At 59.1% G+C, this 57,510-nt stretch carries 54 protein-coding genes and 1 tRNA gene (2 of these 55 running past the window's edge); 24 read left to right on the plus strand and 31 right to left on the minus strand.

The window, feature by feature from the left end:
* The 3 genes from VL130_RS14805 to recJ form a co-directional block, all read right to left on the minus strand.
* Window positions 1-135, minus strand: partial view of a cold shock domain-containing protein gene (locus VL130_RS14805; protein ID WP_325363862.1) — the start only. Its footprint begins 435 nt before the window's first position; the window shows 135 of its 570 coding nt (coding positions 1-135); it begins with the start codon at window positions 133-135; its stop codon lies off the left edge, out of view.
* Between the two features lie 260 nt (window positions 136-395).
* Window positions 396-470, minus strand: a tRNA-Glu gene (locus VL130_RS14810).
* A 120-nt stretch (window positions 471-590) separates the two neighbouring features.
* On the minus strand, window positions 591-2,447 hold the full coding sequence (gene recJ / locus VL130_RS14815; protein ID WP_325363864.1) for a single-stranded-DNA-specific exonuclease RecJ: 1,857 nt from the start codon (window positions 2,445-2,447) through the stop codon (window positions 591-593).
* A gap of 175 nt (window positions 2,448-2,622) precedes the next feature.
* Here recJ and VL130_RS14820 point away from each other — a divergent pair, with 175 nt between their 5' ends.
* The 3 genes from VL130_RS14820 (at window position 2,623) to VL130_RS14830 (ending at window position 5,514) form a co-directional block, all read left to right on the plus strand.
* The gene (locus VL130_RS14820; protein ID WP_325363866.1) at window positions 2,623-3,978 is read left to right on the plus strand and encodes an MFS transporter; all 1,356 of its coding nucleotides are present in this window, start codon (window positions 2,623-2,625) and stop codon (window positions 3,976-3,978) included.
* Window positions 3,975-4,772 carry a nucleoside triphosphate pyrophosphohydrolase gene (gene mazG / locus VL130_RS14825; RefSeq protein ID WP_325363868.1) on the plus strand — a complete coding sequence of 266 codons (798 nt, stop codon included), beginning with the start codon at window positions 3,975-3,977 and terminating at the stop codon, window positions 4,770-4,772. The genes VL130_RS14820 and mazG overlap by 4 nt, the downstream gene beginning before the upstream one ends.
* 223 nt (window positions 4,773-4,995) lie before the next feature.
* Window positions 4,996-5,514, plus strand: a complete 519-nt coding sequence (locus VL130_RS14830; RefSeq protein WP_325363870.1) for a helix-turn-helix domain-containing protein — start codon at window positions 4,996-4,998, stop codon at window positions 5,512-5,514.
* A 35-nt stretch (window positions 5,515-5,549) separates the two neighbouring features.
* On the opposite strand, the gene VL130_RS14835 is transcribed toward VL130_RS14830, so the two are convergent.
* The 8 genes from VL130_RS14835 to dusB all read right to left on the minus strand — a co-directional run bounded on the left by VL130_RS14835 (window position 5,550) and on the right by dusB (window position 15,004).
* Window positions 5,550-7,097, minus strand: a complete 1,548-nt coding sequence (locus VL130_RS14835; protein ID WP_325363872.1) for a DHA2 family efflux MFS transporter permease subunit — start codon at window positions 7,095-7,097, stop codon at window positions 5,550-5,552.
* Entirely contained in the window at window positions 7,097-7,525 is a 429-nt protein-coding gene (locus tag VL130_RS14840) for a MarR family transcriptional regulator (protein ID WP_325363874.1), read from the minus strand. The genes VL130_RS14835 and VL130_RS14840 overlap by 1 nt, the downstream gene beginning before the upstream one ends.
* 82 nt (window positions 7,526-7,607) lie before the next feature.
* Window positions 7,608-8,939: a GTPase HflX gene (gene hflX / locus VL130_RS14845; protein ID WP_325363876.1), complete on the minus strand. Its 1,332-nt coding sequence runs from the start codon at window positions 8,937-8,939 to the stop codon at window positions 7,608-7,610.
* Between the two features lie 33 nt (window positions 8,940-8,972).
* Window positions 8,973-9,221, minus strand: coding sequence for an RNA chaperone Hfq (gene hfq, locus VL130_RS14850; RefSeq protein ID WP_023459155.1), 249 nt, complete (start codon window positions 9,219-9,221; stop codon window positions 8,973-8,975).
* A gap of 114 nt (window positions 9,222-9,335) precedes the next feature.
* Entirely contained in the window at window positions 9,336-10,199 is an 864-nt protein-coding gene (locus VL130_RS14855) for a D-amino-acid transaminase (RefSeq protein WP_325363880.1), read from the minus strand.
* A 6-nt stretch (window positions 10,200-10,205) separates the two neighbouring features.
* Entirely contained in the window at window positions 10,206-11,606 is a 1,401-nt protein-coding gene (locus VL130_RS14860; RefSeq protein WP_325363882.1) for a sigma-54 dependent transcriptional regulator, read from the minus strand.
* Window positions 11,606-13,879, minus strand: a complete 2,274-nt coding sequence (locus VL130_RS14865) for a PAS domain-containing sensor histidine kinase (RefSeq protein WP_325363884.1) — start codon at window positions 13,877-13,879, stop codon at window positions 11,606-11,608. Before VL130_RS14865 ends, VL130_RS14860 begins: the two co-directional genes overlap by 1 nt.
* A gap of 135 nt (window positions 13,880-14,014) precedes the next feature.
* Window positions 14,015-15,004 (minus strand): tRNA dihydrouridine synthase DusB, encoded by a 990-nt coding sequence (dusB, locus tag VL130_RS14870; protein WP_325363886.1) that lies wholly within the window; start codon window positions 15,002-15,004, stop codon window positions 14,015-14,017.
* Between the two features lie 61 nt (window positions 15,005-15,065).
* Here dusB and VL130_RS14875 point away from each other — a divergent pair, with 61 nt between their 5' ends.
* The 3 genes from VL130_RS14875 to VL130_RS14885 all read left to right on the plus strand — a co-directional run bounded on the left by VL130_RS14875 (window position 15,066) and on the right by VL130_RS14885 (window position 17,550).
* Complete coding sequence (locus VL130_RS14875; protein ID WP_325363888.1) at window positions 15,066-16,205, plus strand: bifunctional 2-C-methyl-D-erythritol 4-phosphate cytidylyltransferase/2-C-methyl-D-erythritol 2,4-cyclodiphosphate synthase; 1,140 nt, start codon at window positions 15,066-15,068, stop codon at window positions 16,203-16,205.
* 190 nt (window positions 16,206-16,395) lie between these two features.
* Entirely contained in the window at window positions 16,396-17,007 is a 612-nt protein-coding gene (locus tag VL130_RS14880; RefSeq protein WP_325363890.1) for a superoxide dismutase, read from the plus strand.
* 63 nt (window positions 17,008-17,070) lie between these two features.
* Window positions 17,071-17,550, plus strand: coding sequence for a CinA family protein (locus VL130_RS14885; RefSeq protein ID WP_325363892.1), 480 nt, complete (start codon window positions 17,071-17,073; stop codon window positions 17,548-17,550).
* On the opposite strand, the gene VL130_RS14890 is transcribed toward VL130_RS14885, so the two are convergent.
* The 3 genes from VL130_RS14890 to lipA form a co-directional block, all read right to left on the minus strand.
* Window positions 17,547-18,947 (minus strand): glycoside hydrolase family 28 protein, encoded by a 1,401-nt coding sequence (locus VL130_RS14890; protein WP_325363894.1) that lies wholly within the window; start codon window positions 18,945-18,947, stop codon window positions 17,547-17,549. The two genes, VL130_RS14885 and VL130_RS14890, sit on opposite strands and share 4 nt — an antisense overlap.
* Window positions 18,948-19,031: 84 nt before the next feature.
* Window positions 19,032-19,490, minus strand: a complete 459-nt coding sequence (locus VL130_RS14895) for a type II toxin-antitoxin system RatA family toxin (protein ID WP_325363896.1) — start codon at window positions 19,488-19,490, stop codon at window positions 19,032-19,034.
* Complete coding sequence (lipA, locus tag VL130_RS14900) at window positions 19,490-20,446, minus strand: lipoyl synthase (protein WP_325363898.1); 957 nt, start codon at window positions 20,444-20,446, stop codon at window positions 19,490-19,492. Before lipA ends, VL130_RS14895 begins: the two co-directional genes overlap by 1 nt.
* 201 nt (window positions 20,447-20,647) lie before the next feature.
* Between lipA and VL130_RS14905 the strand changes: the two genes are divergently transcribed.
* From VL130_RS14905 to VL130_RS14935, 7 genes are all read left to right on the plus strand, one after another.
* On the plus strand, window positions 20,648-21,550 hold the full coding sequence (locus VL130_RS14905) for a serine aminopeptidase domain-containing protein (RefSeq protein WP_325363900.1): 903 nt from the start codon (window positions 20,648-20,650) through the stop codon (window positions 21,548-21,550).
* Window positions 21,551-21,624: 74 nt separating this feature from the next.
* The gene (locus VL130_RS14910) at window positions 21,625-22,026 is read left to right on the plus strand and encodes a BlaI/MecI/CopY family transcriptional regulator (protein WP_325363902.1); all 402 of its coding nucleotides are present in this window, start codon (window positions 21,625-21,627) and stop codon (window positions 22,024-22,026) included.
* Window positions 22,023-23,894 carry a M56 family metallopeptidase gene (locus VL130_RS14915; RefSeq protein ID WP_325363904.1) on the plus strand — a complete coding sequence of 624 codons (1,872 nt, stop codon included), beginning with the start codon at window positions 22,023-22,025 and terminating at the stop codon, window positions 23,892-23,894. Before VL130_RS14910 ends, VL130_RS14915 begins: the two co-directional genes overlap by 4 nt.
* 162 nt (window positions 23,895-24,056) lie before the next feature.
* Window positions 24,057-25,616 carry an AMP-binding protein gene (locus VL130_RS14920; protein ID WP_325363905.1) on the plus strand — a complete coding sequence of 520 codons (1,560 nt, stop codon included), beginning with the start codon at window positions 24,057-24,059 and terminating at the stop codon, window positions 25,614-25,616.
* 49 nt (window positions 25,617-25,665) lie between these two features.
* Window positions 25,666-26,079: a hypothetical protein gene (locus VL130_RS14925; RefSeq protein WP_325363907.1), complete on the plus strand. Its 414-nt coding sequence runs from the start codon at window positions 25,666-25,668 to the stop codon at window positions 26,077-26,079.
* A gap of 65 nt (window positions 26,080-26,144) precedes the next feature.
* Entirely contained in the window at window positions 26,145-28,403 is a 2,259-nt protein-coding gene (locus VL130_RS14930) for a TonB-dependent receptor (protein WP_325363909.1), read from the plus strand.
* 3 nt (window positions 28,404-28,406) lie between these two features.
* A complete protein-coding gene (locus tag VL130_RS14935) occupies window positions 28,407-29,714 on the plus strand; it encodes a PepSY domain-containing protein (protein WP_325363911.1) in 1,308 nt (435 codons plus the stop codon).
* Here the strand turns inward: VL130_RS14935 and VL130_RS14940 are convergent.
* Window positions 29,711-29,947: a DUF6496 domain-containing protein gene (locus tag VL130_RS14940; protein WP_325363913.1), complete on the minus strand. Its 237-nt coding sequence runs from the start codon at window positions 29,945-29,947 to the stop codon at window positions 29,711-29,713. The genes VL130_RS14935 and VL130_RS14940 overlap by 4 nt on opposite strands.
* Window positions 29,948-30,046: 99 nt before the next feature.
* Between VL130_RS14940 and VL130_RS14945 the strand changes: the two genes are divergently transcribed.
* Complete coding sequence (locus VL130_RS14945; RefSeq protein WP_325363915.1) at window positions 30,047-31,189, plus strand: acyltransferase; 1,143 nt, start codon at window positions 30,047-30,049, stop codon at window positions 31,187-31,189.
* 4 nt (window positions 31,190-31,193) lie between these two features.
* Here the strand turns inward: VL130_RS14945 and lpdA are convergent, their stop codons facing one another.
* The 7 genes from lpdA to VL130_RS14980 all read right to left on the minus strand — a co-directional run bounded on the left by lpdA (window position 31,194) and on the right by VL130_RS14980 (window position 38,991).
* Window positions 31,194-32,594 (minus strand): dihydrolipoyl dehydrogenase, encoded by a 1,401-nt coding sequence (gene lpdA, locus VL130_RS14950; protein WP_325363917.1) that lies wholly within the window; start codon window positions 32,592-32,594, stop codon window positions 31,194-31,196.
* A 13-nt stretch (window positions 32,595-32,607) separates the two neighbouring features.
* Complete coding sequence (locus tag VL130_RS14955; RefSeq protein ID WP_325363919.1) at window positions 32,608-33,864, minus strand: pyruvate dehydrogenase complex dihydrolipoamide acetyltransferase; 1,257 nt, start codon at window positions 33,862-33,864, stop codon at window positions 32,608-32,610.
* 12 nt (window positions 33,865-33,876) lie between these two features.
* Entirely contained in the window at window positions 33,877-35,226 is a 1,350-nt protein-coding gene (locus VL130_RS14960; RefSeq protein WP_325363921.1) for a pyruvate dehydrogenase complex E1 component subunit beta, read from the minus strand.
* Between the two features lie 3 nt (window positions 35,227-35,229).
* Entirely contained in the window at window positions 35,230-36,246 is a 1,017-nt protein-coding gene (gene pdhA / locus VL130_RS14965; protein WP_325363923.1) for a pyruvate dehydrogenase (acetyl-transferring) E1 component subunit alpha, read from the minus strand.
* A 153-nt stretch (window positions 36,247-36,399) separates the two neighbouring features.
* Complete coding sequence (locus VL130_RS14970) at window positions 36,400-36,690, minus strand: FtsB family cell division protein (protein WP_325363925.1); 291 nt, start codon at window positions 36,688-36,690, stop codon at window positions 36,400-36,402.
* A gap of 427 nt (window positions 36,691-37,117) precedes the next feature.
* Window positions 37,118-38,395 carry a phosphopyruvate hydratase gene (gene eno / locus VL130_RS14975; RefSeq protein ID WP_325363927.1) on the minus strand — a complete coding sequence of 426 codons (1,278 nt, stop codon included), beginning with the start codon at window positions 38,393-38,395 and terminating at the stop codon, window positions 37,118-37,120.
* An 80-nt stretch (window positions 38,396-38,475) separates the two neighbouring features.
* Window positions 38,476-38,991: a hypothetical protein gene (locus tag VL130_RS14980; protein WP_325363929.1), complete on the minus strand. Its 516-nt coding sequence runs from the start codon at window positions 38,989-38,991 to the stop codon at window positions 38,476-38,478.
* 159 nt (window positions 38,992-39,150) lie between these two features.
* Between VL130_RS14980 and VL130_RS14985 the strand changes: the two genes are divergently transcribed.
* The gene (locus VL130_RS14985) at window positions 39,151-39,384 is read left to right on the plus strand and encodes a hypothetical protein (RefSeq protein ID WP_325363931.1); all 234 of its coding nucleotides are present in this window, start codon (window positions 39,151-39,153) and stop codon (window positions 39,382-39,384) included.
* A gap of 120 nt (window positions 39,385-39,504) precedes the next feature.
* Here the strand turns inward: VL130_RS14985 and rpmF are convergent, their stop codons facing one another.
* The 6 genes from rpmF to tpiA all read right to left on the minus strand — a co-directional run bounded on the left by rpmF (window position 39,505) and on the right by tpiA (window position 44,101).
* Window positions 39,505-39,687 (minus strand): 50S ribosomal protein L32, encoded by a 183-nt coding sequence (rpmF, locus tag VL130_RS14990; RefSeq protein ID WP_018080198.1) that lies wholly within the window; start codon window positions 39,685-39,687, stop codon window positions 39,505-39,507.
* A 156-nt stretch (window positions 39,688-39,843) separates the two neighbouring features.
* Window positions 39,844-40,368, minus strand: a complete 525-nt coding sequence (locus VL130_RS14995) for a hypothetical protein (protein WP_325363934.1) — start codon at window positions 40,366-40,368, stop codon at window positions 39,844-39,846.
* A 52-nt stretch (window positions 40,369-40,420) separates the two neighbouring features.
* Window positions 40,421-40,807: a RidA family protein gene (locus tag VL130_RS15000; protein WP_325363936.1), complete on the minus strand. Its 387-nt coding sequence runs from the start codon at window positions 40,805-40,807 to the stop codon at window positions 40,421-40,423.
* 22 nt (window positions 40,808-40,829) lie between these two features.
* A complete protein-coding gene (locus tag VL130_RS15005; protein ID WP_325363938.1) occupies window positions 40,830-42,464 on the minus strand; it encodes a CTP synthase in 1,635 nt (544 codons plus the stop codon).
* 96 nt (window positions 42,465-42,560) lie between these two features.
* On the minus strand, window positions 42,561-43,178 hold the full coding sequence (gene secG, locus VL130_RS15010; RefSeq protein ID WP_325363940.1) for a preprotein translocase subunit SecG: 618 nt from the start codon (window positions 43,176-43,178) through the stop codon (window positions 42,561-42,563).
* Between the two features lie 170 nt (window positions 43,179-43,348).
* Entirely contained in the window at window positions 43,349-44,101 is a 753-nt protein-coding gene (gene tpiA, locus VL130_RS15015; protein WP_325363942.1) for a triose-phosphate isomerase, read from the minus strand.
* Between tpiA and VL130_RS15020 the strand changes: the two genes are divergently transcribed.
* The 3 genes from VL130_RS15020 to trpE all read left to right on the plus strand — a co-directional run bounded on the left by VL130_RS15020 (window position 44,095) and on the right by trpE (window position 47,840).
* The gene (locus tag VL130_RS15020; protein WP_325363944.1) at window positions 44,095-44,295 is read left to right on the plus strand and encodes a hypothetical protein; all 201 of its coding nucleotides are present in this window, start codon (window positions 44,095-44,097) and stop codon (window positions 44,293-44,295) included. The two genes, tpiA and VL130_RS15020, sit on opposite strands and share 7 nt — an antisense overlap.
* A gap of 102 nt (window positions 44,296-44,397) precedes the next feature.
* Window positions 44,398-46,326, plus strand: a complete 1,929-nt coding sequence (locus VL130_RS15025) for a peptidylprolyl isomerase (protein WP_325363946.1) — start codon at window positions 44,398-44,400, stop codon at window positions 46,324-46,326.
* Window positions 46,327-46,337: 11 nt separating this feature from the next.
* Window positions 46,338-47,840, plus strand: a complete 1,503-nt coding sequence (trpE, locus tag VL130_RS15030; protein ID WP_325363948.1) for an anthranilate synthase component I — start codon at window positions 46,338-46,340, stop codon at window positions 47,838-47,840.
* On the opposite strand, the gene VL130_RS15035 is transcribed toward trpE, so the two are convergent.
* Window positions 47,837-48,130 carry a hypothetical protein gene (locus tag VL130_RS15035; protein WP_325363950.1) on the minus strand — a complete coding sequence of 98 codons (294 nt, stop codon included), beginning with the start codon at window positions 48,128-48,130 and terminating at the stop codon, window positions 47,837-47,839. The two genes, trpE and VL130_RS15035, sit on opposite strands and share 4 nt — an antisense overlap.
* A 105-nt stretch (window positions 48,131-48,235) precedes the next feature.
* Between VL130_RS15035 and VL130_RS15040 the strand changes: the two genes are divergently transcribed.
* From VL130_RS15040 to lexA, 4 genes are all read left to right on the plus strand, one after another.
* Window positions 48,236-48,829 carry an aminodeoxychorismate/anthranilate synthase component II gene (locus tag VL130_RS15040; protein ID WP_325363952.1) on the plus strand — a complete coding sequence of 198 codons (594 nt, stop codon included), beginning with the start codon at window positions 48,236-48,238 and terminating at the stop codon, window positions 48,827-48,829.
* A complete protein-coding gene (gene trpD, locus VL130_RS15045) occupies window positions 48,822-49,838 on the plus strand; it encodes an anthranilate phosphoribosyltransferase (RefSeq protein WP_325363954.1) in 1,017 nt (338 codons plus the stop codon). The genes VL130_RS15040 and trpD overlap by 8 nt, the downstream gene beginning before the upstream one ends.
* A gap of 69 nt (window positions 49,839-49,907) precedes the next feature.
* A complete protein-coding gene (gene trpC, locus VL130_RS15050) occupies window positions 49,908-50,702 on the plus strand; it encodes an indole-3-glycerol phosphate synthase TrpC (RefSeq protein ID WP_325363956.1) in 795 nt (264 codons plus the stop codon).
* Window positions 50,703-50,797: 95 nt separating this feature from the next.
* A complete protein-coding gene (gene lexA / locus VL130_RS15055) occupies window positions 50,798-51,499 on the plus strand; it encodes a transcriptional repressor LexA (protein WP_325363958.1) in 702 nt (233 codons plus the stop codon).
* Window positions 51,500-51,597: 98 nt separating this feature from the next.
* Here lexA and VL130_RS15060 read toward each other — a convergent pair whose 3' ends face one another.
* Complete coding sequence (locus tag VL130_RS15060; RefSeq protein WP_325363960.1) at window positions 51,598-53,760, minus strand: ComEC/Rec2 family competence protein; 2,163 nt, start codon at window positions 53,758-53,760, stop codon at window positions 51,598-51,600.
* A gap of 160 nt (window positions 53,761-53,920) precedes the next feature.
* Here VL130_RS15060 and gltX point away from each other — a divergent pair, with 160 nt between their 5' ends.
* Complete coding sequence (gene gltX / locus VL130_RS15065) at window positions 53,921-55,333, plus strand: glutamate--tRNA ligase (protein WP_325363962.1); 1,413 nt, start codon at window positions 53,921-53,923, stop codon at window positions 55,331-55,333.
* A 93-nt stretch (window positions 55,334-55,426) separates the two neighbouring features.
* Window positions 55,427-56,716 (plus strand): citrate synthase, encoded by a 1,290-nt coding sequence (gltA, locus tag VL130_RS15070; RefSeq protein WP_325363964.1) that lies wholly within the window; start codon window positions 55,427-55,429, stop codon window positions 56,714-56,716.
* 150 nt (window positions 56,717-56,866) lie between these two features.
* On the opposite strand, the gene lpxB is transcribed toward gltA, so the two are convergent.
* Window positions 56,867-57,510: the 3' portion of a lipid-A-disaccharide synthase gene (gene lpxB, locus VL130_RS15075; RefSeq protein ID WP_325363966.1), read on the minus strand. The gene runs 526 nt beyond the window's last position; 644 of the gene's 1,170 nt are visible here — the last part of the coding sequence; its start codon lies off the right edge, out of view — the gene reads right to left on this strand; it ends in the stop codon at window positions 56,867-56,869.

Here is a 57,510-nt window from a genome sequence, read left to right on the forward strand (position 1 = left end):
ACGCATACTTGTCAGCGTCGAATCCTGCGGAACGATAAAGCCGTACCCCTTCGCGGCGTCAAACCATTTCACATGACCTGAAATCGTTACCAATTCGTCGGCTTCGCTTTTGTTATTATAATCAAACAAACTCATCTATCCTCACCCATGTCGCCATGAACTATCAAGTGACACTCATTATCATAACACGGATATCTCAATTTGGGAGGCAAAAAAGAGAAAATATTCGTATGGATTGAGAAAATACGCCAAAAAATCGCTTTAGGCGAGTGTAATTGTGATCACGCGAGCGCCTGAGAACGTTACCAATTGGTAATTATCTGTGGATAACTTTACTGACGGTACTCAACCCAAGGCAAAAACATACCGATACGGGGAGAAATCAGCGGTTTGAATGGCAGTCCCTAGGGGAGTCGAACCCCTCTCTTCAGGTTGAAAACCTGACGTCCTAACCGATAGACGAAGGGACCGCGTTCAAGAGGTGCGCTACGTAACCGTTCTGATTTTATGATGCAAGCGCTATTTTCATTTTTCCCGCTGATGCCATGATTTTTTGGCAGACGCCTGAAATGGCCCGTCTTTTTCGCGCTTTAGGCCAGCGCAATGTCCTCGATTTCGAGTTGAACCCCTCGCCGCCCCATATAGTCATCGGCCTTCAATCGGCCCAGGACATGGATCAGTCCGGCCGGCCGCAAAAGCGCGTCCCCGATCGCCGTGCCCTCGGCCCGCCACATGATGCCTTTCAGCTTCGCGCCGCTGTCATCATTCAGTTCAAAGCGGATATGGCCGCCTTTCATGGCCTGCGCGAACCCGACCCGGATACCGGCAAAGGCCAGAAGCGGCTCCGGATTGCCCTGGCCATAAGGCGCCAAAAGATCGAATTTGTCATAAAGGGCGCGCGAGGCGGCGCGAACACTCAGAATGGCGTCGACCTCGACGGCCTCGATCTGGTCGGCTTCGGAAACGTGCGTAGTCACGTAGTCATTGATGAACGCGCGCAGTTCACTGATCCGTTCGCGCTCCACGCTCAGGCCCGCCGCCATGGCGTGTCCGCCGCCGGAAAGCAGGATGCCAGCTTCAAAGGCCGCGCCAACCGCCTCCCCCAGATTGACGCCGGCCTGCGAACGCCCCGAACCTTTACCCATACCGCTGACCGGATCGATGCCGATGATAATGACAGGCTTATGCCAGCGCTCGCGCAACCGGCCGGCCACGATGCCGATGACGCCGGGGTGCCAGTCCTCGCGCGCCACTATAATGACAGGATCTTCGCTGGGCCAAAGCCCCTGCGTTTCCGCCGTCTGCATGGCCTGATCGAGCACTTCGGCCTCTATATCGCGGCGGGTGCGGTTGAGTTCGTCCAGTTCGTGCGCCAGGGCCGCTGCTTCTTCGGCGTCGTCAGTCGACAGCAGCCGGACGCCCAGGTCCGAGCGCCCTACCCGTCCGCCGGCATTGATCCGCGGGCCGATGACAAAGCCGGAATGGAACGTGCTCATCAGATTGACCGCCGCCGTCTTGTCGCCGGCCACTTCCATCAACGCCTTGATGCCGGCATTCTTGAGCTGCGACATGACCTTGAGGCCTTGCGCGGCTAATGCCCGATTGAAACCGGTCAGGGCGGTCACGTCGCAGATCGCCCCAAGCGCAGATAGATCGAGCCATTGGCGCAGGTCGGGCTTGGCGATGGTGACGAACAGGCCGCGTTTTTCCGCCTCGCGGTTCAGGCCCGCCAGCACGACGAAGACGACTCCGGCCGCTGCCAGATTGCCCTGCGCCGAAGTGCAGCCAGGTCGGTTGGGGTTGACGACCGCCAGGGCGTGTGGCGGTTCCTCGCGCATCAGGTGATGGTCGATGACCACAACATCGAGGCCGATACTGGCGGCATAATCGAGCGCCTTATGCGCCATCGCGCCGCAATCGACCGTGACGACCAGATCGGCGCCCTGACGCTTAAGCGTATCAAAGGCGGCATTGGACGGGCCGTAGCCTTCGGTGACGCGATCCGGCACATAGACTTCCAGTTCATGACCCATATGACGGAACCAGCGCACCAGTTGCGCCGCACTGGTGGCGCCATCGACATCATAATCGGCGAACACGCTGATCTTCGCCTTGCGTTCCAGCGCGTCGAGCATGGCGCCAACGGCCTTGTCCATATCCATGAAGGAAGACGGTTCGGGGAAAAGCGCCTTGAGCGTGGGGAAGATGAAGTCCTGCAAGCCTTCCGGCGTCACGCCACGCCCGGCGGCGAAACGCGCCAGCGGCTCCACGAAATCCGCCTCAGCCACATCCATCAGGCCCAGCCGGTGGGTAATCTCACGCAGGGTTTCCGGCGAAACGCCCCTGGCGACGATCCGCTCACGCCAGCCCCGGCCGCTTAAGGAAGCGCTGACACCAAGATAAGGCGGCACTTCACGAGCGGGTTTCAGCGGAGCGTTGGTATCCATATCGATTCATCTCTGTGACGACTGCATATAGACTACGCAGACGCAGCGCCCTCGGCAATGACGCAATCACAGGCGCGGTCACGAAAGCGAGAACACGCGGGGGATAAGTCATGCGCCGGTTGGCAAATCAGGCGCGCTGCCATAGGTTAAGGTCAGAATCGCAATGGGGGAAACAGTGGCGTCCGATATAGAAATGAAGACACCGGCCACCGACCGGGTGGGTTTCGGCCGTATGCTGGCCTTTATCGGGCCGTGCGTTCCCTTTGCCGCCTTGGGTCTGCCGCTCGTCGCCACCCTGCCGGAATATTACGGCACGCAGCTTCAACTCGGCGCCATGGTTGGGGTCGTCTTCGCCATTGTTCGCGCCTTTGATATTCTCGTCGATCCGGTGCTTGGCCACTGGATGGACCGCACGCGCACCAAACTTGGCCGCTTCAAGCTGTGGATGCTGATCTGCCTGCCGATCCTGTTCGTCAGCACCGGCTTTATTTTCATGGCGCATACAGGCGTCGGGCCTGTCTATCTCGGCCTGTGGCTGTTCGTGCTCTATGTCGGCTTTTCCATCGCGGCTCTCAGCCAGGCCAGTTGGGGCACAGTCCTTTCCACGGATTATAATGAGCGTTCACGCATCTTCGCCTGGTGGCAGGTCGGCAATATCATCGGCATCCTGATGGCGGCGGTCATTCCGGTTATCATTCAGGGCATGGGCCACAGCTATAATCTGGGCGTCCAGATCATGGGCGGCTTCATTATGCTGACCCTGCCGATCAGCATCGCCATCGCCTTGTGGATCGTGCCGGAAAAGGTCTCCAATACCAATACGCATGATCTCAAACTCAGCCACTATTTCGATATGTGGAAACGGCAGAACGTGCGCTGCATCCTGTGGGCCGATCTGTTCATGGGCCTGGCGCCGGGCGTCATGGCCGCGCTTTTCTTTTACTTCTTCGAGCAGACCAAGGGCCTGACGCGAATGGAATGCAGCATCGCCATGCTGCTCTATTTCGTCGCCGGCATTGTCGGGGCGCCGATCTGGACCATCGCCTCGAAGCGCATGAGCAAGCACAAGGCGCTGATCGTTTCATCACTGATCTTCGCCGTGCTCTATGCGTCGATGTATTTCGCGCCCAGGGGCCATTTCCTGATCTGCGCCGCCATGACCTTCGCCAACGGCATCCCCTACGCCGCCTCACTTTTGCTGACCCGCGCCCTGATGGCCGATATCGGCGACGAGGTCATGCTGGAAACCGGCCATGACCACAAGGGCACGCTGATGGCGATCCTTTCGGCCACCACCAAGATCGGTTACGCCATCTCCGCCCTGACCATCACCATACTCGGCTGGCTGCATTTCAATGTCAAAGTCCCCTCGGCCAGTCCGCCGGAGGCCCTGGTGTGGGTCGAAATCTTCTTTATCGGCCTGCCGGTCATCTTCCTGATATTGGGCGCGCTGTCGATGATGCGTTATACATTGACGCCGGCGCGCCATGCCGAAATCATGGTCCAACTGAAAGCAAAGGAAATCCTGTGAGCGGGAATGAAGGTATCGAAGGCCTGCTGGAGGTCATGCGCCGGTTGCGTGACCCGGAAACCGGCTGTCCGTGGGACAAGGACCAGACCTTCGCCACCATCGCGCCCTATACGATCGAGGAATCCTACGAAGTGGCCGACGCCATCCAGCGCAATGACCTGCGCGATCTCAAGGAAGAACTGGGCGATCTGCTGTTCCAAGTGGTTTTCCACGCGCGGATCGCCGAGGAAATGGGCCTGTTCAATTTCGATGACGTGGCCGCCGGTATGAGCGAAAAACTGATCCGTCGCCATCCGCATGTGTTTGGCGATGCCGGTGACCGCACCGCCGACGAACAGAACGCCGCCTGGGAAGTCATCAAGGCCGAGGAGCGCAAGGCCAAGGAAAAGCACGGCCTGCTCGATGATGTGCCGGTTGGTTTGCCCGCCCTCACCCGCGCCGCCAAGCTGACCAAACGCGCCGCCCGCGTCGGCTTCGACTGGCCCTCGACGCAGGAAGTGCTGGATAAGCTCGACGAAGAAACAGAGGAACTGAAGGTCGAAATCGCCAGGGGCGACATACAGAAATCACATGAGGAACTGGGCGATATCCTGTTCGCGCTGGCCAATCTGGCGCGCAAACTCGATGTCGAACCGGAGAACGCCCTGCGCATGACCAACGCCAAGTTTATCCGGCGCTTTGAAACCATCGAGGCCGAACTGGCGAAAATCGGCAAAACGCCCGATCAGTCCGATCTCACTGAGATGGACGCCCTGTGGAACGCCGCCAAGCTGGCCGAGCGTGAACATTCCTGAGACATTTGGCACAGGGCCACTGCTGACATGAAGGCATTGCGAAACGCAAGTGATGCGACCCGTGAATTGACTTTCAAAACAAAAGACACACGATTAAACACTTGTGAAAAACAATTCACACCCAAATCGCTTTCCATTCACAAGTTAACATCGAGACGCCTTGCGAATCGAAAGATTAACGCGCATCACTTGCGAATTACCCGTAAGCCTGTGGTGCCCGCGTATGAAGAAACCTGCGAAAGTCTCCGCCAAAGCCGCCCCTAAAACTGTGCCCGTTAAAGCGCATCGCTCCTTGTGCCCGATCAATCTCGCCCTGGAAGGCGTCGGCGATAGCTGGTCCATGCTCATTATCCGCGACCTGATGTTGCGCGGCCATAACAGCTATCAGGGTTTCCTGCGCTCGGAAGAGAAGATCGCCACCAATATCCTGGCGGATCGCTTGCTCAAGCTCGAACAGAACGGCCTGATCACCAAGGCCGCCGATCCGGGCGACAAGCGCAAGTTCATCTATGCTCTGACCGAGCGCGGCGCCGACCTGGCCCCTCTCCTGGTCGAACTGGCGCTTTACGGCCTGAAATACGAGCCGCGCGCCAACCTCGCCAAGGAAATTGTCCTTGATATGCAGAAGAACAAGCAGATCTTCGCCCAGCGCCTGACGCGTAATTTCACGCCGAAAACAAAGACGAAGCCGGCCGCGAAGAAGATCGAAGAACCGATCGAGGAAACCCTCAGCCTGTTCTAGGACTGGGAGCGTCTTTGGCGATAGCGGTCGCGTGTCTACTCCATCGCCGCCAGTTGATCATGTTCCATTTCTTCCTGCGACAGCTTCTTTTTCGGTGCGGCAATCAGCAGCAGAAGCGGCATGGACAGCAAGCACAGGATAAACATCAGCCAGAAATTATCGACATAAGCGATCATGCTGGCCTGGCGATTGACCTCACCATTCAGCGCTTCCAGCCCAAGCGGGCTTTGTCCGTAACTGCTGCCCATCAGCGGACCGTTCGTAATCGTCAGGCTCTCCACGATACCGGCGTGGGCCTTCTGCGTATTGGCGACCTGCAAGGCCTGAACCATGGCGATACCGATACTGGAACCAATATTACGGATCAGACTATAGATAGCCGTACCTTCAGGCCGCAGATTTGGCGCCAGGGTGGCGAAGGTAGCGGCCGAAAGCGGCACGAACACCAGCCCCATACCGATCCCCTGAACAATACCCGGCCAGATAATGTCATGCTGCGACAGCACGATCGTATAAGTGCACATCCAGGCCAAAGAAATGGCCGTCAGGCCAAAACCGGCCGCCAGGATCAGGCGCAGATCGACCTTCCCGACCATCCGCCCGACAATCAGCATGGCCAGCATTGTGCCCAGACCGCTCGGCGCCGTAACGACGCCGGCCGCCATGGCCGAATATTGCATCAGGCCCTGCAACATCGACGGCATCAGGGCGCGGGTGGCGAACAGCACCATACCGACGATAAAGATAAACAACAGGCCGGTAACGAAGTTGCGATTATACAGTAGCCGGTAGTCGAGGAAGGTCTGACCAGCCGGTCGCGTCGCCGTATGGATGATGAAATAGCCCAGGCTGATAAAGACGATGATCGCCTCAATCCAGGTTTCGGTCGATGAAAACCAGTCGTTCGACTGACCCCGATCTAGCAGCAGTTGCAAAGACCCAATAGCCAGACTCAAAGCCGCAAAGCCGAAAACATCAAATCGGATGCTGCGCTTCGCCAGGGTACGCGGGATATATTTCCAGATGCCGAAAAAAGCCGCGGCGCCGATCGGCACATTGATGAAGAAACACCAGCGCCAGTCATAGGCGTCGGTCAGCCAGCCGCCAAGAGTCGGCCCCAGAATCGGCCCGACCATCACGCCCATCCCCCAGACAGCCATAGCCGAGCCGTGCTTTTCCTTGGGATTGATATCAAGCAGGGTCGATTGCGACAATGGCACCAGTGCTGCGCCAAAAACCCCTTGCAGCAGGCGCGCCAACACGATTTCTGTCAGATTGCCGGCAATGCCGCACAGCATGGAAGCGACGGTGAACCCCAGGATAGAAACGAGAAAAACGGTCTTCAGCCCGAAGCGATCGCTCATCCAACCGGTCAGCGGCGTGGCAATGGCGGCGGCAACAATAAACGAGGTCAAAACCCAGGTGATCTGGTCCGACGAGGCATTCAGGCTGCCCTGCATGTGCGGCAAGGCGACATTGGCGATGGTGCCGTCGATGGCCTGGATGATGGTCGCCAACATGATCGATATGGTGATCATGGTGCGGTTGATCGGGGCGCCGGAAGCGGGGGAAACGCTATTCATCAGGAATTCTCTATAAGCTCTTGTAATTCTTCCAGAACAGCGGTGGCCACGGCCACTTTTCCGGGGTCAATCTTGCCAATCAGTTCGCGGCGCAGGGTATTGGCCCGCGCCCGTACCTGCTCGTAAATTGCCTGTCCCTCGGCCGTGACCACCAGAAGCTTGACCCGGCGGTCGCTTTCGGAGGGCAGTCTTTGCACCAGTCCCGCCTTTTCCAGACGGTCGATAGTGGAGACCATCGTCGCGGCCTCAACCTGAACCAGGGACGCCAGTTCGGCCTGTGACAGAGGGGCTTTCGCCTTGGCGATATAGGCAATGCTGAGCCAGCCGGCCTGGGAAACACCGAGGTCTTTCAGGCGGCGGTCAAGCGCCAGCCGCCACATACGGGCGGCATTATGCAGGGCATTTGAAAAATGTTCTTCGGCGGACATGGTGAGGTGGCTAATAGTTAGAAAGCTAACCATTTACGCCTGAGTCAGCCCCATTGCAAGCGGGATATTACAGGGATAAACTCTAGTCGTGCGCAACCATCTTTTCATAGCGCCCATAGGCCTGGTCACTCAGCTTGACCCGCAGATGGACACGGCCGTCTTCGTCTTCATGACGGCCCAGAACCCGACCATGCTGATAAAGGAATGCGATCACATCGCCCTGATGCGGTTCGAGCGCGATGTCCAGTTCTTCACCCTCTGCATCGACCAGCAAGGCGATCTGGCTCAGCAACCCGGCCACCCCTTCGCCGGTTATGGCCGAAACCATCAGCGGCTTGTTATTCGCCCGGTCGGTGATGGCGCGCGCATACAGGATGTCCTTGGTCTCGTCGTCCAGCAGGTCGATCTTGTTCCAGACCTCAACCATCCGTGAGCGATCCAGATCAGGCAGAATATGCCCCATGACCTGCTCGACATCCTTCTTCTGCGCTTCGGTTTCCGGATTGGAAACGTCGCGGACATGCAGGATCAGGTCGGCCTGTTCGACCTCTTCGAGCGTCGCCCGGAAGGCCGCCACCAGTTCGTGCGGCAAATCGGAAATGAAGCCGACCGTATCGCTCAGAATCGCCGAGCGGCCGTTCGGCAATTTCAGCGACCGCAGCGTCGTATCCAGCGTGGCGAACAGGAGATCTTTGGCAAAAACCTCTGATTTCGTGAGATTATTGAACAGGGTTGATTTGCCGGCATTGGTATAGCCGACCAGGGCCACGATCGGGTAAGGCACCTTCTTGCGTTGATTGCGATGCAGGCCACGCGTGCGACGCACCTCTTCAAGTTCGGACTTCAACTGCTTGATCTTGTCGGCGATCATCCGGCGATCGAGTTCGATCTGGGTTTCGCCGGGGCCGCCGGTGGTGCCGGTAGCACGCTGACGCTCCAGGTGGGTCCAGGTCCGGACGAGACGCGACTTCTCGTATTCCAGCCGCGCCAGTTCGACCTGAAGCTTGCCTTCGCCGGTCCGGGCGCGGCGGCCGAAGATCTCCAGGATCAGGCCGGTACGATCGACCACCTTCACGTCGAGCTTCTTTTCAAGATTGCGCTGCTGGATAGGCGTCAAAGCGCCATTGACGACGCACAGAGATGCCTCATATTCTTCACACAGCGCCTTGATTTCCGACACCTTTCCCTCACCGAACAGGGTAGCCGGATTGAACTTGCGCACACGCACGCTCAATGTCCCCACGATCTCCAGATCAAGGGCCATGGCGAGGTTCACGGCTTCTTCAAGCCGTGACTCTTCGTATTTGCGGGCGGGTGGCTGTTCACCGCTGGAGCGGACATGCACATCGATGTCAGGATCAACGACGACAGCGCGCACGATTTCCGGCGCGTTGTCATGGAAACGATCACTCAAAGCGAAATACTCAGCAAGAAATCCTGATGGGATTTAGTCGTCAATATCTTCTTCTTGCTCATAAAGCTGAACCGGCGCGGCCGGCATGATGGTCGAGATCGCGTGCTTGTAAACCAGTTGCGATTGACCGTCGCGGCGCAGGAGGACACAAAAATTATCGAACCAGCTAACAATGCCCTGGAGCTTGACGCCATTGATCAGGAAGATGGTCAGGGGGGTCTTGGTCTTGCGGACGCTGTTGAGGAATGTATCCTGCAGGTTTTGTTTCTTATCGTGGGACATTGTCGGCCCTTCTTGTTTAAAAATTTGAGGGGCACAATACCCCTCACACAGACAATAAGCCTCTATTTTGGCAAAGATTCTGGGTCTTTTCAACCATAGCCAGATAAATTTATTTTACACACCTGCCGAGGCGCGGGCGCGCTCAATATAAACTTCCCTTAGCGCACAAGCGATTGGCCCCGGTTTGCCGTCGGCAATCTTGTGATCGTCGATTGCAATAATCGGCATGACCAGACTTGTGGCAGCGGTAATAAAGACCTCCGCAGCCATTTTGGCTTCCTCCAGGGTGAAGCTTTCCTCACGTAATTCGATGCCACTTTCGTTGATCAGCGGCAACAGGTTGAGCCGCGTAACGCCCGGCAGGATATTGGCCGTCAGGCTGCGCGTTTTGATAACGCCGTCCTTCGTGACGATATAGACATTGGTCGAGCCGCCTTCGGTGACAAGGCCATCGCTGTCAACGAAAATAACTTCACCTGCGCCCTGCTCTTTCGCCTTCTGCTTGGCCAGAACGTTTGGCAATAAACCAACCGTCTTGATGTCACAGCGTCCCCAGCGAATGTCGGGCGCGCTGATTGCCTTGAGACCCACCGCCGCTTTCCGGGCAGCGGCGTCACGATCCACCGGTTTGGCGGTGATCACCACTGACGGGCGCATATTCATCGGAAAGACATGATCGCGTGGCGCCACACCCCGGCTGACCTGAAGATAGACCAGCCCTTCACGGATGCGATTGCGCCGCACCACCTCGTTCAATACCACCAGCAAGGCGGTACGCGGCATCGGCATGGCGATCTGCAATTCCGACAGCGAACGCTCCAGACGGTTCAGATGACCGGCCAGATCCGCCAGCCGGCCATCAAATACCGACCACACTTCATAGACCGCATCAGCAAATTGATAGCCGCGATCCTCGATGGAAACGGCGGCCGCGCTGGTGCGTTCATAAGCGCCGTTAACGTAAGCAATTCTGGGCATTACGACTTAAACCTCATCCTCATCGGCACGGATATGCGCCAGTCCCAGGCTTTTCAGCTTGCGATGAAGCGCCGAGCGTTCCATGCCGATGAAATTGGCCGTGCGCGAGATATTCCCGCCGAAACGCACGATTTGCGACGACAGATATTCCCGCTCGAATACCTCACGCGCATCCCGCAAAGGCAGGGCGATGATGCGTTCGGGCCGGATCGCGCCGGCAGTCGCCGATTCCACCACTTCCGAAGGCAGCATCTGCGCCGTGATGGGTTCAGAGGGATGGCCCGAAGCCAGGATCAGCAGGCGTTCGATATTGTTACGCAATTGCCGGACATTGCCCGGCCATTCATGCACCTGGAGCGTAGCCATTGCGTCTTCGCTCAGAATACGCTTGGGCAAGCCTTGCGCCGCCGCGATGCGTTCAATGAAATAATGCACCAGTTCGGCGATATCGCCGCGACGCTCACTCAGTCCCGGCACCCGCACCGGCACCACGTTCAGGCGATGGAACAGGTCTTCACGAAAACGCGCCGCCGCAATTTCGGAGGACAGATCCTTCGACGTCGAGGAAATCACCCGCACATCGACCTGTACGTCCTGCGCCCCGCCAACGCGGGTAAAGCGCTGCTCGACCAGCACACGCAGGATGCGGCTCTGGCTTTCCGGCGGCATGTCGGCCACCTCATCAAGGAACAGGGTGCCGCCGTGAGCGCGCTCAAACACGCCGATCTTGCGCGGACGCCCGCTCTCACCCTCCTCACCGAAAAGCTCGACATCGAGGCGTTCCGGCGTCATGCCGGCGGCCGAAATCGCCACGAACTCACACTTGGCGCGCGGGCTGACCTCGTGAATCATCCGCGCCACCAGTTCCTTGCCGGAACCGGCCGGCCCGGAGATCATGATGCGCGAATTGGCCGGCGCCACCTTGGCGATGGTCGACCGCAGCAATTGCGCCGCCGCGGAATTCCCGATCAGTCCGTCCGGCACGACGGCTTGGCTGCGCAGGCGCTTGTTTTCTCGGCGCAGACTGGTCAGTTCAAGCGCTCTCTGAACAACCATGATCAGGCGCTCTGTTTTAAAAGGCTTTTCGATAAAATCGAAAGCGCCTCTTTTGATAGCCGTCACGGCGGTTTCGATATTGCCGTGGCCGGAAATCATGATGGCCGGGATATCCGGATCAAGCTCGTGAATAACACTGAGCAATTCCAGGCCGTCCAGCCCGCCGCCCTGCATCCAGATATCGAGGACGCACAGGCTGGGCTTACGCGCCTTGATCGCCCGCAAGGCTGAATTGGAATCAGCCGCCGTCCGGACCGAATAGCCCTCATCCTCCAGGATGCCCGCAATCAGTTCACGGATATCGGCTTCATCATCAACAACCAGAATATCAACGCCAGAAGAGATCTTCATCACACCCTCATCATCTTATTTGGCCCGCTGGGCGGCGCCTCATTAATGGCAGCCGGGTTTTGCCCCGCCTGCGTTCGCGGCAGACGCAGGACAGCCCGCGCACCACTTAAATGAACCGCGTCATTGAGATAAAACTCGCCGCCGTGGTCTTCGAGAATACGCTTCACTATAGCCAGGCCGAGGCCCGTCCCCTTTTCACGCGTGGTGACGTAGGGTTCGGTCAAGCGGTCACGGTCTTTTTCCGGCAAGCCGATGCCGTCGTCCTCAACCTCGATGACGAGTTCGCCTTCCTGCTGGGACATCTCGACGCGCAGATGCCCGACAATGCCATCGGCCGGATCGACTTCATCAGAGCCGCGATCGCGCATCAGGCGCGAGGAAATAGCCTCGCCGCCGTTTTTCAACACATTGCCGAGCGCCTGGCTGAGTATCCGGCCATCGCAGACCACCCGCAATTCCGGCAGGGGCTCTACGATCTCGATGCTGATATCCGACCGCGCCACGCGTTGCGCAAAGACCGCCGCGCGCACCAGCTCCGCCGCATCTTCCTCGGCAAAATTCGGCGCCGGCATCCGGGCGAAGGACGAGAATTCATCGACCATACGGCCGATATCGCCGACCTGCCTGACGATGGTGTCGGTCAGACGATCAAACGTATCGACATCGGTCTCGATCTGCGGCCGGTACTTCTTGCGGATGCGCTCGGCGGACAACTGGATCGGCGTCAGCGGGTTCTTGATCTCGTGCGCGATCCGGCGCGCCACGTCTTTCCAAGCCGCGTTACGTTGAGCGGCGATGAGGCGCGTAATGTCATCGAAGGTGAGAACCGACCCGCCGGTTTCAAGCGCCGAGATACGCACACGAACCCGGCGCGTCTCGCCCTTGCGGACCAGATCGACCTCCTGCTCCTCGACGCGATGTACCGATGCCTTATCGATAAGTTCAGCGATTTCAGGGGCTAATTCCCGGATATTAACCCCCAGGGCATCCTCTGAAGAAATGCTCAGGAAATGGGCGGCATGACGATTTATGGCCGAGACATGCTCCAGTACATCGATCCCGACAATGCCGGCGCTGATTTCCGACAGCACGGTTTCAATGAATCGCCGCCGGCTTTCCGCTTCCTCACCCGCCGATTTCAACGCCGCCTGCTGGCTTTGCAGGTCGGAGGTCATGCGGTTGAAGGCGCGTGACAGCACGGCGATATCTTCGGATTGCTTGATCGTCACGACCCGCGCATTGAGATCGCCGCCGGCCACCTTGTCCGCCGCCTGCACCAGCCGCGCCACCGGCACGGCGATGCTTTCCGCCGCCGAGGTGCCGCCCCAGATAGCGCCGATCAGCACCAGCAACACGGCTTCGAGATAGGCCATGAAGAAGATGCCCTGGGCGCGAATCTTCTTGTTGGTGGTTTCGCGGTAATCATTGATCGCCTGGTTGGCGGATTGAATCTTGGCGTATATCCCGGTCGGCAGCGGCTTGATGCCGTAGAGCATCGCGCCGTCATAATCATTGAGCGAATACAGCAGCCGGATGGCGTCCGGATTGCCGTAGGGATAGGCTTTCGGCCCCGTTGCTGCCACATCCTGGATTACATCGGATGGCGGCGCCATATAGACAGGCGCACTCGCTGATTCCGCACGCGCCAGCACCTGCCCTGTGCGGTCGATGATATAGATCGCGGTCAGTTCGCCGCTTTCCTCATCGAGGATTTTCTTCAGTCCCACGGCGAAGGCGAGGCGATTGGGGAACAGCGCCCGGCCTTCCGGGCTTTCGACGCGAAGCTGTACCGTTTTCATGGCCACGCCAGACGTCCGCATAGCTTCCTTCAGATAGACACCGGCCAAATCATAGCCATTCTCAACCGACGTCTGAACTCGATCGGAAAACCACGTATCGATACCGCGATTGAGGAAAGTAAAAGACAGCGCCACGATAATGGCGGGCGTCACGGCCGCCAGGGAAAACAGAAAAACGAAACGCAAATGCAGGCGCGCGCCGGCGTCGGCCCCCCGGCTGCGGGCGATGGTAATCACCCGGCGGACGACAAAAAATATCAGTCCCAGCAAAAGCACCAGGTTCAAAATGATAAGAATAAGCAGGTAATCGGCCGTATTCCCTACAGGCCCCTTGACCGTCAGGCCTGTGCCGGGGCTGGCGATGATCAGCCAGACGATAAAGGCCGTGGTCAGCATGGACGCGCCATAGCCCACCGCCAGGGCAAGCTTCTGCAAGCCCGCCGAGCGGAGCGCCTTCACGCTGCGCATGAACATGTGCAGCCATCGCCGTCTTGCCGATGCGTCCTTCAAGGCCGTTCGCTTTCGTCCACAGAGAGTGACATTTGCGCACTACTGTGTCCGAATATCAACAGCAATGTTGCATATTTCACAAATTTTTAGGGACGAAAATCAGGCGGCCAGCAGATACCGGACCGCCTGTTCAATGGCGGCGGGGTCATCCATCCGGCATAGCCGCGCCTTGTCCTGACGGCGCACCTGCGGATCGGGATCGTGCGACGAGGCCTCGATATAGGCGCCCAGATGCTTCTTGAACATACGCAGGCCAAGCGCATCGCCATAAAACGCCATCGAGGCCTGCATATGCTCTATCAGCAGCCCGGCCCTTTCGTTCTGGCCCATAACCGGCATGGTCCGATTATCGTTTAGGGCTATGTTCAGGTCGCGCGCGAACCACGGACGCCCGTAGATGCCGCGTCCGATCATTACGCCGTCCGCGCCGGATTGCTTAAGCGCCGCCTGCGCGCTCTCCAGATCGATGATGTCACCATTGACGATCACCGGAATGGCCACAGTACGCTTGACCTCTGCCACCGCCTGCCAGTTAGCCTCACCCTTGTAGAACTGTTGGCGGGTGCGGCCGTGAACAGTCAGTGCCGCGATGCCAAGCTTTTCGGCGCGTACGGCCAGTTCTGCGGCGTTGTGGTTGTCATCCCAGCCCAGGCGCATCTTGACCGTCACCGGCCGCGCGGTGGCTTGCAGCGCCGCCGACATGATGCGCTCGGCCTGGTCGAGATCACGCATCAGGGCCGAGCCGCACAGTACACCGGTAACTTCCTTGGCCGGACAGCCGAAATTGAGATCGATGATATGCGCGCCAGACTCTTCCGCCAGTCGCGCACCATACGCGATATGCGCCGGATCGCGTCCGACAAGCTGGACAATTTTAAGACCATCATGTTCACCCAGTTGCGCCTTGCGGACAATATCGGGACGGTTGCGCGCCATTTCAGCGCAGGCCACCATCTCTGTCGCGGCATATGGCGCACCGAGTTTATGCGCCATATGGCGGAATGGCAGGTCGGAAACCCCCGTCATGGGCGCGATCAACACCCGGCCCGGAATCGTCACATCACCAATTTGCAGCGCGTTTACAGTCATGCGGCCCTCTTACACAATTCATCCCTCTTGCGCTACTTTGCTTTCGCGCTAAACAGGCCTCATGACATTTCACGCCATCATCGTCGCCGGCGGGTCCGGCAGCCGCTCCGGCGGCAAGAAGCAATGGATGCTCCTCGGCGGCCGCCTGGTCCTCGACTGGTCGATCTCGGCTTTTGAAGCCGCAGGCGCCGTGCAGATCGTCGTTGTTGTCCCGCCTGATGATGTCAAACAAGCCCAGGCGGCCTATGGCGGTCGTGTCTGGATCGTGGCTGGCGGTGCGCAGCGCGCCGATTCCGTGATCAATGGCCTGAAGGCGCTGATGACCGACAGCGACGATATCGTGCTGATCCATGACGCCGCCCGCCCGCTGCTAAAACCGCATCATATCAATGCTCTGCTGGTCGAACTTGAGACGAAACCGGCCGCGATCCTGGCCTTGCCTGTGACGGATTCGCTGAAACGCGGCGATAACAATCGTATTGTTGAAGCGCTGGCGCGTGATAATCTGTGGCGGGCGCAAACCCCGCAGGCCTTCCGCCTGCATGATATTTTGCGGGCCTATGAACGCTGGCCGGCGGACCAGATTCCCACCGATGAAGCTATGGTCGCTGCGCATTCCGGCATCAATGTTACGCTTGTGGAAGGCGATATAGCCCTGCACAAACTGACCTACCCTGCCGATTTTGCGCTTCTGGAATCCTTAATTGCCGGAGAGAAGCCTTTGAAACAAATCAGAATTGGCCAGGGATTCGATGCGCATCGCTGGGGCGAGGGCCAAAGCGTCTGGCTATGCGGGGTTGAGATCGCCCATGATCAAACCCTGATCGGCCACAGCGACGCCGATGCCGGTCTCCACGCCCTGACCGACGCGCTTCTGGGGGCGGCGGGTCTCGGCGATATCGGCGACCATTTCCCGCCCAGTGATCCGCAGTGGAAGGGCGCCTCGTCCGACCGCTTCCTGAAACATGCCGCCGACCTGTTGCGCGCCAAGGGGGCTGAGATCGTCAATGTCGACGTAACCCTCATCTGCGAACGTCCGAAGATCAAGCCACACCGCGAGGCCATGCGCGCGCGTATTGCCGAAATCATCGGTGTCGAGGTTGATCGCGTCAGCGTCAAGGCGACGACGACCGAACAAATGGGTTTCACCGGCCGCGGCGAAGGCCTGGCGGCCCAGGCGGTTTGCAGCATAGAAATCTAGGCCAACAGACTGTCATTGCTGGATTTTTTCAGGTCACGCCCCACGCTTTAGCTTTTCCACCAAACCCATTGAATTGTTGTGGGTTTTATTGCGAAGCATTCTCACGCCCATCTGCTATTGAAAAGCGATTTTGCTCCGAATATATGACGGGGGTTCGCGTTCTTTCCCATTTCAAACCAGAGGTACTCCCATGCCCTTCGCATTACCCGCCCTGCCCTATGCCACGGACGCCCTTGAGCCGCACATGTCGGCCAACACCTTCAGCTACCATCACGCCAAGCACCACAAGGCCTATGTCGATAATCTCAACAAGCTGATCGAAGGCACCGAATTCGCCAACCTGTCGCTGGTCGAGATCGTCAAGGCGTCGGAAGGCAAAAACCCCGGCGTGTTCAACAATTCCGCCCAGGTATGGAACCACACCTTCTTCTGGTCGTCGATGAAGCCCAATGGCGGCGGCGCGGCCACCGGCAAGATCGCCGACAAGATCACTGCCGATTTCGGTTCGTTCGACGCCTTCATCGAGCAGTTCAAGACCGCCGGCGCCACGCAGTTCGGTTCCGGCTGGGCCTGGCTCGTTCTGGCCGCCGACGGCAAGCTCAAGGTCGTCAAGACCGGCAATGCCGAGACGCCGTTCACCAAGGGCGACAAGCCGCTGCTGACGCTCGACGTCTGGGAGCACGCCTATTATCTCGATTATCAGAACCTTCGCCCGAAGTTCATCGAAACCTTCCTGACCTCGCTGGTCAACTGGGACTTCGCCAACGCGAATCTGGACGCTCCCCTGCATCCGGGCGTCTAATTCACGCTTGTAATTTGCTGGTAAAAGGCGATCCTTGCGGGTCGCCTTTTTCTTGGAACGCTTATGGATTCGACCGCCCTCGCCACTCGCCTGATCGATCTGCTGAAAACGCAGAGCAAGACCATCACTACGGTGGAAAGCTGCACCGGCGGCCTGATCGCGGGCGCCATCACCGCCATTTCAGGGTCGTCAGAGGTCTTTGAAACCGGTTTCGTCACCTATTCCAATGCCGCCAAAACGGCCTTGGTCGGCGTACCGGCAACCTTGCTCGCGCAATATGGCGCGGTCAGCGAAGAGGTGGCTTTCGCTATGGCGAAAGGCGCGCTGCAAACAGCCGGCGCGCAATTCGCCCTGAGCGTCACGGGCATCGCCGGCCCCACCGGCGGCAGCACGGAAAAGCCGGTCGGCATGGTCTGCTTCGGCCTGAGCCACGGCGGTGAAACCCTCACCCGAACGCAGAAATTCGGCAATATCGGCCGCGACGCCGTGCGCCAAAAGAGCGTGGCCTATGCCCTGCAATGGGCGATAGATACATTAAGCTAAAGCTTATCGACCCGGCGCCCGTTTACCTGCACATTTTCAAGATGCAGATCATGGGTATGGGTCACAATGCTCGCTTCCGTCACGCCATCAAAACGGCAGTCGCGCAGAACGATATCACTGACCGGCGCGCCCGGCAGGCCTTGCGAATCCAGCACGCGCAAGGCGTGATCGGCCGTCAACCGCTCGACTACGACATGACGCAAAACCGGTTTGAATGCCCCCTTCGCGCCCTCTTCGTAGTTGAAATCGCAGGTAATGACCGCCTTGCCAACCTGGCCGACGCTGATATCGCGGGCGTAAATGTTTTCCAGCACACCGCCGCGCATGGCGTTGTTCTTGAAACGCAACGCGTACCATAGATCGGGACTGTCCATCCGGCACTTTTCGGCGAACACCCAGCGCACGCCGCCGGAAATTTCGCTGCCGATGACAACCCCGCCGTGGCCGTCCTTCATCTGGCAATTACGTATGAGGATATTCTGTGCCGGCGTCGCCAGTCGGCGGCCATCGGCATTGCGGCCGGACTTGATGGCGATACAATCGTCACCCGTATCAAAGGTGCAGTCCTCGATCAGCATGAAATCGACCGATTCCGGATCGCAGCCGTCATTATTCGGTCCGTGCCCAAAGACATCGACGCCGCGCACGATGACATTTCGGCACTGAACCGGATGGATATTCCAGCAGGGCGAATTGCGTAGTTTCACACCTTCGATCAGGACATTGTCACAATTATAGGTCTGGATCAGGTTCGGACGCAGATAATGGCCGTCCCCGAAAATACGCTGCGCCACAGGTATATTGTCCTCAGCCATCTGCGCCAGTACCAACCGCGCCGCGCGCTGGTTCGGCAGACCATCCTGCCAACCGAAACGTGCGCCGCCGCTCCATGACCACCAATGCTCATTGCTGCCCTGGCCATCGAGCGTGCCGGAGCCGGTGATAGCGATATTCTTCTCGCCAAAGGCATAGATGAGCGGCGAATAGTTCATCAGCTCAAGGCCTTCGTAGCGTGTGAAGACAATGGGATAATCGTTTGTATTCGTACTGAAAAGAACCGTCGCCTCTTCGCTGACATGCAGTTCCATGTTGGATTTGAGATGGATCGCGCCGGTCAGGAACCGTCCGGCCGGCACGATCACCCGTCCACCGCCCGCCTTGCCACAGACGTCTATGGCCGCCGCAAAAGCCTGTGTGTTCAGCGTCACGCCATCGCCCTTCGCGCCGAAATCGGTAATATCGAAACGGCGCTCTGGAATAACCGGCACCTTTACCCTCCGGGCGATATCGGCCGCTCTGGTCCACGGATCGCTTTCATCTGCGCGGACGATGGTCGGCATAAGGCTTAACGCGGCGGCGTATTGAAGGAGATTCCGGCGGGAGAAACGAACGGTCATGGCACTTCCTGTTTTCCGCAGACTAACATCCGCGAACCACCTGTCCAGCCCTATATGATACCGGTGTCAAAATGCCAAAAAAAGCTACTTCAGAGCGGTCCGCCCGTAAAGCTGTTTGGCCCGCGCCTCAAAGATCGCCAGCAGCTTGGAAACCGCCAGATTGAAATTCGCCTTGAAGATGGCGTCGAGGATCGGATTTTTGATGTCGATATCCATATCGAAAGCAACCTTCGTGCCGGTAGCAATCGGCGTGAAGGTCCACCGTCCTTGAAGCCGGCGAAACGGCCCCTTGATCAGGTCAAAATCGACCAGAAAAGCCTCTGCCGCGCGGGTTACGCGTGTGGAAAACCGTTCGGTCAGCATCTTGAAACCCACAGAGACATCGGCATCGAAACGTACGATATCCTGATCCACGGCGCGATTATAGGCGCGCAAGCTTTTGATCCACGGAATGAACTCCGGATAACGCTCGACATCGCCGACCATTTCCCACAGTTGCGCCGGCGGATAAGGCAGGTCGCGTTCAAGACGCAGTTTCGTCATTATTTCTTCGCGGCGCGCGCCGCCCGCAGGCGCTCGAAATCCTCACCGGCATGGTGTGATGAACGCGTCAGCGGCGACGACGACACCATCAGGAAACCCTTGGCGCGGGCGATAGCCTCATAGGCCTTGAACTCATCCGGCGTCACGAAACGGTCGATGGCGGCGTGTTTGCGCGTCGGCTGGAGGTATTGGCCGATGGTGATGAAATCGATGCCGGCCGAGCGCATATCGTCCATGACCTGCATCACCTCTTCGCGCGTTTCACCGAGACCGACCATGATGCCGGACTTGGTGAACTGCTGCGGATCGCGTTCTTTCACCCGCTCCAAAAGGCGAAGCGAGTGGAAATACCGGGCGCCCGGACGGATCTTGAGGTAATTGCGCGGCACGGTTTCGAGATTGTGATTGAACACGTCGGGCTTGGCGTCGATGACGATCTCGGCCGCACCGTCCTTGCGCAGGAAGTCCGGCGTCAGGATTTCAATGGTCGTTTTCGGCGATTGCGCCCGAATCTGGCGGATGACCTCGGCGAAATGCTCGGCGCCACCATCTTTCAGATCGTCGCGGTCTACGCTTGTAATGACGACGTGCGACAGCTTCATCAGGGCAACGGTCTCGCCAACGCGGCGCGGCTCATCGGTATCTAGCGGCTGCGGCAGGCCGGTCTTGACATTGCAGAAGGCGCAGGCCCGCGTGCAGGTGTCGCCCATGATCATGATGGTGGCATGGTTTTTCGACCAGCACTCACCGATATTCGGGCAGGCCGCTTCTTCGCAAACCGTGACCAGCTTGGCGTCGCGCACGATGCCGCGCGTCTCGTTATAGCCCGCCGAACCTGGGGCTTTCACGCGCAGCCAGTCGGGTTTTTTCAGGATCGGGGAATCGGGTTTGTTCTGCTTTTCCGGGTGACGCAGTTCACGCGGGCTGGATTCAACACGATTTATCAGAGTGACCATGAGACTCAACGGGGATGCGGGGCACAATTCGCCATGCCCTAATTGGTCTTTTCACGCCATAATATCAAGTCAATTCCTGCTAATAGTGCGTTGCAAATGTCATAGCCGCTTCAGGGAATCTCCAGTATAGCTAGGCGAATGGGCGCATTATTCAGTCGAAAATCCGTGATGCTGGCGCTTACCTTGGGCGCAATCCTAAGCATGACCGCCTGTTCCAAGCTGAAAGACGCCGCCAGGGAGATGCAGCCGGGGCAGGCCTTTCTCGACAGTCGCATCCCCGCAGGCCTTTCGCCACAATATTACCCGCCGGGTGGATTCGTCTGGGGCGCCTATCGCGCCGGTTCCCTGCCCGAAGCCCGTTACGGTGTGGCGTCGCCGCCAAATAATCCGAAAGCCCAGGTGCTGATCCTGGCCGATGCTGACTATCCGGCGGAGGTCTATTTCGAGCTGATGCAGCAATTGCTCGACAAAGGCTATGGCGTCTGGCTGCTCGAAGCGCCCGGCCAAGGCGGGTCAGGCCATTATCTTCTGCAAAATCAAAGCATTTTTCTCACCAGTTACCATGACGGACAGCTTACGGCGCGTGACTTTATCACGGGCATTATCAAGCCGTCAGCCGATAAGCCGGTCTTCGTTATCGGCACCGGCTACAGCGCCCTCACCGCCCTGTCCTTGTCTACCCTGCTGAAAGACAACAGCCTCAAGGGCTTCATCGGGTATGATCCTTATCTCGGCGGCCCGATCGCCAGGGGTGAAACCTGGCACCGTGACACGCCTCAGCCCGGCTATTGGGGCAGCATCGCGCAAAGCTGGCAGATGTCCAATCCCGACCTGCGGATGCGCCAAAAAAGCGACGGCTGGCAAAGGCAGATGCAGAAGGCCTATGCCGACCTGAACGGCCTGCATCTGCCGGTTACCTCTCTGAAGAGTGGCGCACAAGTGCTTGTGCTGGAAGAAAAAAATGCCACAACAGACCGGGCAAATACCGCCAGCGCTCTGTGCGCCCGCCTGCCCCGCTGCAAGCTGCAACCAAGCGACGGTCAGCAAACCCTCGGCGCAGACGTGACCGTTTTTATCCAGTCGCAATTGGCGGACATTCATTAAGGCCTTTCATTACAAATAGGTCATCTACGAAGAATTTCGTTGATTTCATACGAAGCCTTTCGTATGCAGTTGGCATGACCCAATCCGATACCCCTGCGAATCCCTCTGCCCGTAAGCCGACCGAAGCCGAACTGGAAATCCTGCGCGTCCTGTGGACCAAGGGATCCGCCACCGTGCGGGACATCTTCGATGTACTTTCGCAGGAACGCCCGATGGGCTATACAACGGTCCTGAAAACCATGCAGATCATGCTCGACAAGGGCCTGGTTTCGCGCACCGAAGAAGGCAAGGCGCACATCTACGCCGCCGCCATGCGCGAAGAGGCTATGCAGGGCCAGTTGCTGCAAGACCTGAGTGACAAACTGTTTTCGGGTTCGCCCGCCCTTCTGGCCATGCACGCCTTATCGATGCAACCGGCCAGCGATGAAGAGATTCAACTGATCAAGGCGCTTATCGAGCGCAAAAGAGGTGCATGATGAATCCCCATATGGAAGCCCTCGGCTTTACACTGGTGCATTTCTGCTGGCAGGCGGCGCTGATCGCGGCTGCCTATAAAGGGCTGGAACTGGCCCTTCCGAAATTACGCCCGCAGGCGCGCTATACGATGAGCCTGACGGCGCTGCTGGCCATGCTGGCGGCGGCGGCCCTAACCTTTATTTACGAAGAAATGCGGCTGTCCCAGGCGGCGCCGGTGGCGGATATAGGCGGCGCCGTTCTACCGGAAGTCGGCAGCCAGCTTCACCTCTCCGCCTTGCTGCCGTGGCTCGATGCTGTCTGGCTTATCGGCGTGGCGGCGCTGTCTTTCCGGATGCTGTCAGGCCTGTGGCATATCCACGGCCTCAAAAAGCAGGCGCAACCGGCCCCGGATACCGTACAATACCGATTCAAGGCGGCGCTGCGCCGGTTCGGCCTGACCGGTAAGGTGCAAATCCGACTGCATCCGGCCATCACAGGCCCCTTCGTTGCCGGCGCCTTCCGTTCGGTGGTCTATCTGCCGCTGTCGGCTGTCACCTCGTTGTCACCGGAACAACTCGATTCTGTCCTGTCGCATGAGCTTGAGCACATTCGCCGCGCCGATTACGTGTGGAACCTGATCCAGAGCCTGATCGAGACGCTTTTCTTCTACCACCCTGCCGTCTGGTGGATCGGGGCCAAGCTGCGCGAGCAGCGGGAACTGTGCTGCGATGACGCGGCGATCAAAAGCTGCGACGATCCGATCACCTACGCTACCGCCCTGCTCAGTCTGGAAGAACAACGCCGTGGCATCCCCAGTCTTTCTATGGCGTTGAACGGCCAGGGCAAGAGCGACCTGCTGGCCCGCATCTCCCGCATCCTTGGTGAAAAGCCCGAATCCCGCCTGAAAGCCCGTCCGGTCGCCTTTGTGCTGCTGCCCGTCATGCTCCTGACCCTGACCGCCTTCGCCGCCGCACCGGTCCGTGAGGTCGCCGCGAAAATCTGCCCGCAAAGCGCCGTCACTGCCAACACCGCCCTGGCCAAGCTGGAAACGGTCATGGCGGGGAATAGCGACCGCCTGGCGCAGGTTTCCGATATTCAGTCCGCCAAAAGTGATTTCGAATCTTCGCAATCCGACCGTCAGGCGGCCATGATCGACTGGCAGGCCGATGATATCGATCCGGACGCCATCGCCGCTCAGGCTCGCGCTGACGCGATAAAGGCCCGCGCTGAAATCGCCCGAGCCAAAATGACGGACATCAATCCTGAGCAAATCGCCGCCGAAGCCCGCGCGTCCGCTATGGAGGCGAAGGCTGAAATGGAACGTAATGGTATCAAGGATCGCATCGATGTTGAGGGCATCGTCGCTCAGGCCCATGCCGATGCTGAGGCTGCCAGGGCCGATGTCGCCCGCCTGGCCATGGAAGACATCAACCCTGACCAGATCGCCGCGCAGGCCCGTGCCGGCGCGATACAGGCCAGGGCGCAGATTGCGGCGCACAAGGCCGAGATCGCCCGCTTCAAGGCGATCACGCCGAAGCCGCCGAAGGCCCCGAAGCCTCCCAAGGCGCCCCTGCCGCCTGAAGACGCATTGCCGATGAATGAAGTGCCTGCACCGCTTGCTGGTCCCGAAGACGTGCCGCTGCCACCGCCCGCCCCATCGCTTTCCAGCCTGAATGTTTTCGAGGCCATGCCAACTGTCAGCAATGTCGTTATGGTCGCAAATGTCTCCACGCCGCGCCCCGCCCCAAACGTGTTGCCGGTTATGCGACTCAACCAGTTGCCCCAAGCCGCGGCCATCGCCATTCCGGCTCCCGATCCCAGGACGGATGTCATAGTGAACGTCCGGGCAAATTCAGCCGTCAAAGTCGCCACCACAACCAAGCCTTGAGCATTTTTGAACATTGTCCAACCTTCCCCTTTGACCTGCGGATCAGTTCGGCTATGATATGACATAGTGGCCGTCTGATCCGTGGATCGCGGCGTAATGATCAGGACATTGCGTATCTTTCGCGTTGGCGAAAGGCCGGGTGTTCGAGGGGAGCGGTCGTGCATGAAGCGCGCGTTTAAGGCCAGTGACACCCAGACCTCGCTTTTCGACGCCCTGATTGAGGCGCAATCGCGCTTCGGCGCCGGCAAGATCATCATCGAGGATCAGGATCGCAAGCCCCTCACCTATGGCCTGTTTATCACCGGCGTCTTTGCTTTATCACGGTTGCTTAAGCGCTATCTCGGCGAAGAAACCCGCATCGGCATGATGCTGCCGACCTCGACCGGCGGCGCCCTGTCCTTCTTCGCCCTGCACGCCCTCGGCATGGTGCCGGTGATGATCAATTTCACCGCCGGCCAGGCCAATGTGAAAGCCGCCACCCAGACCGCCCAGGTCAGGACCATCCTGACCTCGCGCCGTTTCATCGAGACCGCCAAACTCGAAGACCTGATCGACAGCATGAAAGCCTATGTGCGGATCATCTATCTCGATGACATCCGCAAGGAAGTCTCGACCACGGATAAGCTGTTCGCCGTCATGGCTGCGAAGCTGCCCCGGCTGTTCGCCAAAAAAACCAAGGCTTCCGATATCGGCGTCATTCTGTTCACCTCCGGCAGTTTTGGCACCCCGCGGGGCGTCGTTCTTACCCAATCCAATCTGGTCGCCAATACCCGGCAGATCGAAGCCCACATCGAGCTAAAACCCGATTGGGTCGCCTTCAACCCCATGCCGATCTTCCATTCACTGGGCCTGACCGGCGGCGTGATCCTGCCCCTGCTGGCTGGCCTGCGCAGCTTTCAGTACCCCTCGCCCCTGCATGTGAAGATCATCCCCGATCTGCTCAGGGAATCAAAGGCGTCCCTGCTGTTCTCGACCGACACCTTCCTCAATCAATACGCCCGTTCCGGCGAACCGGCCGATTTCAAGACGCTGGAATTCATCGTCTGCGGCGCCGAAAAGGTGCGCGAAGAAACCCATCACCTGTTCAAGACCCGGTTCGGCGGCATCCCCATCCTCGAAGGCTATGGCGTGACCGAGTGTTCACCGGTGGTGGCGGTCAACTATCCCGACAATAACCACCACGGCACGGTCGGCGTCATGCTGCCGGAAATGGAGGCGCGTCTGGAGCCGGTCGAAGGCATCAGCGGTGGTGGCCGTCTGTGGCTCAAAGGACCGAACATCATGGGCGGCTATATCAATAGCGAACGCCCGGATATTATCGAAGCCCCGGAGGACGGCTGGCATGACACCGGCGATATCGTCCATATCGACAGTGAAGGCTTCGTCACCATCCTGGGTCGCGCCAAGCGCTTCGCCAAGATCGCCGGCGAAATGGTGTCGCTCACCGCCGTCGAGCGCATCGCCGAAGAAGTCTGGCCGGATAACCGTCATGCCGTGGTGGCCGTGTCTGACGACAAGAAGGGCGAGCGCCTGGTATTGATCACCGACAAGGGCGACGCCGATGTCTCGCGCCTGACGACCTGGGCCAAGGAAAACGGCGCGCCGGTATTGGTTATCCCGAAGAAAATACTCAGGGTCGAGGTCGTGCCGGTTCTGGGGTCAGGCAAAACCGACTATGTGACCCTGCAAAAAATGGCGGATGTCGAAAGCCGCGCCGCCTGAGACGCCCTGTCGCATTGACAGGCCGGGCGACGGCCTATATGCGGCCACTATGGGCGGTCTGATTTTCACAGGGAAGACGACACGCGACTCAGACCTGCGATTCTGGGCGCTCATTGCCGTGGTCATGGCCCTGTTTACGCAGATCCTGTTCCCGCCTCAGGTCATGGCCATGCCCACGGATCACGGCATAAAGATGGTGCTGTGTTCGTCCGGCATGGACAGCCAGCCGATCATTGATACACTCGTCGTCAAATCAACCCCCAAGAAGCCTGGCCTGGCGGGCCTGAAATGCGCGCAATGCGTCCTGGCGTCTGTCACGGCCATCACCACGCCGCCGCCGGTCTTCCAACCAGCGGTCTACACGATTGCTCACGCCGACTTCACGCCTTCAAGCCATCGCAGCCCTGTCAAGGCGCGCGCGCCGCCCCGTCCGCATTCCTGCGGCCCACCGTCCCGGATTTAAGCTGTTTCATCGCGCACAGGTTCATCCTGCGCGTATTTACGCTTATCTGGTTCGGATAAACCTACATGAAAACAAAATCTTGCACAGCGCTGCTGATAGCGCTGATGAACTGCGGCTCAACCCTGCCCCTGATCGCCTATGCGGAAACAAACGCAGCCGACGCCCCCAAAGAAGTTATCGTCGTCGGGCAAAAGAATGCCCCGATCACCGTCGTACCGCGCGGCCTGTCGGTCTCGCTCGGCCATGACCAGTTCGACGCCATTAATGCCGTCAATGTCGAAGACCTGATGAAATACGCGCCGAATTTTTACGTGCGCAAACGCTTCGTCGGCGATGATAATGCCGTGGTCGCCCTGCGCGGCGCCAACACCGTCCAGAGCGCCCGCACGCTTGTTCTGGTCGATGGCTATGTCGTCTCGAACTTCCTTGGCAACCGCTACGACTATGCCCCCAAATGGAACGTCGTCGGCCCCGCCGAGGTGCGCCAGTTCGACATCGTCTATGTCCCCTATTCGGCACGCTACGGCGGCAATTCGATGGGCGGCGTCGTTTCGATCACCACGGAAGCGCCGAAAAAGAATGATATGTACGGCTCCGTTCAGGCCTTCACCATGCCGTTCAAGGAATACGGCTTCGATGAGAGCTTCAGCGGTTATTCGGTCGAAGGCGGCCTGAATTACAAGGCCAGGGAGTCTGGCTGGTCGGCGCGCGCCTCGTTCCGCCATTTCGAGAACACCGGCCAGTCGATGACCTATAACCTGCTGACCAAATCGTCAGCCCCCGGCACCTATACGCCCGTCACCGGCGCCTATGTCGATGATAGCCTGGCCACGCCGGTCTTTGGCGCCGCTTCGCCGGTCGATGTCGTGCAGGATCAGGCGCGCCTGCGCGTCGGCTATGCTTGGGATAATGGCTGGAAGGCGGATGCCCTCGTCATGCTGTGGCAGACCGCGCAGGACCTGAACGATCCGCGCTCATGGCTGGTCGATGCCGCGGGCAGCACCGTCCTGCCGACCGCCGCCGGCGCCAAGGTCCGTTTCAGTGGCGTCAACTACACGGCCAAGGGCGTGACCTATTCCGGTATGGACCGCCTGGAGACCCTGATGGGTCTGCGCCTCTCCGGCAACTGGCAGGGCTGGGACATCACTGGCAATCTGTCGCATTATGATATCGGCAAGTGGGACAACCGCACTTCGCTCGATATGGTCAGCGCCGGCGGCCAGCGGACGCTTTACAACCACCCTGGCTGGTGGACCTTCGACGGCACGATCGAACAGACCTTTGGCCGCCATGATCTGGCCTTTGGCGTGACCTCCAATCTCTACCAGACCGACGCCAGTACCTATAATACCAGCAACTGGCGTACAGCCGCCGATCCGGTTTTCGCCTCGCGCACCATGGGCAAGACCTCCATCACCGGCATCTTTGCCGAAGACGCCATCGATCTCGGCCGCGCCGTCCTGACGCTTGGCGGCCGCTATGACGACTGGCGCGCCTTTGATGGTGGCATCAGTAATGGCGGCGCGCTGCAATATTACCCGGACCGCCACGACAGCGCTTTTTCGCCCAAGGCCAGCCTGCAGGGCGATGTTGGTCCCTATAACCTGCAACTCAGCCTTGGCACCGCCACGCGCTTCCCCACGGTCGGCGAACTGTTCCAGGGCAAGATCAATGCCGGCCAGACAGAAATCGATCCCACCAGTTTCGATCCGAACCTCAAGCCGGAGGTCTCGCACGATATCAGCCTGATCGCGCGGCGACGCTTTGACCGCCTCACCCTGACCGCCAGCCTGTTCGACCAGTCGATCGATGACGCCATCTTCAGCTATCAGGGTATCCTCGACGACGGCACGGTGGTCTCGCGTTACCAGAATATCGACCGTATGAACCAGTCCGGTGTCGAACTGATTTTCGAATCGCGCGACCTGCTCATTGATGGCCTGACGATCGAGGCCAGCGGCTCCTGGATGGATGCCCGCACCGATAAGAACAGTACGGCGCCCAGTTCCGAAGGCGTGCAGTTTCCTCGCATTCCGAAATGGCGCAGCAATGGCAATCTGCGCTACGCCTTTACGCCGAAGCTGAAAGCCTCCATCGGCTGGCGCTATGGCTCACGGCCCAATTCCGACCTGTTCGGACTGGTGCGTGGCGATGCCTATGGCTACCAGACGGAATATTTTTTCCTCGATACCCGCATCAGCTATGATCTGACCAAGGCGACGCAAATCAGCCTCGGTATTGATAATCTCAATAATGATCAGGCCTATGTGTCGCATCCCATGCCGCAACGCAGCTTCATGCTGGAACTGAAGTACCGGAACTAAGCGATGGAAAAAGTAAAACAAAAGATCATCGACTATCGCATGTTCTGGCGCTGGCACTTCTATGCTGGTCTGGTCTGCATTCCCTTTATCATTATCCTGTCGATCACAGGCCCGATTTACCTGTTCAAGCCGCAAATCGAAGCCGCCATCGATGCTAAGTATGACCATCTCGCCTTTGCCGGCGCGCCGCAATCTGCCGAGGCGATGGTGAAGGCCGCTGTGACGGCCGTGCCAGGGTCGCGCTTCAAAGCCATCGAGGTGCGGCCGGATACACATGACGCCGCGCGTGTCACAGTGCTAAAGGGGGATGAAAAAATCCACCTCTACATTCACCCACAAAACCTGAAGATACTGAAACAAGTCCCTGAAGATGCTCGTTTTATGGAGGTCATCAAAAATATCCACGGTGAGCTTTTCGCCGGCCGTTTCGGACAGGTGATCGTCGAACTGGCGGCCTGCTGGGCCATCGTCATGATCCTGACAGGTCTTTATCTATGGTGGCCGCGCGACATCAAGAGCACCGCCGGCCTGCTTTATCCGCGCCTGAAAATGGGCAAGCGCATCTTCTGGCGCGATATCCATGCGGTGACCGGAATCTATATCTCGGCGCTCGCCCTTTTTCTGCTTCTGACCGGCCTGCCCTGGACCTATGTCTGGGGCAACGCCTTCAAATCAGCGCGCGAACTGGCCAGCCCCGCACCAGCATCCCAAGGCTGGAGTCAGGGCCGTGCCGATGAAAAGAAAGCCCTGAAAGCCGAAGGTACGGCGCCCATTGATCTTAGCCAGCTTGATGCCCTGCTCGATACCGCCCACGCACTGGACCTGCCCGCACCGGTCACCCTCAGCGCCCCAGCCAAGGGAGCGAGCCTGTGGAAGCTGGCCTCCGATACCGGCAATCGCCCCCAGCGCGTCACCCTGATGATTGATCCGATGATGTTAGAGGTCATCAGCCGCGAGGATTTCCATAACAAGAAACCGCTCGATCAGGCGGTCGGCTATGGCATCGCCGCGCATGAGGGGCAGTTGTTCGGCTGGTTCAATCAGGCCTTGGGTGTCGTGACCGCGCTGGGTTTGATGACCCTGTGCGTCAGCGCCGTCGTCATGTGGTGGCAGCGCCGCCCCGCAGATAAACTCGGCGCACCGCAGATACTGCCCGATGAACGCCTGGCGCCCGGACTGGCCCTGATCATCATCGTGCTCGGCATTTTCCTGCCGGTGCTCGGTATCAGTCTGATCGTTATCGGTCTGACAGAATGGCTAATTCTGCGCCGCATCCCCCGTGTCCGTGACTGGCTGGGTCTGCAACCTTAGTGGTGCCGGGAGGAATGGCCATGATCGCGCTGTTTGGCGCGGGCATGAGCGGAATGAGGCTTGGCTTTAGCCTTGGTATCCGCCTTCGACTGGCCGGATTCACTGAGCGCTATAGCCACAGCCTGCTTACGGTTTTTAACCTTGTCGCCACTGCTGCTTTTCAGCTCTCCTGCCTTATATTCGTGCATGACGCGTTCGACGGTCTCATCCTTGCTTTCACCGGATTTTGGCATGGTTTCATCTCCTTGATCGCCCCATGAAAAAGAGTGCGGCCAGACGCATAAAATCTCTATTCGGAATGTTACAGTTGCCCATTGAGGAGTGAGTCGCACATGACCGAAAAGCGGGCCATCGGACCGGATATTCTGCGCGGCCTGGCTATTTTGTTGGTCATGAGCTGGCATATGCCGTGGGTCGAATATCCCCCGCTGTTCCACCACATTAAGCAATTCGGCTGGCTGGGCGTTGATATCTTCTTCGTTCTGAGCGGTTACCTGATCGGCACCGAATTATTGAAACCGGTTCAGGCCGGGCAGATGCCGGATCTGCGCATCTTTTATCTCAAACGCGCCTTTCGAATCCTGCCGGTCTTCTGGCTTATACTGGCGCTCTACGCCGCCTTTCCGATCCTGCGCGAACGCGAAGCCCTATCGCCGCTATGGCGCTATCTGACCTTCACGCTTAATTTTGCACTGGATGCCAAGACCTTCGGCGCCTTTACCCATGCCTGGTCGCTGTGCGTCGAGGAACATTTCTATCTGATCCTGCCTACGCTAGTCCTGATCCTGCGGCGTTTCAGAACACCCTGGCCGGCCATCGCGCTTGCAGCAGTCGTCCTGCTCGGCGGCATGGTCCTGCGGCATCATATCTGGTCAGTCTGGCACGCCAGCAGCGGCAATGGCGTCGCCTTCTTCACCCGGCTCTATTATCCCAGCTATAACCGCCTCGATGGCCTGCTGATCGGCGTAAGCATGGCCGCCCTGCGCCTCTTCTATCCCGTCGCATGGGAGCGGTTCGCCAAACCCGTTTTCACCCTGCCACTGACGGTCCTCTGTCTTGGCTATGCCGGTTACATGAATCAAATCGATGGTGTTATCTTAAGCGAAACCGGCAGCCTTATCTTCTATCCGCTGTTTAGTCTGGGCGTCGCCTGTCTGCTGGCGTCTCTGCTGGAAACCGAGCGCCACCTGCAACCGGCGCGCTGGAGCGGCATTGGCTATATCGCCGCCATTTCCTACAGCCTCTATCTGTCGCACAAGATTGTCATCCACCTCGACGATCTACTCCTGCCGAAAGACTGGATGGCCGGCTGGAACCAGATCGCCATCTATTACGTCTCAAGTATCACTGTCGCCAGTGCCCTCTATTTCGCGGTCGAACGCACCTTCATGCAGATGCGCAATCGCATATTGATGCGCATGAAAAAGCCGTTCCGGTCACCCGAAACGACTTTCAATTCAATCTCTTCCGACTAATTCTTTACAGATTTATCATCCGGCCATCAGCATCAAGCGACGCTTCTAGGATGGCTTCCGACATGGTCGGGTGCGGGAAGACCGTGCCTTGCAGGTCTTCTTCCGTCGCTTCCATGGTGATCGCCAGGCAAAAGCCCTGCACCATTTCCGTGACGTTCGAGCCGATCAGGTGCGCGCCCAGAAGCGCGCCGGTCTTCTTGTCGAAGATCACCTTCACGAAGCCACCCGGTTCGCCGGCGGCGATCGCCTTGCCGTTGGCCTTGAAGGGGAAGCGGCCGATCTTGATGTCCAGACCCTTTTCCTTGGCGCCCTGCTCGGTGATGCCGACAGACGCGACTTCCGGCGTGGCGTAGGTGCAGCCAGGGATCGGTGGGTTGAGGTTCGACAGCTTCTTGCCAGCGATATAATCGACCGCATGGATGGCTTCGTGCGAGGCCTTGTGCGCCAGCCAGGGCGGCCCGGCGCAGTCGCCGATAGCGTACAGGCCCTTGACGTTGGTCTTGCCGTGGCTGTCGTTCTTGAGGTGACCGCGGTCCATCTCGACGCCAAGCTTTTCCAGACCGAGGTTTTCGGTGTTGGCGACGATACCGACCGCGACGATGCAGCCTTCGGCCTCCAGCACTTCGGCCTTGCCGCCGACCTCGACCGAGACCTTGACGCCGGAAGCCGACTTCTCGACCTTGGTCACCTTGGCGCCGATGCGGAACTTGAAGCCGCGCTTTTCAAAGGCCTTCTGGGCCTCTGCGGAAACTTCCTTATCCTCGACCGGCAGGATGCGATCGAGCGCTTCTACGACTGTAACTTCCGCGCCTAAAGACCTGTAAAAGCTGGCGAATTCGATACCGATGGCGCCAGAGCCGATGACGACCAGCGACTTCGGCATACGACTGGGCGACAGGGCGTTGCGATAGGTCCAGATGCGGTCGCCGTCCGAAACCGCGCCAATGGCGGGAATTTCACGGGCGCGCGCGCCAACGGCCAGCATCACGTTCTTGGCCTCGACGACCTGCTCACCGCCCTTGTTGAGCTTGACGGTGACCTTGGGCGCGTCCTTGCCCGGTGACAGCGTGGCGAAGCCTTCGATCACATCGATCTTGTTCTTCTTCATCAGGTAGCCGACGCCGCTGTTGAGCTGCTTGGCCACATCGCGTGAACGGGCGATGACCTTCTCAAAATCGAAACCAGGCTTTTCGCCGGTCAGGCCGTAATCACCGAGGTGATTGATCTTATCGAACACTTCGGCCGATTTCAGCAGCGCCTTAGTGGGGATACACCCCCAGTTCAGGCAGATGCCGCCGAGCAATTCGCGCTCGACAATAGCGACCTTGAGGCCGTTTTGTGAGGCGCGGATAGCGCCTTCATAACCGCCGGGACCGGAACCGATAACAACGAGATCATATGTCATTTAAATCAGTTCCTTACGCCAGCATCTTGATAGGATCTTCGAGCAGGTTCTTCAGCGCGTTGATATATTTCGCGCCAATGGAACCGTCGACAACGCGGTGATCGCAGGTCAGGGTCACGGTCATGACCGTGGCCACAGCCAGTGCGCCGTTCTTGACGACCGGACGCTGTTCGCCCGCGCCGACCGACAGGATGCAGCCTTGCGGTTCGTTGATGATCGAGGCGAACTGCTTGATGCCGAACATGCCGAGGTTGGACACCGAGAAGGTGCCGCCCTGGAATTCTTCGGGTTTCAGCTTCATGTCACGTGCGCGCGCGGCCAGATCCTTGGTCTCTTTCGCAATCTGCGACAGCGACTTGGTTTCGGCCTTGCGGATGATTGGGGTGATCAGCCCGCCATCGATGGCTACGGCCATGGCGACATCGGCATTGTGGTGCAGGGCGATGCCTTCCGGTGTGAAGGACGCATTGGCCTCCGGCACGGCCTTGAGCGCCAGCGCGACGGCCTTGATGACGATATCATTGACCGACACCTTCACACCCTGGGATTCCAGCGCGGTGTTGATCTTGGTGCGCGCCGCCAGCAGGTTGTCGAGCTCGATATCAATGGTCAGCGGGAAGTGCGGGATATCGCGGAAGCTTTCAGTCAGGCGGCGGGCGATGACCTTGCGCATATTGTTGAGCGGCACGAGATCATAGGAACCGGCAGGAATACCCATCTGCTCCAGCGACTGCACCTTGCGCGGTTCAGCAGCAGCGGTAGACGCAGCCGAAGCCGCCTTGCCCGTACCACCAGCCAGGGTGGCTTCGATATCACGCTTGATCACGCGGCCATGCGGACCGGAGCCGGGAATGGCTTTCAGATCGAGCTTGTTCATCTCGGCCAGACGACGCGCCAGCGGCGAAGCGGCAACGCGAGCACCAGCAGCAGGCGCCGAGGCGACAGGTGCCGGTGTCGATGCAGCAGCGACCTTGGGTGCCTCTGTCTTGGGAGTCTCAGCGGCTGGCGCGGCTTTCGGCGCCGGCTTGGCGTCGCCGCCCGAAAGGCGAGCGATCGGCGTGTTGACCTTCACGCCTTCGGTACCGGCCTCGACGAGGATGGCCTCGATCGTGCCTTCATCAACGGCTTCAACTTCCATCGTCGCCTTGTCGGTTTCGATTTCCGCGATCACGTCACCGGCGGCGACGGTATCGCCGACCTTGACGTGCCACTTGGCCAGAATGCCCTCTTCCATCGTAGGCGAAAGGGCCGGCATCAATATATCAGTCATGCTGGGCTTTCCTTACTTGTACGAGACTTGGCGAACGGCGGCGATGATTTTTTCGACGCTGGGCACGGTCATGGCTTCGAGATTGGCGGCGTAAGGCATCGGCACGTCTTCCTGGTGGACACGAGCCGGCGGGGCATCGAGATCATCGAAGGCTTCGGCCGTTACGCGTGCGGCGATTTCAGCGCCGACGCCCATCGGACCCCAGCCTTCTTCGACCGTCACCAGTCGGTTGGTCTTGCGAACCGAAGCGATCACCGTGTCGGTATCCAGCGGACGCAGGGTGCGCAGGTTGACGACTTCGGCATCGATGCCTTCAGCGGCCAGTTGCTCAGCGGCCTTGAGGGCGAAACCGACCATACGCGAGTGCGCGACGATGGTGACGTCCTTGCCTTCTTTCTGGATCTTGGCCTTGCCGATCGGCAGGACGAAATCATCGCCCTCGGCCGGAATGTCGAATTCGAGGCCGTACATCATTTCGTGCTCAAGGAACACGACCGGGTTCGGATCGCGGATGGCGGCTTTCAGCAGGCCCTTGGCGTCTGCGGCATCATAAGGCGCGATGACCTTGAGGCCGGGGATCTGTGCGTACCAGGCGCTGTAGTCCTGGCTGTGCTGGGCGCCAACGCGGGCGGCCGCGCCATTCGGACCGCGGTACACGATAGACGACTTGATCTGGCCGCCAGACATATAGAGGGTCTTGGCGGACGAATTCAGAATATGGTCAATGGCTTGCATGGCGAAGTTAAACGTCATGAACTCGATGATCGGCTTGAGGCCGGCCATCGCCGAGCCAGCACCGATGCCGGCGAAGCCCATTTCGGTGATCGGCGTATCGATGACGCGACGCTCGCCGAACTCTTCCAGCAGACCACGCGACACCTTGTACGCGCCTTGGTACTGCGCGACCTCTTCGCCCATCAGGAAGACCTTGTCGTCCCGGCGCATTTCTTCCGCCATGGCGTCACGCAGCGCATCGCGCACGGTGATCTTCACGGTCGGTGTGCCTTCAGGCCAATCGGGCTTCGATTCGATGGGCGCCGCGACAGGCTTGGCGGCCGCAGGTGCAGGTTCAGCGGCAGGCGCTTCGGCTTTCGTTTCGGCCGGTGCCGGCGCGGGGGATGAAATCCCACCTTCCAGACGAGCGATCGGCGTATTGACCTTGACGCCTTCGGTGCCGGCCTCAACCAGCAGGGCTTCGATCTTGCCTTCATCGACGGCTTCGACTTCCATCGTCGCCTTGTCGGTTTCGATTTCGGCGATCACGTCGCCGGCGGATACGGTGTCGCCAACCTTGACGAGCCATTTGGCGAGGGTGCCCTCCTCCATCGTGGGGGAGAGCGCGGGCATAAGAATATCTGTCATGGATCAGGCTTCCAAATAGACGTCGGTATACAGTTCGGACGGATCGGGTTCAGGGCTGGTCTGGGCGAAATCTACCGCTTCCAGCACAATGGCCTTAATCTCGTTGTCGATCGTCTTGATCGCATCTTCGGTAATGCCGGCTTGTTCCAACATGGTCTTGATATGGTCGATCGGATCGCGGGTCTTCTTGACGTCGTCAACCTCTTCCTTGGAACGGTACTTGGCCGGATCTGACATCGAGTGACCGCGATACCGGTAGGTCTTCATTTCGAGGATGTAGGGACCATTGCCGGAACGGGCATGTTCGGCGGCGCGTTCGGCGGCTTCCTTCACCGCGAAGACGTCCATGCCATCGACCATCTCTCCGGGGATGCCGAACGAGGCGCCGCGCTGCGACAGGTTGACCGTGGCCGAGGCGCGGGCCAGCGAGGTGCCCATGGCGTATTCGTTGTTCTCGATCACGTAGACGACCGGCAGCTTCCACAGCTGGGCCATGTTGAAGCTCTCGTAAACCTGGCCCTGGTTGGCGGCGCCGTCACCGAAATAGGTGAAAGAGACATTGCCATTCTGCTTGTAGAAGTCAGCGAAGGCCAGACCGGTGCCAAGCGACACCTGCGCCCCGACAATGCCGTGGCCGCCGAAGAAGCCGGCTTCAACGTCAAACATGTGCATCGAACCGCCCTTGCCTTTCGACGAACCGCCGGAACGCCCGGTCAGCTCGGCCATGACAGCCTTGGGGTCCATGCCGGCGGCCAGCATATGGCCGTGGTCGCGGTAACCGGTGATAACCTGATCGCCATCCTTCGAGGCGGCTTCCATGCCGACCGCGACGGCTTCCTGGCCGATATAAAGGTGGCAGAAACCGCCGATCAGGCCCATGCCGTAGAGCTGGCCGGCGCGCTCTTCAAAGCGGCGGATCAGCACCATCTGGCGGTAATATTTCAGCAGGTCGTCTTTGGAGACATTGCTCAGCTTTTTGCCACTATCGGTCTTGCTGTCTTTCTGGGCGGCACGCGCCATGGACATCTCCCATAACAAAAACTATGGCCAATTTAATTCTGGCCTTGAAACATAGCAGCACTCTGCGCCCGCGTGGAACGTCCGGCGCAGAGCAAATCAAAGGCACACTTCCTTTATGAGAAGCCTGCCTTCGCGTAAAGAGCTAAAGACAGGTCAGGAGCTGGCGTTCTGGACGATAGGGCCACGAATAACGTAGGCTTTCGGCTCGGAAAGGCCAAGCAGTACGCGGGCACGCTCTTCAAGCAAATCCCTGGACAGATTATCCGTGCGCAAGTATTTGGCGCGCGCTTCAAGATCAGCATGTTCCGTTTTAAGTTGTGCGAGTTTCTGCTCCTTCACAACCATGTCCCGGTTACGCGATTCCTGTGAAAAGAATCCTTTGTCGCCGGTCAGGTACTGAACGCATACATAGGTCAGCACAAGCGTAATAATAGCGGTGGGCAAATAAGGCCTCAGACGGAAAAACACTACTAAAGCCCTTTCTGGACTGCGCTAACACTTGATGGCCATTTCTGAGCCTTTGCGGTTAACATAGTGTTACGAAACATGTCAGGGCGCATAGAAGAATTTATCTCTGATGGTTTTTGAAAAGTCTGACTAATCACGGCGTTTTTATCTTTATTGTCAAAAAGTGAGCATCGATGACAACAGCGCCGCCGGACGCCATTCGTTTACAGATCAACCATAAACCAATATTGGTTAATGAAGGCTGAGTTTTGCGCTGTCGGGCTAGGGGGGGGTGGCTCGGCGCCACCGGAGCCTGCGGCCCAAGATTTCATCTTAATCCAATAAAAAACCTCGCCAAAATCTGGCGAGGTTTTTTATTGGAAAAAGTAAGGTTTGTGGGGTCACAGACCCCACGCCCCGTAACTTAACAACGGATAACCGACACGCCGGCATAAACCGCTTCATCATCGAGTTGCGCTTCGATACGCAAGAGTTGGTTGTACTTCGCCGTGCGGTCCGAACGGGCCAGCGAACCGGTCTTGATCTGACCGCAGTTCATCGCCACGGCCAGATCGGCGATGGTCGAATCCTCGGTTTCACCCGAACGGTGCGACATCACCGAGGTGTAGCCGGCGCGATGCGCCATATCAACGGCGTCCATCGTTTCCGACAAGGTGCCGATCTGGTTGACCTTGACCAGGATCGAGTTGGCCATGCCCTCGACAATGCCGGTTTCCAGACGGTCCGGATTGGTGACGAAGAGATCGTCGCCCACAAGCTGGATGCGGTCGCCCAGGCGCTCGGTCAGTTCCTTCCAGCCTTCGTAGTCATCCTCCGACATGCCGTCCTCGATCGAGCAGATCGGGAACTTGTTGGCGAGGTTTTCGAGGTAATCAACCATCTCAACCGGCGTGAGTATCTTGCCCTCGCCCTCCATGTGATACTTGCCGTCCTTGAAGAATTCGGTCGAAGCCACGTCCATCGCAAGCCAGAAGTCCGAACCGGCCTTGTAACCGGCCTGCTCGCCCGCCTTCATGATGAAGGTCAGGGCGTCCTCGGCCGAAGCCAGGTTCGGGGCGAAACCGCCTTCATCACCGACATTGGTGTTGTGACCGGCCGCTTTCAGGCCCTTCTTCAGCGCATGGAAGATTTCCGCGCCCATGCGCAGGGCTTCCGAGAACGATTCAGCGCCGGCCGGCACGATCATGAATTCCTGGATGTCGATGGGGTTATCAGCATGAGCGCCGCCATTGATGATGTTCATCAGCGGCACTGGCAGGACACGCGCGCCAAGTCCGCCGACGTACTTGTAAAGCGGCAGGCCCGAAGCTTGCGCCGCCGCACGGGCGACGGCCAGCGACACGCCGAGGATGGCGTTGGCGCCGAGGCGCGACTTGTTGGGCGTGCCGTCGAGATTGATCAGCGCCTGGTCGAGGCGGCGCTGGTCGAGCGCTTCAAAGCCGGCGATGGCCTCGAAGATTTCGCCGTTGACGGCATCAACCGCCTTACGGACGCCCTTGCCGCCGTAGCGCTTCATATCGCCGTCACGCAGCTCGGTGGCCTCGTGCGCCCCCGTCGAGGCGCCGGAGGGCACAGCCGCGCGGCCAAACGAGCCGTCATCGAGAGTGACATCGACTTCGACCGTGGGGTTGCCACGGGAGTCGAGGATTTCGCGGGCGACGACGTCGATAATTTCGGGCATGGGGAATCCTGCTATGTGAAACGTTCTGAAAGGCACGGCTGCATTAGCAAGGTGCGCTTCCGATGACAAGCGCAGATCGGTCAGGGCGCGATGCTGTAGCCATCCGCCGGCGAGACCCACAGCATGACCTGATCCTGATCGGGCTTTGGCGCGCCGTCGAGCGTCGCCTTGGCCACCAGATTGCCGCCGGACTGGACATAGGCAGTGCAGATTTCATGGCCAACGACCGATGTCATTCCCGAAGCAATCCGCGCCAGCACCGGACCGGCCTGCGCCTCCGGCACATCGGTGCCATTCACGGTCAGGCGGGCGCTGGTGATGTTTTCCTCGCGGATCGTACCGCAGACCGCACCGTTCTTCACCTGCACATTGGTGTTCATTTCCAGGATGGCGGGCGGGCTTTTGGAGATCAGAACGGTCGCCTTGTTGGTGAAGCCTCCGTCGGCATTGAGGTGATAGGTCGCCATCGAAGAACAGGTCTTCACCGCCGTGTCGGGCACATAACACTGCGCCATGCCCTTGCCCGCCGGCGCCAGCGGCCCGATATAGGCGTTTGTGGAAGAAACGGCGGCTGCCGCGAGTAAAGCCAGGAACATCGGATAACGCCTCATTTATCAGTGAAACGCGGACAGGCCGCAGTTGCACGCAATAAGACGGCGATGATTGTTCATTTTATGACGGAAACAATGACTCGTGTGTCGCATTGAACTCTTATGCGGCTTGACGAAAACTACCTCGATCCGAGGGAGACCACCATGACCGACACAGAGACTTTGAAAGATGGAGACCGGGTAAGCCACGAGACAAAAGGGCTCGGCACCGTCAGGCTGCAAACCCGCGATGTCCTAGTGTCCGAGACCGCCGCGCCCGAAACGCCCGATACGGTCCATGTCGTCTGGGACGATGATCGATTCCCGGTAGGCAATGTGCCGCGCACCGAACTGGAAAAGGTGCCGGACGCCGCCGCGGCGATATCGACCGGCGTTTGAAACGTAGAATTTCCAAAGGGACGCGAAAAAACGCGGCTCCGTTTCCGAAACCGCGTTCAAATTTCTGCTTTTTATTTTGCCGCCGTCTTTTGGCAGACGGCTGAAGCTAAACCCGCAGGCTTAGTCCTTCTTCGGCGTAATAACCTGGCGGCCCTTGTACATGCCAGTCTTCAGATCGACATGGTGAGGACGGCGCAGTTCGCCGGTGTCCTTGTCTTCGGTGTAGGCATTGGGGCCCAGCGCATCATGCGAACGACGCATATTGCGGCGTGAGGGCGAAACTTTACGCTTGGGAACGGCCATTTCCGTGTCTCTCTTAAGGATCAAAGGCCTGGACCGCACAAGCAATCAGGCACAAATAAGGTTACGACGCACAATTCAGGTGAGTCAGAAGGCGCGCCTTATGCCTCATGTTCGCTGAGGGATCAAGGGATAATCGCCCGAAAACAGCGATTTTCCTCAATCCAGACCGTTGGCGCGACGGGCTTCCGCCAGTGGATCGGTCTCCGGCCTGCCCTTGCGTATCTGGCTTTCGATTTGCAACCTAGCCCCATCAAGCCCTGCCTTGTCAAAGGATTTGGGCGAAACCAGCCGCCGGCCGTCTTTCAGGATGATGATCCAGCCATGCGTGACGCTGTTGCCCTGACGCTCATGATCGTAGCTTTCCGGCGTCAGTTCGTGGATATCCTCGGCTCTTATGTGCAGCGTTTTCCGCCACGAGGTCAGGCTCAACAGCCGGATACGAATCTGCCCGTCAGACACATGCCACTCACGATGACGGCCGATACAGGCCCACAGAATGATCCCCGCCGCCAATGGCAAGGCAATCACATTGATCAGGACAAAACCAAACGGCGGCAGCTTGCCCGCCGCGATCAATGCCCAGTCATGATAATCGCTGCTGATCGCCGCCACAGCCAGGGTGATTCCGACCACGATATAGAGAAAACGCGGCAACAGCCCCAATTCGTCTTTCAATGTCATGACAGCCTCCCCCTTATCGCCAGTATAGCGGCAAATGGCAGGCTTGTCAGGATCACTCTTCGATTTGGGCCGACGCCTCGATCTCGACCAGCCATTCCGGATTGATCAGGGCACTGGTGCCGATAAAGCTCGACGCCGGACGGATCTCACCAAAGATTTCACCGTGGGCGCGGGCGGCGTCCTTCCACAGGCTCATATCGGTCAGGAATATCCGCGTGCGGATGATGTCGGAGGCCGTGCCACCGGCGTCCTCCACCGCCTTGATGATGATGCCGAGCACAGTTTTGGTCTGGGCATAGCAGTCGCCGACACCGGCTGTCTGGCCGTTCACAACCGGCGCTGTGCCGGAAACCTCGATACGGTTGCCCGAACGAACGGCACGGGAAAAACCGATTTCAGGCTCAAACGGCGAACCGGAGGTGATCAATTGGCGGCTCATGGGCAATTCCTCAGTTTTCGGTTTAAACCAACCGGCTGCGCACCTTGGCGGCGGCGATAAAGCTCTGGAACAAAGGATGCGGCGCGAACGGCCGCGATTTCAGTTCCGGATGATACTGTACGCCGATAAACCACGGATGCTCCGGGCGCTCGATGATTTCCGGCAGCAGGCCGTCCGGCGACATGCCGGAGAATTTCAGGCCATGCGCTTCCAGGCGCTCAATATAGTCGCGGTTGACTTCATAGCGGTGGCGATGGCGCTCGGAAACGTCCGTTCCGCCATAGATTTCAGCCACTTGGCTGCCTTCCTTCAACTTCGCGTCAAACGCGCCCAGGCGCATGGTGCCGCCGAGATTGCCGCCGGCGGCGCGCTGGGTCAGTTCGTTGCCGTTCAGCCATTCGGTCATCAGGCCGACCACCGGTTCATTGGTGTGACCAAATTCGGTCGACGAGGCGTCTTTTATGCCGGCCAGGTGGCGCGCCGTTTCCAGCACCGCCATCTGCATGCCAAAACAGATGCCGAAATAGGGCACATTATTCTCACGGGCGAAGCGTGCCGCTTCAATCTTGCCCAATGCGCCGCGTTCACCGAAACCGCCGGGCACCAGGATGGCGTGAACATTCTCAAGGCGCTCGATCACCGCATCCGGCGCACCTTCAAAGGTCTCCGATTCAACCCAGTCGATCCTGACCCGCACATTATTGGCCATGCCGCCATGATAAAGCGCTTCAATCAGCGACTTGTAGGCGTCCTTCAGCACCGTGTATTTGCCGACCACCGCAATGGAAACCTCGCCATCGGGAAAGGAATAGCGCTGGGTAATATCCTTCCACATCGACAGATCCGGCGCCGGCGCGTCTTCGATACCGAAAACGCTCAGCACTTCGGTATCAAGGCCCTGCTTGTGGTAATCGAGCGGTACGGCGTAGATATTGTCGGAATCCATCGCCTGGATAACCGCCGTTTCGCGCACATTGCAGAACAGGCCGATCTTGCGGCGCTCTTCCGCGGGAATTTCCTGCTCGCAGCGGCACAGCAGGATATCGGGCTGGATACCGATCGAGCGCAATTCTTTTACCGAGTGCTGGGTCGGCTTGGTCTTCATCTCGCCGGCGGTCTTGACGAACGGCAGCAAGGTCAGGTGGATAAAGCAACACTGATGGCGCGGCAGTTCCTGGCCGAGCTGGCGGATGGCTTCAAAGAACGGCAGGCCTTCGATATCGCCGACCGTGCCGCCGATTTCGACCAGAATGAAATCGGCGTCGCCCTGGTCGGACACCACGAACGACTTGATCTGGTCGGTGACGTGCGGCACCACCTGCACGGTGGCGCCGAGATAGTCGCCACGGCGCTCTTTCTCTATGATGTTGGAATAGATACGGCCAGTGGTGATGTTATCGCTCTTGCGGGCGTTGACCCCGGTAAAGCGCTCATAATGGCCAAGGTCGAGGTCGGTTTCGGCGCCATCGTCGGTAACGAAGACTTCGCCGTGCTGATAGGGCGACATGGTGCCCGGATCAACGTTCAGATAGGGGTCCAGCTTGCGGAGTCGGACTTTGAAGCCTCGCGCCTGGAGCAATGCCCCCAGAGCCGCCGATGCCAAGCCCTTGCCAAGCGAGGAAACCACCCCGCCAGTGATGAAAACGAAACGGGCCATATCAGATAGTTACCATAAAATCAGAGATGACCCACGGAGATCGCTCCCCGTGGGCCGGAAACAGGTTTTAAAATCGCGGGCTTTTAAGCCCAGGAATTATTTCGAGGCCGAAGATGTCGCGGCGCTGGAAGGCGTTGCGGAAGATGGCGTTGCGGAAGACTTGACAGCAGCGGCTGATTTCGGTGCCGCCGAAGACGAAGACGCCCAGATGCCTTCCTTGGCCTGCTCGATCCGCTTTTCCGACACCGAAGCCGCCGAAGAACTGGCCGGCAGCTTGAGCGGCGCAGGCAGAACGGCCGGTTTGGCGTTTACCACCGGCGCGACAGGCGCCACCGCCGAAGAGGCCGGCGTCGCTCCCGCCAGAGGCAGGTCGCTCAGCGACGGCGCGGCCGAAGTGCTGGTCTGCGCGGCGGGCGCTGTCGGTTGTGCCGATGTATTGACCATCAGGCCGCTGGTATCGACCTTATCGACCGCCGAGGTGACGCGTTGCGAATAGTTGCCGACGATGGTCAGGCCGATGGAGTTAGCGAAGAAGACAAAGCCGAGAATCGCCGTCGCCCTGGTGAGCAGGTTGCCGGTACCGCGGGCCGACATAAAGCCGCCACCGCCGCCGCCCATGCCGAGCGCGCCGCCTTCGGAGCGCTGAATGAGAATCAGGCCCGCCATGCTGACGCTGACGAGGATTTGGATAGTCAGAAGAATGGCAAATAACATGTCAGGTCTTTATATTCTCAATCACGGATAAGCGCCCGCTGTCGGGACGCTGCAGCAGGAAGTTGCACGCCCTTAGCATCCCTTCGCGCGAATGGCCATAGGGCAAGGCAGGTTTGCGCACCAGAAATATGATGGACGCGGACAATTGCAAGCCCTTCCATATATATTCATCATACCGGCGCGGTGTCGGCCGCAGCGATGATGGGCATGAAGTCCTCGACGCTCAGCGACGCGCCGCCAACCAGCGCGCCCCCTACCCCTTCCAGCGCCAGCAACTGCCCGGCGTTCGACGCCTTGACCGAGCCGCCGTAAAGCAGGTGCGGCGCGACGCCTGCGCCGAATCGCTGATCGAGATGCCTGCGGATCAACGCAAAGGCTTCGAGAATCTGCGTATCAGTGGCCACAAGCCCCGTGCCGATCGCCCAGACCGGTTCATACGACACCTGGAACGCCTGCCCCTTGAGGTCTTCCGGCAGGCTGTCGGCCAACTGGCGCGACAAGACGGGAATCGTCAGCCCGCCCTGGCGCTGATCGAGCGTTTCTCCGATGCAGATGATCGGTTCAAGCCCGGCCCGCAGCGCCGCCTGAACCTTGCGGGCCACCAGCGCGCATGGCTCCAGATGGCCATGACGGCGCTCGGAATGGCCGAGGATGACCATTGAAGCGCCGGCGTCCTTCAGCATGGCGGCCGAGATATCGCCGGTATAGGCCCCGGAATCGGCATGGTGGCAATCCTGCCCGCCGAGCGCGATATCCGTCCCTTTCAGGACATCGGCCATAAGCGGCAAAAGGGTGGCAGGCGGAAAAAGGGCCACGCGCGCCGAGTGGCTTCGGCTTTGCGCGGCGATTGCTTCGGCAACCTTGAGCGAGGCCTTGACCCCGTTCATTTTCCAGTTGCCCGCGATAAGATGTCGATGTGGCATTATTTCGTCTTATGTTGGTTTTGATTTTTGCCATCGCCTCCCTGAGTTATTCCGGCGGCGCTTCTGGTGAGCGACTGTCCGGCGTCAGGGCGATGCCTGCGCAAAACATAGACTGCCCGATACCCGCAAGCCAAGCGAAACTTCAAACGCAGCCCGGCAAGAAAATCCTTGAAACGAATAAATTCCCTTTGTAACAGCCTTATTCGTGCCGTAAGACACAGCCACATATGGCGGCCTTACGGCTGACTGCGACTTGCGAAGCCCTTTCCAGCCTCGTCCACAGGATAGATATAACGATGATTACCCTCTTCCGAGAATTCACCAAATCCTGGATTTTTAAAGGCCTGATGGTGCTGCTGGTCGCCTCGTTCGCCATTTTCGGTATGCAGGACCTCTTCGGCAAGATGGGCGGCGACAATGTGGTCACCGCCGGAGACCGCACGGTCACCGCCACGCAATTCAAGACGCAGTTCGAGAGCTACAAACAGAGCTATCCGGACCAGCATCAGGGCGAAACCCTGAGCAATGACGCCTTCGTGGAAAATGGCGATCATGTCCGTATGCTGAACGAAATGGCCGACCAGACGGCGTTTTCGGCCTGGCTTGATTCGCTCGGCGTGAAGCCGTCCGCCAAGATGATCGTCGCCGAAATCGCCAAGATCCCGGCCTTTTTCAACAGCGTGACCGGCCGCTTCGACAAGGACACCTACCGCAACATGCTGGCGCGCAACCAGATGACCGAAAAGCAACTGGAAGACAGCATCGCCGACGATATCGCCAGCCAGCAATATATCACCGCCGCCGTCGCCGGCTTCAAGGCGCCGCGCATCTACGCCGCCTCGCAAGCCGCCATGACCCTGCAAAACCGCGACGCCAGCATTTTCGTCATCAACGAAAAAAACATCACCATGCCGGCGCCGCCCACTGACAAGGACCTGACCGACTTCTACAATTCACGCCTCCAGCAATTGCAGATGCCGGAACTGCGTCAGGCTTCGATCGTGCGCTTCGATCCGAATAACTACCTGAAATCGATCTCTATCGACGAAGCCGAAGTACGCAAGCTTTACGACGCCCGCCTGAAAACCCTGGCGACCCCCGAAACGCGCTCCTTCGTGCAAGTGACGACGCAATCCGCGAATGACGCCAACGCCATTTCCGCCGCCCTGAAAAGCGGCCAGACGCCGGAAGCCGCCGCCAAGGCGCACAAGGGTCAGGTCATCACCTACGACCAGAAACCGCAGAGCGCCGTGCCTGACGCCAAGATCGCCGCCGCCGCTTTCGGCCTGAAAACCGGTGAGGTTTCCGGCGCCATCCAGGGCGAACTCGGCTACGCGGTGATCAGGATGGGCGACATCAAAACCGGCGCCACGCCATCCTATGAAAGCGTCCATGCCGAACTGGCGCAGGAATACGTCAAGGAACAGGCCGCCAACCGCGTCAACAAGGACTCCAACGCCTTCTCCGACGCCATCCGCGCCGGCAAGGATTTCGACGCCACGGCCAAGGAACTGGGCCTGACCGTCGTCAAGCTCGAACCCATGACCGTACAGGGCCAGACCAACAACCCGCAGGCCAACTACTCGAAATTCGCCTCGCTGGTGAAGGCCATCTACGACCTGCCCTCCGCCGGTTCAGCTTCCGATGTCGAAGAACTGGGCGAAGGTCAGTATTTCGCCGTCCGTCTCGACGCCGTGAAGCCTGCCGGCGCGCCGCCGCTCGCCCAGATCAAGGGGGAACTGGCGCAGTACTGGATGGCCGAAAAGGTCACGAGCGCTGTCCAGGCCAAGGCCGATGAAGCCCTGGCGCGCCTGAAGAAGGGTGAAACCTTCGCCGCCGTCGCCGCCAGCCTCAATGCCCCGATCAAGCCGCTGAATGGTCTCAACCGCGCCATGATCCAGCAGTCCGGTCTGCCGCAGGCCCTGGCCGGTCGCATCTTCGGCGGTCAGGCCGGTGAGAATTTCACCGCGCCGCTCAATCAGGTCAATATCGCCATCGGCCATATCGATGCGATCCATCAGGCCGATGCGCAGCAGGCCAATGCGATGGCCACCGCCATCCGCGGCCAGATGACGCAAAGCATCCAGCGCGACATCGCCCTGACCACGCGCAATGACGCCCGCACGGTCGTCAAGACGCAGATCTACCCCAATGTCGCCATCGTGGCCCTCGGCGTCACCCCGCCGGACCCGAAGACGATCAAGACTGAAACGAAACTGAAGTGATCGGAGAGGCCGTGACCTTAGCCGCCAGCGAAGGCGCCTTTACAAAAGCCTATGAAGCCGGCAAGCCCTATATCGTTTGCCGTAAGCTGATCGACGACCTGGAAACGCCGGTTTCGGCCTATCTCAAGCTGTCGCGCAACCGCCCCTATTCCTTCCTGTTCGAATCGGTCGAAGGCGGCGCTCTTTCCGGCCGTTACTCGATAATCACCCTGTCGCCTGATCTGGTGTGGCGCTGTTTCGGTGAGAAGGCCGAACTGGCGACCGGCGGCGATATCGCCAAAGCCACCTATACACCGGAAACCAGGCCGACGCTCGACTCCCTGCGCGCGCTCGTCGCCGCCAACCGCATGGATATCCCCGAAGGCCTGCCGCCGATGGTCTCCGGCCTGTTCGGCGTCTTCGGCTATGACATGATCCGCCTGATGGAACCGCTCGGCGCCGCCAATCCCGACCCGCTCAGCCTGCCGGACGCCTGTCTGGTGCGTCCGTCGGTGATCTGCGTCTTCGACAATGTGGCGCATGAAATCCTGCTGGCCAGCCCCGTCTGGCCGGATGATAAGTCGGCACAGGACGCCTACAGCGCGGCGCTTGGTCGCCTTGATGCCGTCGAGTCCGATTTGCGCGTGCCGCTGGCCGCCCAGCCGACGGCGATTGATCACCGTCAGGAACCGTTGATGTCGCCGACCTCGGCGCTCGATTACGGCCGCATGGTCGAGGCGTCAAAAGAATATATCGCCGCCGGTGATATCTTTCAGGTCGTACCGAGTCACCGCTTCGAGGCGCCGTTCAATCTCGATCCGTTCTCGTTCTACCGCTCCTTGCGCCGCCACAACCCGTCGCCCTATCTCTATTACCTGAACTTCGGCGACTTCCAGTTGGCCGGTTCCTCACCGGAAATCCTGGTGCGGGTGCGCGACGGCAAGCTGACCATCCGTCCGATCGCCGGCACCCGTCCGCGCGGCAAGACGCCGGAACAGGACAAGGCGCTGGAAGAGGAACTGCTGGCCGATCCCAAGGAACTGTCCGAACACCTGATGCTGCTCGATCTCGGCCGCAACGATGTCGGCCGCATCGCCAAACCGGCCAGTGTGCGCGTGACTGAAAAGTTCGTCATCGAGCGCTACAGCCACGTCATGCACATCGTCTCGAATGTCGAAGGCGATGCGCCGGATGATATCGACGCGGTGGACGCCCTGCTGGCCGCCTTGCCCGCCGGCACGCTCTCCGGTGCGCCAAAGGTCCGCGCGATGGAGATCATCGACGAGCTGGAATCGGTAAAGCGCGGCGTGCTGTACGGCGGCGGCGCGGGCTATATTTCGAGCGGCGGCAGCGTCGATATCTGTATCGTCCTGCGTACGGCCCTGTTCAAGGACCGGATGATCTATGTCCAGGCCGGCGCCGGTGTGGTGGCCGACAGCGTGCCGCAGACCGAATATGAGGAAACCTGCCACAAGGCGGGCGCGCTCATCAAGGCTGCCCAGGACGCCTGGCGCTACAATTACCAGCAGAACTAGCGCGACTGTTCGGCGCCGAGAAGAACAGCGTCAGTGACCGGCGGTTCCGCGGCGGCGCTGCCGGACAACTCAAAATCCACCTTGTTGACGGGCGCAGTCTGTGTCGTCTCGGTCTTTACCGGCGCAGCCTTAATCGGAACCGGCGCTTTCGTGACGACATAGGCGAGAAACGTCACGGCGCCGATGAAAGCGCAGCCCGCCAGCAGGGGCACATAGCCGGGCCGGCCGTTTCGCGGCTTTTGCAATAACCCCAGCGCCGCACCCAGACGCTCATCGCGAATCGTTTCCATGCTTCCAGATTAGGCATATTTGCCACGACACAAAAGTCTTCTGATGTTTACGCTTGGAAACACTGGCGCTTTTGCTTACATACGCTGCGCAAATGGAGCCTTCCGATGATCCTGGTTATCGATAATTACGACAGCTTTACCTACAATCTCGTCCATTACCTCGCGGAACTGGGCGCGGAGACGCAGGTCTATCGTAATGACGCCCTGAGCGTTCAGGACGCCCTGGCCCTGGCGCCGAAAGCGATACTGCTATCGCCCGGCCCCTGCGCGCCCGATCAGGCCGGCATCTGCCTGCCGCTTTTACGCGCCGCGCCGGAAGACATGCCGGTACTGGGCGTCTGCCTCGGCCATCAATCCATCGGTCAGGCCTATGGCGGCGACGTGATCCGCGCCAAGACCCTGATGCACGGCAAAACCAGCCAGATACATCACAATAATACCGGCATCTTCAAAGACTTGCCCAATCCTTTTACAGCGACACGTTACCATTCGCTGGCCATCAAAAAGGAAACCCTGCCCGCCGATCTGGAAATCACCGCCTGGACCGAAGACGGCGAAATCATGGGCGTGCAGCACAAGACCCGGCCGATTCACGGCGTCCAGTTCCACCCGGAATCGATCGCCACAGAAGGTGGCCACCAACTGCTCGCCAATTTCCTCGACCTCGCCGGTATCGAAAGCCACAATCTCTATGTCTGACGCCTTCAAGCCGCTGCTGGCAAAGCTCGCCGAAGGGCAAAACCTCAACGAGGAAGACGCCGAACAGTTCTTTTCCGCCTGCCTGCGCGGCGAACCGACGCCGGCCCAGGTGGCCGCGGCGGTGACCGCCATTCGTATTCGCGGCGAAACGGTCGGCGAAATTGTCGCCTGCGCCCGCGCCATGCGCAAGGCCGCCATCCATCTCGATCATCCCTATGACGTCATCGATGTTTGTGGCACCGGCGGTGATGGCCTGCATACCCTCAATATCTCCACGGCGGTGGGTTTCGTCGCGGCCGGTGGTGGATTGAAAGTCGCCAAGCACGGCAACCGCGCCATCACCTCAAAATCCGGCACCGCCGATGTGCTGGCGGCGCTGGGCGTCAATCTGGAAGCGACACTCGAACAGCAGCGCAAGGCGCTCGACGAGGCCGGAATCTGCTTCATGTTTGCTCAGTCACATCACGGCGCGATGAAGCATGTTTCGCCGATCCGCCAGCAACTGGGCTTCCGCACGATCTTCAACCTCCTCGGCCCCCTTAGCAACCCTGCCGGCGCCAGGCGTCAGGTGGTCGGTGTGCCGTCGCCGCGCTTCGTCGAACCGATCGCCCAGGCGCTGGGTCAACTTGGCGCGGTCAAGGCCTGGTCGGTGCATGGTTCCGGCCTCGATGAACTGACCACGACCGGTGAAACCGATGTCGCCGAATGGCGTGACGGCTTTGTCCGCCTGTTCAAGATCACGCCGGAAGCCGTCGGCCTGCCGCGTGCGGCCCTGGCCGATATCACTGGCGGCGCACCTGAATACAACGCGGCTGAACTGTCCGCCCTGCTCGACGGCAAGAAAAGCGCCTACCGCGATATCGTCATGCTCAATGCGGCGGCGGCGTTTCTGGTGGCCGACACCGTGGAAACCTTGCGCGAAGGCGTCGAACTGGCCGCCGAGGTCATCGATGACGGCCGGGCAAAAGGCGCGCTCGACACGCTGATCGCCACCACCAAGGCCTCATAACGCAACTGTTGATCCCGCATAACCGCGCGGCGTGTTAGGATAGAGATGACTGAACCAAAAGGAGACGATATGCTGGATATTCTTGACAAGATCGCCACCTATAAACGCGAGGATGTGGCGACGCGCCGCGTCAATACCACGCTGGACAATCTCGAATCCCAGATCGCCGCTGCCGGTCCTGCGCGCGGCTTCGCCAAGGCGCTGGTGGCCAACAAGCAGCCCAACAGCCTGTCCCTGATCGCCGAAATCAAAAAAGCCAGTCCGTCCAAGGGGCTGATCCGTGAAGATTTCGACCCGAACTTCCTGGCGCAATGCTATGAGGCCGGCGGCGCAAGTTGCCTGTCGATCCTGACTGACAACCCGAGCTTCATGGGCCACGAATCACACTTCCAGTCGGCGCGCTCAGCCGTCTCCCTGCCCTGTATACGCAAGGAATTCCTGGTCGACACCTGGCAGGTGACCGAATCGCGCGCCATCGGCGCCGATGCGATTCTTGTCATCATGGCGATGATCGACGATGCGCTTGCATCCGACCTGATCGATGCCGCCCATCATTACGGTATGGACGCCCTCGTCGAGGTGCATAATGCCGAGGAAATGAAGCGCGCACTTAAGCTGAAGTCCAAGCTGATCGGCATAAACAACCGTAATCTCAGGGATTTTCATGTCGATCTGGCCGTCACCGAGGAGCTGGCTCATATGGTGACGCCGACGCACATCCTGGTGGCCGAAAGCGGTATTTTCACCCCGTTTGACGTCCGCCGCCTGGCGCGCACCGGCGCCACGGCCATGCTGGTCGGTGAAAGCCTTATGAAACAAGGCGATGTAACGGCCGCCACAAAAAATCTGCTGGCATTAGCTTGACATTAACAAGAACACATATAGAACATCAGGCATAGGTTCATGACTTGTTCCCGCAGCTATTCAAATGCGGGCCGAGCGACGCTTGAGGTTTTGCCATGCTGACGACCAAACAACGCGAACTCCTGATGTTCATCCATGAACGCATCAAGGAAAGCGGCGTTTCTCCCTCATTCGATGAAATGAAAGAGGCGCTCGATCTGGCGTCCAAATCCGGTATCCACCGGCTGATCACAGCTCTTGAAGAACGCGGCTTCATCCGTCGACTGGCGCACCGGGCGCGGGCGCTGGAAGTCATCAAATTGCCGGATCAGGCCACGACTTCCGCCCCGCCGCGGGGTCGTCAGGCTTTTGTGCCGCAGGTTGTTGAAGGCAACCGGCCGGCAGCCGAAGCCCCGAAAGCCATCAATGACGATACCCGCGAACTGCCCCTGCTGGGCAAGATCGCCGCCGGTGTGCCGATCGAGGCTATGGGCCACGAACGCGATCGCCTGCACATTCCGGAATCGATGCTGGGCGCCGGCGAGCATTATGTTCTGGAAGTCGACGGTGATTCGATGATCAATGCCGGCATTCTCAGCGGCGATTATGTCGTCATCCGCAAAACTGACACAGCGCAATCGGGTGAAATTGTCGTCGCCCTGGTCGATGACGAGACCGCCACCCTCAAGCGTCTGCGCAAGAAGGGCGCATCCATCGCTTTGGAAGCCGCCAACCCCAATTACAAGACGCAGATATATAATGATGGCCAGGTCAAGGTTCAGGGCCGTCTCGTCGGCCTGATGCGCAAGTATCATTGATATTCTTGTACCTCCCCACCTCTGATGGGGAGGGGAACCGCACGAAGACGCGAAGCGGCTAAGATGTGGTGGTGGGGTTTCTTGCTTCCTGAAACACTTTAGAAACCGACCTCGCCTTCGGCCTCCGATGGACGCGACCAGTAGCGATTACCCCTTAAGGGCTGGGCGGCCTTGATCGCCCAGCCCTTTTCAGTGCGCGTCAGTTCCAGCGCACCGAGCGTGTGAAAATCACCGGCGCTGATATGATTGACGCTGGCACACTCTACCGGCCAATCGCCCACCGGATTACGCAGAACCACCAGATCGCTTGCCTTGCACAACTCACTCAGGCGATCGGCTTTCGGTGGTTTATTGCTGAACCAGAAACCGATCCTGACAGGGTTTTGCGGCAGCGGAACGCATCCATAACCCTTGCAGATATAGTTTCGGTCCCTGACGGCTTCATCGAGCACGTTCAAACCATAGTGTTGCGTCCACTGTTGAAACCCATACTGTCTAACCTTTGAGCGCAGGACATAGGCACTGTCGCCCATGCGGATCGCCGCATTACCGCCTTCGGCATCGCCCCAGATGTCCGGCGGCGACACGCGTGGCCACCATAAAATAGCCGCCGCCGCCACAAGACCGGCCCAGCGCACCTTGCCACGCACCAGACAAACCCAAAGCAGGCCGATAAACGAGATCCCCAGCACATACGACGGCGCGCTCGGCCAGTTGATTACGGCCTGCGGAAGATCCGACGTAAAAGCGGCGATCCGCTCGATCAGCCACAGCCCCATACCTGCCACGCGCAGACATACGCCGCCCAGGGGCGTGGCGCTGAACACCGTCCCCAGGGCCAGGGCCGGCATGACGAGAAAGGCGGTCACTGGCGCCTCGAACAGGTTGGATAACAGGCCATAGACCGAGAAACGATTAAAATAGGCGATGGCGAAGGGCGTTGTCGCGGCGGTAGCGACCACCGAGGCCAGCAGAGACAGCCACAACCCGCGCAAGGCTGATTGAATCGCCTTCACCCACATCGGCACGCTGATTTCGCTGACCGGTCTTTTAAGGCTTTCCGCCAGGGCCAGCAAGGCCGCCGTGGCACTGAAGGACATCTGGAAACCGGGCTGGATCACCGCTTCAGGAGTCAGACAAATGACCACGATCGCCGCGATCGCCAGAGCGCGCAAACTCAGGGCACGCCGGTCGAGCAGGATCGCCCCGAACGCCACGCAGGCGACCACCGCCGAGCGCACAGCCGGCGCGGGCGAACCCGACAAAGCCAGATACAACAAAATACAGACAATGCTCAGACCCGCCGCCCATTTCTTGACCGGCACGTGCAGGGCCAGCCAGGGAATCGACGCCATCAGCGCCCGCAAGGCAAAGAATATAAAACCGCCAACGATCGCCATATGAACGCCGGAGATCGACAGGATATGCGCCAGGCCGGAATCGCGCATGTCCTGAATCAGGCTATGCGGAATGAAATTCTCATGTCCCGTCACCAGCGCTGCCGCAAAACCACCAATGGCGCGACCATTTTTCCAGTCCGGCGCGGTCGTCTGCACCAACCGTTCGGTGATCGACCAGCGCAGGCGATTGAGCTTCATGACCGCATCCAGCCGCCAGCCATGCGGCGGCGACGCAATGATCTTCGGCACGCCCGGTACCAGCCCGACGCCGCCGATGCCCTGGAAATAAGCGTTGCGGGCGAAGTCATACCCTTCCGGCATATTGGGCGGTGGCGGCGGATTGAGAATGGCGAAGGTCGAGATGGCGTCACCCGGCTTGATTCCGGTCGCCTCCAGCATCCCCGCTCGCAGGGAAACCCGCAGCCGCAAAGGCGTATTCTCCGGACTGACCCCACGCATGGAAATCGGTGCCAGCAAAAGCCGTGGCTGGTCCTCGCTCGGGGACACAACATCAATCACGTAAGCCTGAAGATTATAATTGCTTATCTCAGAACTCAAAACCGGCGCGCGGACGTGCTCCGTACGCAGTTTGCAGACCATCGCGCCGACCGCAAAAGCCATCAGCAGGATCAGTACATTGATGACCAACCCGCTGCTGCCATATCGGCGAGCCAATACAAGCGCCACGAGGCATATGATCAATGGCAAAAGCACCCACCACAGATCAGGCTCAAACGACAGGTTGAGATAGATCGCCGCCCCTGCCCCCATCGTCACCGGCAGCCACAGGAACAGGCGTCCTGTTTGCAGGGCCACCGCACCTTCCATCCGGCTTTTCAGAAACAGAATTGCGGATTTCAAATGAGCCAGGCCCTTAAGCGCAATCCGACAAAGTGGCCGCCGCCACTTTTCGGTTAAATTGCGCGACAAACAAAAAGCAGCGACAAAGGACTTGGGTTGCCGGCAAAGAGAGCTATAAGACGCTCACAAATCGTCCCCCCAAATACCGGGCTAACTGACCATGACTATATCAAAACCGCAAGCTGTCGTGACACGTTTTGCACCTTCGCCGACCGGCTACCTGCATATCGGCGGCGCGCGCACGGCCCTGTTCAACTGGCTGTATGCCAAACACACCGGCGGCAAGTTCCTGATCCGCATCGAAGATACCGACCGCGAACGCTCAACCCGCGCGGCGGTGGACGCCATTTTCGAAGGGCTGGACTGGCTGGGCCTCAAGCCGGATGACACGGTGGTCTTTCAGCACGCCCGCGAAAAGCGCCACAAACAGGCCGTCGCCGAACTGGTGGCCAGGGGCCGCGCCTACGCCTGTTTCATGACGCAGGAAGAAACCGAAATCGCCCGTGAAGAAGCCAGAGAAGCCGGTCATGCCCTGCGCTCGACCTGGCGCGACCGCACACCGACGGAAGCCGAACGCGAACAACCGCATGTCATCCGCTTCAAGGGACCATTGGCCGATGCGCTGGTGGTGCCGGACGCCGTACAGGGCGATGTTACTTTCAATACGAAAGACATGGACGACCTCATCCTGCTGCGCACCGACGGCACCCCTACCTACAATCTCGCCGTCGTGGTCGATGATCATGACATGGGCATCACCCATGTCATTCGTGGCGATGATCACCTGAATAACGCCGCCCGCCAGAGCCTGATCTACATGGCGCTGGACTGGGCCGTGCCGACCTTTGCCCACATCCCGCTGATCCACGGCCCCGATGGCGCCAAACTCAGCAAGCGCCACGGCGCACAGGCGGTCGGCGATTACCAGGGCCTGGGCTACCTGCCCGAAGCCATGCGCAACTATCTGGCGCGTCTTGGCTGGTCGCACGGCGATGATGAAATCTTTGATGACAAGCAGGCGATCGAGTGGTTCGATATCGCCGATATCAACCGGGCGCCGGCGCGGCTCGATTTCGCCAAGCTCGGTTCGGTCAACGCTCACTGGATTCGCGTTGCCGATGACCAGCGCCTGGTCGATCTGGTCGCCGCCGAACTGATCGCCACCGGCCACGCCGAAACACCCCAAACACGCGAAATTCTCGCCCGCACGATTCCCCTGGTAAAAGAACGCGCCCAGACCATCGTGCAATTGGCCGAGGCCGTTCACTTCGCTGTGGCGAAAGGCCCGGCGCCTCTGGACGAAAAAACGAAAAAACTTCTGACCGAAGAAACAATATCACGGCTTAACCGTCTTCACGAAAATGTGTTGACGTGGGAAGACTGGAGCGCCGACTCTATTGACGGACAATTGAAAAAATTCGTTGAAAATGAAGGTATTGGCTTCGGAAAGATTGGTCCAGCCCTGCGTGGTCTCCTGTCAGCCGGCCATCCCGCACCGGATATTTCAAAGCTTTTGGCCTCAATCGGACGCGAAGAGACCCTTGTTCGCCTAACAGGGGGCCTTTTCATTTAGGATTACAGTTTGTAAAGCAGGCGCGACGCCGATTTAGGTGCGCCGCACACAGGACCGGCAAACGGTCTAAACCTTATTTCGAGGTAGCGTAATATGAGCCAAACCACCCCCGCCCAAATCAATTTCGAAGGCAAGGCCGTCGATCTGCCCGTGATGAAGGGCACGCTTGGACCGGACGTTATCGACATCCGCAAGCTATATGCCGAAACCGACGCCTTCACCTACGATCCGGGCTTCACCTCCACGGCGTCCTGCGAAAGCAAGATCACCTTCATCGATGGCGACCAGGGCGTATTGCTGCACCGCGGTTATCCGATCGGGCAACTGGCGGAAAATTCGTCTTTCCTAGAAACCTGCTATCTGTTGCTGCATGGCGAATTGCCGACGGCCGCCGAGTTCGAGCCTTTCGAGACCTCGATCACGCGCCACACCATGCTGCATGAGCAGTTTGATAAATTCTTCAACGGCTTCCGCCGCGATGCGCACCCGATGGCCATCCTGACCGGCGCTGTCGGCGCCCTGTCGGCCTTCTATCACGACAGCCTGGACATTCATGACCTGAAGCAGCGCGAAATTTCGGCGCACCGCCTGATCGCTAAGATGCCCACTATCGCCGCCCGCGCCTACAAGTACAGCCTTGGCCAGCCGTTCGTGCATCCGCTCAACAAGCTGTCCTATTCGGAAAACTTTCTGCGCATGTGCTTCGCCGTTCCGGCCGAGGAATATGTGCCCAATCCGATCCTGACTAGGGCGATGGACCGTATCTTCATCCTCCACGCCGATCACGAGCAAAACGCCTCGACCTCGACCGTCCGCCTGGCCGGCTCGTCGGGCGCCAATCCATTTGCCTGTATCGCCGCCGGCATCGCCTGCCTGTGGGGGCCGTCACACGGCGGCGCCAACGAAGAGGCGCTGAACATGCTGAAGGAAATCGGCACGCCAGAGCGCATTCCGGAATTCATCGAAGGCGTCAAAGCCCGCAAGTACAAGCTGATGGGCTTCGGTCACCGCGTTTACAAGAATTACGATCCGCGCGCGACCGTCATGAAGCAATCGGCGGACGAGGTTCTGGAAGCTGTCGGAGACAAGAACGATCCCTTGTTCCAGGTCGCCAAGGAACTGGAAAGAATCGCGCTGAACGACGAGTATTTCATCGAGCGCAAGCTGTTCCCGAACGTTGACTTCTATTCCGGCATCACCCTGTCGGCTATGGGCTTCCCGACCACCATGTTCACCGTGCTGTTCGCCCTGGCGCGCACCGTCGGCTGGATCGCCCAGTGGAAGGAAATGATCGAGGATCCGGGTCAGAAGATCGGCCGTCCGCGCCAGCTTTACACCGGTTCCGGTCCGCGCGATTATGTGTCGATCTCGCAGCGTGGCTAATGGGGCGTGGGGTCCCATAGCTCGCAAGAGCTATACTCTTGCATCGCTAAACCCCACAAACCTTGTTTTGTTCCAAAGAAAAACCCGGTCTCTTGGACCGGATTTTTCTTTGGAAAGAGGAAGACTCGGGGCCACAGGCCCCAAACCCCATTACACAAGATTAAGAAATTCCAACACCGCCTGAGCCGCTTTTTCGGCAGGCGGTTTCTGACCGCGCCCCATAGCATCGAGTGAGGCAAACTGTTCGACTATCTGTTTGTCGCGCAAAGATTTATCGGTAAGCCGCTCATCCAACGCTTTAATCAGATTATCGGTCGTCGCTTCGTTCTGGATGAACTCCGGCGCGATCCGTTTATCGGCCATGATATTGAACATAGTGACGTGTTTCAGCGTCGAAATGCGCCGGTAAATCCAGTAGGTCAGCGGCTCAACCTTGTAAGCGATGACCATCGGACATCCCGCCAGGGCCAGCTCGGTCGAGACGGTGCCAGAACAGGCCAACGCCAGGGTGGCCACCTGCATGGCCGAATGCTTGTCCGCCTCGCCATAGACCAGCAGCGGCTTGACCGGCCATTCCGCCACGCGGCGCTCGACCAGATCGCGGACCGTATCGGCCACCGGCATGACCAGCCTGACATTCGGATGCGAAACACGCAAGCGAGCGATGGTTGCCGCAAATAGCGGCGACAATCGCTTGATCTCCGCCGGACGACTGCCAAGTAGGACAAGCAAAAGCGGATCACTCCCCAGATTAATTCGATTGCGGAATGCAACCGGATTGGCGTCGCTGAAAT

It is taken from the genome of Asticcacaulis sp. (assembly GCF_035497195.1).
Taxonomy (GTDB): domain Bacteria; phylum Pseudomonadota; class Alphaproteobacteria; order Caulobacterales; family Caulobacteraceae; genus Asticcacaulis.

Bases quoted from the DNA above. Each gene is read 5' to 3' on its own strand.
- recJ (WP_325363864.1), bottom strand. From the start codon at position 2,447: ATGGATACCAACGCTCCGCTGAAACCCGCTCGTGAAGTGCCGCCTTAT.
- VL130_RS14830 (WP_325363870.1), top strand. From the start codon at position 4,996: ATGAAGAAACCTGCGAAAGTCTCCGCCAAAGCCGCCCCTAAAACTGTG.
- VL130_RS14835 (WP_325363872.1), bottom strand. From the start codon at position 7,097: ATGAATAGCGTTTCCCCCGCTTCCGGCGCCCCGATCAACCGCACCATG.
- VL130_RS14840 (WP_325363874.1), bottom strand. From the start codon at position 7,525: ATGTCCGCCGAAGAACATTTTTCAAATGCCCTGCATAATGCCGCCCGT.
- hfq (WP_023459155.1), bottom strand. From the start codon at position 9,221: ATGTCCCACGATAAGAAACAAAACCTGCAGGATACATTCCTCAACAGC.
- VL130_RS14855 (WP_325363880.1), bottom strand. From the start codon at position 10,199: ATGCCCAGAATTGCTTACGTTAACGGCGCTTATGAACGCACCAGCGCG.
- VL130_RS14860 (WP_325363882.1), bottom strand. From the start codon at position 11,606: ATGAAGATCTCTTCTGGCGTTGATATTCTGGTTGTTGATGATGAAGCC.
- VL130_RS14865 (WP_325363884.1), bottom strand. From the start codon at position 13,879: ATGTTCATGCGCAGCGTGAAGGCGCTCCGCTCGGCGGGCTTGCAGAAG.
- dusB (WP_325363886.1), bottom strand. From the start codon at position 15,004: ATGACTGTAAACGCGCTGCAAATTGGTGATGTGACGATTCCGGGCCGG.
- VL130_RS14875 (WP_325363888.1), top strand. From the start codon at position 15,066: ATGACATTTCACGCCATCATCGTCGCCGGCGGGTCCGGCAGCCGCTCC.
- VL130_RS14880 (WP_325363890.1), top strand. From the start codon at position 16,396: ATGCCCTTCGCATTACCCGCCCTGCCCTATGCCACGGACGCCCTTGAG.
- VL130_RS14885 (WP_325363892.1), top strand. From the start codon at position 17,071: ATGGATTCGACCGCCCTCGCCACTCGCCTGATCGATCTGCTGAAAACG.
- VL130_RS14890 (WP_325363894.1), bottom strand. From the start codon at position 18,947: ATGACCGTTCGTTTCTCCCGCCGGAATCTCCTTCAATACGCCGCCGCG.
- VL130_RS14895 (WP_325363896.1), bottom strand. From the start codon at position 19,490: ATGACGAAACTGCGTCTTGAACGCGACCTGCCTTATCCGCCGGCGCAA.
- lipA (WP_325363898.1), bottom strand. From the start codon at position 20,446: ATGGTCACTCTGATAAATCGTGTTGAATCCAGCCCGCGTGAACTGCGT.
- VL130_RS14905 (WP_325363900.1), top strand. From the start codon at position 20,648: ATGACCGCCTGTTCCAAGCTGAAAGACGCCGCCAGGGAGATGCAGCCG.
- VL130_RS14910 (WP_325363902.1), top strand. From the start codon at position 21,625: ATGACCCAATCCGATACCCCTGCGAATCCCTCTGCCCGTAAGCCGACC.
- VL130_RS14915 (WP_325363904.1), top strand. From the start codon at position 22,023: ATGATGAATCCCCATATGGAAGCCCTCGGCTTTACACTGGTGCATTTC.
- VL130_RS14920 (WP_325363905.1), top strand. From the start codon at position 24,057: ATGAAGCGCGCGTTTAAGGCCAGTGACACCCAGACCTCGCTTTTCGAC.
- VL130_RS14925 (WP_325363907.1), top strand. From the start codon at position 25,666: ATGGGCGGTCTGATTTTCACAGGGAAGACGACACGCGACTCAGACCTG.
- VL130_RS14930 (WP_325363909.1), top strand. From the start codon at position 26,145: ATGAAAACAAAATCTTGCACAGCGCTGCTGATAGCGCTGATGAACTGC.
- VL130_RS14935 (WP_325363911.1), top strand. From the start codon at position 28,407: ATGGAAAAAGTAAAACAAAAGATCATCGACTATCGCATGTTCTGGCGC.
- VL130_RS14940 (WP_325363913.1), bottom strand. From the start codon at position 29,947: ATGCCAAAATCCGGTGAAAGCAAGGATGAGACCGTCGAACGCGTCATG.
- VL130_RS14945 (WP_325363915.1), top strand. From the start codon at position 30,047: ATGACCGAAAAGCGGGCCATCGGACCGGATATTCTGCGCGGCCTGGCT.
- lpdA (WP_325363917.1), bottom strand. From the start codon at position 32,594: ATGACATATGATCTCGTTGTTATCGGTTCCGGTCCCGGCGGTTATGAA.
- VL130_RS14955 (WP_325363919.1), bottom strand. From the start codon at position 33,864: ATGACTGATATATTGATGCCGGCCCTTTCGCCTACGATGGAAGAGGGC.
- VL130_RS14960 (WP_325363921.1), bottom strand. From the start codon at position 35,226: ATGACAGATATTCTTATGCCCGCGCTCTCCCCCACGATGGAGGAGGGC.
- pdhA (WP_325363923.1), bottom strand. From the start codon at position 36,246: ATGGCGCGTGCCGCCCAGAAAGACAGCAAGACCGATAGTGGCAAAAAG.
- eno (WP_325363927.1), bottom strand. From the start codon at position 38,395: ATGCCCGAAATTATCGACGTCGTCGCCCGCGAAATCCTCGACTCCCGT.
- VL130_RS14980 (WP_325363929.1), bottom strand. From the start codon at position 38,991: ATGTTCCTGGCTTTACTCGCGGCAGCCGCCGTTTCTTCCACAAACGCC.
- VL130_RS14985 (WP_325363931.1), top strand. From the start codon at position 39,151: ATGACCGACACAGAGACTTTGAAAGATGGAGACCGGGTAAGCCACGAG.
- rpmF (WP_018080198.1), bottom strand. From the start codon at position 39,687: ATGGCCGTTCCCAAGCGTAAAGTTTCGCCCTCACGCCGCAATATGCGT.
- VL130_RS14995 (WP_325363934.1), bottom strand. From the start codon at position 40,368: ATGACATTGAAAGACGAATTGGGGCTGTTGCCGCGTTTTCTCTATATC.
- VL130_RS15000 (WP_325363936.1), bottom strand. From the start codon at position 40,807: ATGAGCCGCCAATTGATCACCTCCGGTTCGCCGTTTGAGCCTGAAATC.
- VL130_RS15005 (WP_325363938.1), bottom strand. From the start codon at position 42,464: ATGGCCCGTTTCGTTTTCATCACTGGCGGGGTGGTTTCCTCGCTTGGC.
- secG (WP_325363940.1), bottom strand. From the start codon at position 43,178: ATGTTATTTGCCATTCTTCTGACTATCCAAATCCTCGTCAGCGTCAGC.
- tpiA (WP_325363942.1), bottom strand. From the start codon at position 44,101: ATGCCACATCGACATCTTATCGCGGGCAACTGGAAAATGAACGGGGTC.
- VL130_RS15025 (WP_325363946.1), top strand. From the start codon at position 44,398: ATGATTACCCTCTTCCGAGAATTCACCAAATCCTGGATTTTTAAAGGC.
- VL130_RS15035 (WP_325363950.1), bottom strand. From the start codon at position 48,130: ATGGAAACGATTCGCGATGAGCGTCTGGGTGCGGCGCTGGGGTTATTG.
- VL130_RS15040 (WP_325363952.1), top strand. From the start codon at position 48,236: ATGATCCTGGTTATCGATAATTACGACAGCTTTACCTACAATCTCGTC.
- trpD (WP_325363954.1), top strand. From the start codon at position 48,822: ATGTCTGACGCCTTCAAGCCGCTGCTGGCAAAGCTCGCCGAAGGGCAA.
- trpC (WP_325363956.1), top strand. From the start codon at position 49,908: ATGCTGGATATTCTTGACAAGATCGCCACCTATAAACGCGAGGATGTG.
- lexA (WP_325363958.1), top strand. From the start codon at position 50,798: ATGCTGACGACCAAACAACGCGAACTCCTGATGTTCATCCATGAACGC.
- gltX (WP_325363962.1), top strand. From the start codon at position 53,921: ATGACTATATCAAAACCGCAAGCTGTCGTGACACGTTTTGCACCTTCG.
- gltA (WP_325363964.1), top strand. From the start codon at position 55,427: ATGAGCCAAACCACCCCCGCCCAAATCAATTTCGAAGGCAAGGCCGTC.